This is a genomic window from Arenibaculum pallidiluteum (genome assembly GCF_017355985.1).
Classification (GTDB): Bacteria; Pseudomonadota; Alphaproteobacteria; order Azospirillales; family Azospirillaceae; genus Arenibaculum; species Arenibaculum pallidiluteum.
This window is the reverse complement of the sequence record NZ_JAFIQU010000007.1, coordinates 1-55,475: the sequence shown is the minus strand read 5'-3', so window position 1 is coordinate 55,475 and position 55,475 is coordinate 1. Positions and strand designations below refer to the sequence as shown.

Annotated in this window: 53 protein-coding genes and 1 riboswitch (1 of these 54 running past the window's edge); of the genes, 32 read left to right on the top strand and 21 right to left on the bottom strand. The window is 72.2% G+C overall.

What is annotated here, in order from left to right:
* The 4 genes from JUB13_RS15875 to JUB13_RS15860 form a co-directional block, all read right to left on the bottom strand.
* Window positions 1-260: the start of a methyl-accepting chemotaxis protein gene (locus tag JUB13_RS15875; protein WP_207480646.1), read on the bottom strand. The gene continues 1,750 nt to the left of window position 1, outside the view; 260 of the gene's 2,010 nt are visible here — the first part of the coding sequence; the start codon lies at window positions 258-260; the stop codon falls past the left edge of the window.
* A 197-nt stretch (window positions 261-457) separates the two neighbouring features.
* Window positions 458-664 (bottom strand): hypothetical protein, encoded by a 207-nt coding sequence (locus JUB13_RS15870; RefSeq protein WP_207480644.1) that lies wholly within the window; start codon window positions 662-664, stop codon window positions 458-460.
* Between the two features lie 134 nt (window positions 665-798).
* Window positions 799-2,295: an ATP-binding protein gene (locus tag JUB13_RS15865; protein WP_207480643.1), complete on the bottom strand. Its 1,497-nt coding sequence runs from the start codon at window positions 2,293-2,295 to the stop codon at window positions 799-801.
* Window positions 2,296-2,508: 213 nt separating this feature from the next.
* Complete coding sequence (locus tag JUB13_RS15860; RefSeq protein ID WP_207480641.1) at window positions 2,509-4,779, bottom strand: NADP-dependent malic enzyme; 2,271 nt, start codon at window positions 4,777-4,779, stop codon at window positions 2,509-2,511.
* Between the two features lie 130 nt (window positions 4,780-4,909).
* On the opposite strand from JUB13_RS15860, the gene JUB13_RS15855 reads away from it, so the two are divergent.
* Window positions 4,910-5,167 (top strand): hypothetical protein, encoded by a 258-nt coding sequence (locus tag JUB13_RS15855; protein ID WP_207480638.1) that lies wholly within the window; start codon window positions 4,910-4,912, stop codon window positions 5,165-5,167.
* Window positions 5,168-5,197: 30 nt separating this feature from the next.
* Here JUB13_RS15855 and JUB13_RS15850 read toward each other — a convergent pair whose 3' ends face one another.
* Window positions 5,198-6,283, bottom strand: coding sequence for a methionine synthase (locus tag JUB13_RS15850; protein ID WP_207480637.1), 1,086 nt, complete (start codon window positions 6,281-6,283; stop codon window positions 5,198-5,200).
* A 104-nt stretch (window positions 6,284-6,387) separates the two neighbouring features.
* Entirely contained in the window at window positions 6,388-7,281 is an 894-nt protein-coding gene (locus tag JUB13_RS15845) for an alpha/beta fold hydrolase (RefSeq protein ID WP_207480635.1), read from the bottom strand.
* A 126-nt stretch (window positions 7,282-7,407) separates the two neighbouring features.
* Between JUB13_RS15845 and JUB13_RS15840 the strand changes: the two genes are divergently transcribed.
* Window positions 7,408-8,490: a tartrate dehydrogenase gene (locus JUB13_RS15840; RefSeq protein ID WP_207480633.1), complete on the top strand. Its 1,083-nt coding sequence runs from the start codon at window positions 7,408-7,410 to the stop codon at window positions 8,488-8,490.
* 40 nt (window positions 8,491-8,530) lie between these two features.
* Here the strand turns inward: JUB13_RS15840 and JUB13_RS15835 are convergent, their stop codons facing one another.
* Window positions 8,531-10,810 (bottom strand): methyl-accepting chemotaxis protein, encoded by a 2,280-nt coding sequence (locus tag JUB13_RS15835; protein ID WP_207480631.1) that lies wholly within the window; start codon window positions 10,808-10,810, stop codon window positions 8,531-8,533.
* 166 nt (window positions 10,811-10,976) lie between these two features.
* The gene (locus JUB13_RS15830; protein WP_207480629.1) at window positions 10,977-11,492 is read right to left on the bottom strand and encodes a hypothetical protein; all 516 of its coding nucleotides are present in this window, start codon (window positions 11,490-11,492) and stop codon (window positions 10,977-10,979) included.
* A 238-nt stretch (window positions 11,493-11,730) separates the two neighbouring features.
* On the opposite strand from JUB13_RS15830, the gene mutS reads away from it, so the two are divergent.
* The 3 genes from mutS to JUB13_RS15815 all read left to right on the top strand — a co-directional run bounded on the left by mutS (window position 11,731) and on the right by JUB13_RS15815 (window position 15,803).
* Entirely contained in the window at window positions 11,731-14,361 is a 2,631-nt protein-coding gene (gene mutS / locus JUB13_RS15825; protein WP_207481024.1) for a DNA mismatch repair protein MutS, read from the top strand.
* Between the two features lie 131 nt (window positions 14,362-14,492).
* Window positions 14,493-14,834: a hypothetical protein gene (locus tag JUB13_RS15820; RefSeq protein ID WP_207480627.1), complete on the top strand. Its 342-nt coding sequence runs from the start codon at window positions 14,493-14,495 to the stop codon at window positions 14,832-14,834.
* A gap of 198 nt (window positions 14,835-15,032) precedes the next feature.
* On the top strand, window positions 15,033-15,803 hold the full coding sequence (locus tag JUB13_RS15815) for an SDR family oxidoreductase (RefSeq protein ID WP_207480625.1): 771 nt from the start codon (window positions 15,033-15,035) through the stop codon (window positions 15,801-15,803).
* A gap of 45 nt (window positions 15,804-15,848) precedes the next feature.
* On the opposite strand, the gene JUB13_RS15810 is transcribed toward JUB13_RS15815, so the two are convergent.
* From JUB13_RS15810 to JUB13_RS15785, 6 genes are all read right to left on the bottom strand, one after another.
* Entirely contained in the window at window positions 15,849-16,412 is a 564-nt protein-coding gene (locus tag JUB13_RS15810) for a 2,4'-dihydroxyacetophenone dioxygenase family protein (RefSeq protein WP_207480623.1), read from the bottom strand.
* Between the two features lie 19 nt (window positions 16,413-16,431).
* Window positions 16,432-17,136: an SDR family NAD(P)-dependent oxidoreductase gene (locus JUB13_RS15805; RefSeq protein WP_207480621.1), complete on the bottom strand. Its 705-nt coding sequence runs from the start codon at window positions 17,134-17,136 to the stop codon at window positions 16,432-16,434.
* A 166-nt stretch (window positions 17,137-17,302) separates the two neighbouring features.
* Entirely contained in the window at window positions 17,303-17,764 is a 462-nt protein-coding gene (locus JUB13_RS15800; RefSeq protein WP_207480619.1) for a spore coat protein U domain-containing protein, read from the bottom strand.
* A gap of 315 nt (window positions 17,765-18,079) precedes the next feature.
* Complete coding sequence (ftsH, locus tag JUB13_RS15795; protein WP_236024982.1) at window positions 18,080-19,891, bottom strand: ATP-dependent zinc metalloprotease FtsH; 1,812 nt, start codon at window positions 19,889-19,891, stop codon at window positions 18,080-18,082.
* 575 nt (window positions 19,892-20,466) lie between these two features.
* Window positions 20,467-20,808 carry a hypothetical protein gene (locus tag JUB13_RS15790; RefSeq protein ID WP_207480617.1) on the bottom strand — a complete coding sequence of 114 codons (342 nt, stop codon included), beginning with the start codon at window positions 20,806-20,808 and terminating at the stop codon, window positions 20,467-20,469.
* Between the two features lie 77 nt (window positions 20,809-20,885).
* Window positions 20,886-21,233, bottom strand: a complete 348-nt coding sequence (locus JUB13_RS15785) for a hypothetical protein (RefSeq protein ID WP_207480615.1) — start codon at window positions 21,231-21,233, stop codon at window positions 20,886-20,888.
* Between the two features lie 245 nt (window positions 21,234-21,478).
* A riboswitch (SAM riboswitch) is annotated at window positions 21,479-21,554 on the top strand.
* 64 nt (window positions 21,555-21,618) lie between these two features.
* Here JUB13_RS15785 and metZ point away from each other — a divergent pair.
* From metZ to JUB13_RS15760, 5 genes are all read left to right on the top strand, one after another.
* Window positions 21,619-22,824 (top strand): O-succinylhomoserine sulfhydrylase, encoded by a 1,206-nt coding sequence (gene metZ / locus JUB13_RS15780; protein WP_207480613.1) that lies wholly within the window; start codon window positions 21,619-21,621, stop codon window positions 22,822-22,824.
* Between the two features lie 169 nt (window positions 22,825-22,993).
* Window positions 22,994-24,022 carry an ABC transporter substrate-binding protein gene (locus JUB13_RS15775; RefSeq protein ID WP_207480611.1) on the top strand — a complete coding sequence of 343 codons (1,029 nt, stop codon included), beginning with the start codon at window positions 22,994-22,996 and terminating at the stop codon, window positions 24,020-24,022.
* A 3-nt stretch (window positions 24,023-24,025) separates the two neighbouring features.
* Window positions 24,026-24,769 (top strand): ABC transporter permease, encoded by a 744-nt coding sequence (locus JUB13_RS15770; protein WP_207480609.1) that lies wholly within the window; start codon window positions 24,026-24,028, stop codon window positions 24,767-24,769.
* On the top strand, window positions 24,757-25,515 hold the full coding sequence (locus JUB13_RS15765) for an ABC transporter ATP-binding protein (protein ID WP_207480607.1): 759 nt from the start codon (window positions 24,757-24,759) through the stop codon (window positions 25,513-25,515). The genes JUB13_RS15770 and JUB13_RS15765 overlap by 13 nt, the downstream gene beginning before the upstream one ends.
* 119 nt (window positions 25,516-25,634) lie before the next feature.
* Entirely contained in the window at window positions 25,635-26,108 is a 474-nt protein-coding gene (locus JUB13_RS15760) for a phasin family protein (RefSeq protein WP_207480605.1), read from the top strand.
* A gap of 38 nt (window positions 26,109-26,146) precedes the next feature.
* Here the strand turns inward: JUB13_RS15760 and JUB13_RS15755 are convergent, their stop codons facing one another.
* Complete coding sequence (locus JUB13_RS15755; protein ID WP_207480604.1) at window positions 26,147-26,809, bottom strand: haloacid dehalogenase type II; 663 nt, start codon at window positions 26,807-26,809, stop codon at window positions 26,147-26,149.
* A gap of 164 nt (window positions 26,810-26,973) precedes the next feature.
* Here JUB13_RS15755 and JUB13_RS15750 point away from each other — a divergent pair, with 164 nt between their 5' ends.
* Window positions 26,974-29,814 (top strand): [protein-PII] uridylyltransferase, encoded by a 2,841-nt coding sequence (locus tag JUB13_RS15750; protein ID WP_236024981.1) that lies wholly within the window; start codon window positions 26,974-26,976, stop codon window positions 29,812-29,814.
* 68 nt (window positions 29,815-29,882) lie between these two features.
* A complete protein-coding gene (locus JUB13_RS15745) occupies window positions 29,883-30,062 on the top strand; it encodes a hypothetical protein (protein WP_207480601.1) in 180 nt (59 codons plus the stop codon).
* A 21-nt stretch (window positions 30,063-30,083) separates the two neighbouring features.
* On the opposite strand, the gene JUB13_RS15740 is transcribed toward JUB13_RS15745, so the two are convergent.
* Window positions 30,084-31,094, bottom strand: coding sequence for a hypothetical protein (locus tag JUB13_RS15740; RefSeq protein ID WP_207480599.1), 1,011 nt, complete (start codon window positions 31,092-31,094; stop codon window positions 30,084-30,086).
* 143 nt (window positions 31,095-31,237) lie between these two features.
* Between JUB13_RS15740 and murJ the strand changes: the two genes are divergently transcribed.
* The 8 genes from murJ to JUB13_RS32055 all read left to right on the top strand — a co-directional run bounded on the left by murJ (window position 31,238) and on the right by JUB13_RS32055 (window position 40,887).
* On the top strand, window positions 31,238-32,794 hold the full coding sequence (murJ, locus tag JUB13_RS15735) for a murein biosynthesis integral membrane protein MurJ (protein WP_207480597.1): 1,557 nt from the start codon (window positions 31,238-31,240) through the stop codon (window positions 32,792-32,794).
* A gap of 64 nt (window positions 32,795-32,858) precedes the next feature.
* Entirely contained in the window at window positions 32,859-33,857 is a 999-nt protein-coding gene (gene trpS / locus JUB13_RS15730) for a tryptophan--tRNA ligase (RefSeq protein ID WP_207480595.1), read from the top strand.
* Window positions 33,854-34,444: a pyroglutamyl-peptidase I family protein gene (locus JUB13_RS15725; protein WP_207480593.1), complete on the top strand. Its 591-nt coding sequence runs from the start codon at window positions 33,854-33,856 to the stop codon at window positions 34,442-34,444. Before trpS ends, JUB13_RS15725 begins: the two co-directional genes overlap by 4 nt.
* Before the next feature lie 38 nt (window positions 34,445-34,482).
* Complete coding sequence (locus tag JUB13_RS15720; protein WP_207480591.1) at window positions 34,483-35,400, top strand: sulfite exporter TauE/SafE family protein; 918 nt, start codon at window positions 34,483-34,485, stop codon at window positions 35,398-35,400.
* A complete protein-coding gene (locus JUB13_RS15715) occupies window positions 35,397-36,152 on the top strand; it encodes a TIGR02186 family protein (protein ID WP_328702945.1) in 756 nt (251 codons plus the stop codon). Before JUB13_RS15720 ends, JUB13_RS15715 begins: the two co-directional genes overlap by 4 nt.
* Before the next feature lie 3 nt (window positions 36,153-36,155).
* On the top strand, window positions 36,156-36,656 hold the full coding sequence (locus JUB13_RS15710; protein ID WP_207480589.1) for a universal stress protein: 501 nt from the start codon (window positions 36,156-36,158) through the stop codon (window positions 36,654-36,656).
* Between the two features lie 90 nt (window positions 36,657-36,746).
* Window positions 36,747-37,301: a NifU family protein gene (locus JUB13_RS15705; protein WP_207480587.1), complete on the top strand. Its 555-nt coding sequence runs from the start codon at window positions 36,747-36,749 to the stop codon at window positions 37,299-37,301.
* A gap of 184 nt (window positions 37,302-37,485) precedes the next feature.
* Complete coding sequence (locus JUB13_RS32055; RefSeq protein ID WP_207480586.1) at window positions 37,486-40,887, top strand: glucosaminidase domain-containing protein; 3,402 nt, start codon at window positions 37,486-37,488, stop codon at window positions 40,885-40,887.
* Between the two features lie 19 nt (window positions 40,888-40,906).
* Here the strand turns inward: JUB13_RS32055 and JUB13_RS15695 are convergent, their stop codons facing one another.
* Complete coding sequence (locus tag JUB13_RS15695) at window positions 40,907-41,920, bottom strand: polysaccharide deacetylase family protein (RefSeq protein WP_207480583.1); 1,014 nt, start codon at window positions 41,918-41,920, stop codon at window positions 40,907-40,909.
* Between the two features lie 259 nt (window positions 41,921-42,179).
* Between JUB13_RS15695 and tsaB the strand changes: the two genes are divergently transcribed.
* A complete protein-coding gene (gene tsaB, locus JUB13_RS15690) occupies window positions 42,180-42,848 on the top strand; it encodes a tRNA (adenosine(37)-N6)-threonylcarbamoyltransferase complex dimerization subunit type 1 TsaB (protein ID WP_207480581.1) in 669 nt (222 codons plus the stop codon).
* Window positions 42,845-43,306 (top strand): GNAT family N-acetyltransferase, encoded by a 462-nt coding sequence (locus tag JUB13_RS15685; protein WP_328702944.1) that lies wholly within the window; start codon window positions 42,845-42,847, stop codon window positions 43,304-43,306. The genes tsaB and JUB13_RS15685 overlap by 4 nt, the downstream gene beginning before the upstream one ends.
* On the opposite strand, the gene JUB13_RS15680 is transcribed toward JUB13_RS15685, so the two are convergent.
* Window positions 43,307-43,564, bottom strand: a complete 258-nt coding sequence (locus tag JUB13_RS15680; RefSeq protein ID WP_328702943.1) for a sulfurtransferase TusA family protein — start codon at window positions 43,562-43,564, stop codon at window positions 43,307-43,309.
* An 86-nt stretch (window positions 43,565-43,650) separates the two neighbouring features.
* Here JUB13_RS15680 and JUB13_RS15675 point away from each other — a divergent pair, with 86 nt between their 5' ends.
* From JUB13_RS15675 to JUB13_RS15665, 3 genes are all read left to right on the top strand, one after another.
* Window positions 43,651-44,067, top strand: a complete 417-nt coding sequence (locus JUB13_RS15675) for a MucR family transcriptional regulator (RefSeq protein ID WP_207480579.1) — start codon at window positions 43,651-43,653, stop codon at window positions 44,065-44,067.
* Window positions 44,068-44,220: 153 nt separating this feature from the next.
* Window positions 44,221-45,036 (top strand): GNAT family N-acetyltransferase, encoded by an 816-nt coding sequence (locus JUB13_RS15670; protein ID WP_207480577.1) that lies wholly within the window; start codon window positions 44,221-44,223, stop codon window positions 45,034-45,036.
* 13 nt (window positions 45,037-45,049) lie between these two features.
* Complete coding sequence (locus JUB13_RS15665) at window positions 45,050-45,874, top strand: lysophospholipid acyltransferase family protein (RefSeq protein ID WP_207480575.1); 825 nt, start codon at window positions 45,050-45,052, stop codon at window positions 45,872-45,874.
* Between the two features lie 14 nt (window positions 45,875-45,888).
* Here JUB13_RS15665 and JUB13_RS15660 read toward each other — a convergent pair whose 3' ends face one another.
* From JUB13_RS15660 to JUB13_RS15650, 3 genes are all read right to left on the bottom strand, one after another.
* A complete protein-coding gene (locus tag JUB13_RS15660; protein WP_207480573.1) occupies window positions 45,889-47,562 on the bottom strand; it encodes a copper resistance CopC/CopD family protein in 1,674 nt (557 codons plus the stop codon).
* A gap of 5 nt (window positions 47,563-47,567) precedes the next feature.
* Window positions 47,568-48,122 carry a YcnI family copper-binding membrane protein gene (locus JUB13_RS15655; protein WP_207480571.1) on the bottom strand — a complete coding sequence of 185 codons (555 nt, stop codon included), beginning with the start codon at window positions 48,120-48,122 and terminating at the stop codon, window positions 47,568-47,570.
* Between the two features lie 128 nt (window positions 48,123-48,250).
* Window positions 48,251-48,730 carry a hypothetical protein gene (locus JUB13_RS15650; RefSeq protein WP_207480569.1) on the bottom strand — a complete coding sequence of 160 codons (480 nt, stop codon included), beginning with the start codon at window positions 48,728-48,730 and terminating at the stop codon, window positions 48,251-48,253.
* Between the two features lie 279 nt (window positions 48,731-49,009).
* Here JUB13_RS15650 and miaB point away from each other — a divergent pair, with 279 nt between their 5' ends.
* From miaB to JUB13_RS32220, 7 genes are all read left to right on the top strand, one after another.
* Complete coding sequence (gene miaB, locus JUB13_RS15645) at window positions 49,010-50,407, top strand: tRNA (N6-isopentenyl adenosine(37)-C2)-methylthiotransferase MiaB (protein ID WP_207480567.1); 1,398 nt, start codon at window positions 49,010-49,012, stop codon at window positions 50,405-50,407.
* Window positions 50,404-51,396 (top strand): PhoH family protein, encoded by a 993-nt coding sequence (locus JUB13_RS15640; protein WP_207480565.1) that lies wholly within the window; start codon window positions 50,404-50,406, stop codon window positions 51,394-51,396. Before miaB ends, JUB13_RS15640 begins: the two co-directional genes overlap by 4 nt.
* Window positions 51,393-51,986 carry an rRNA maturation RNase YbeY gene (gene ybeY, locus JUB13_RS15635; protein ID WP_207480563.1) on the top strand — a complete coding sequence of 198 codons (594 nt, stop codon included), beginning with the start codon at window positions 51,393-51,395 and terminating at the stop codon, window positions 51,984-51,986. The genes JUB13_RS15640 and ybeY overlap by 4 nt, the downstream gene beginning before the upstream one ends.
* On the top strand, window positions 51,964-52,887 hold the full coding sequence (locus tag JUB13_RS15630; RefSeq protein ID WP_207480561.1) for a hemolysin family protein: 924 nt from the start codon (window positions 51,964-51,966) through the stop codon (window positions 52,885-52,887). Before ybeY ends, JUB13_RS15630 begins: the two co-directional genes overlap by 23 nt.
* 90 nt (window positions 52,888-52,977) lie before the next feature.
* Window positions 52,978-54,570, top strand: coding sequence for an apolipoprotein N-acyltransferase (lnt, locus tag JUB13_RS15625; protein WP_328702942.1), 1,593 nt, complete (start codon window positions 52,978-52,980; stop codon window positions 54,568-54,570).
* Between the two features lie 117 nt (window positions 54,571-54,687).
* Complete coding sequence (locus JUB13_RS15620; RefSeq protein ID WP_207480559.1) at window positions 54,688-55,155, top strand: helix-turn-helix domain-containing protein; 468 nt, start codon at window positions 54,688-54,690, stop codon at window positions 55,153-55,155.
* Window positions 55,156-55,303: 148 nt separating this feature from the next.
* On the top strand, window positions 55,304-55,475 hold a 172-nt coding region (locus JUB13_RS32220; RefSeq protein WP_407928153.1), incomplete at its 3' end, for an S-adenosylmethionine synthetase N-terminal domain-containing protein.

Sequence of the window (55,475 nt, the reverse complement as noted above, 5' to 3'; positions counted from 1 at the left end):
TGCTTCAGGTCCTGCTGCCGGGCGAGCACCTCTTCGCGGCGCTCGGGCGCGCTGGTCCCGGCATAGCGAAGGACCGCGGAGGCAAGCTCGTCCAGCCGGTTCCGGTAATCGCGCGCGAGATCCGCCAGATGGACGGCCTCGGCCGCGCTCGCCGCAGCGGCGGCGGTCCGGCCGGACTGCACGAGGGCGTAGGCGCCCGAGACGGCGCTCGCCGCCGCGACGGCCATCACGGCGCCGATGATCCGATGCTTCAGTCCCATGCGGCCCTCCCCGAAGGCGCGCGGAGGATCGCGCGCGGGGGCCCGGCGCGATCCTCCGCGCCGGGCCGAGCCCCGCTCTATAGGCCGCTTTTTTTACAACCGCGCGGCATCATGAAAAATTCATCAAGGCTGCGCGGGGGCCCGCCGCGATAGGCCCCGAGCGCATCGGGCTGGCGCCCGATCAGTCCGGCGCCCGATCAATCCGGCGGCAGGTTGATGGCGTTGCCGCGGCTCGTGACGTCCGTATGGCCCAGGGATTCGTCCTCGCGGCCCATGGCCTCCTCCTGCTCGCGCCGGTTCGGCGAATCGAACAGGTCCTCGGCGCGGCGGGCATTGTCGCGAGGATCGGAGTTCAGCGCCTCGCTCAGCACGCCGCCGGTCGGCGACTTCGGCTTGTCAGTCATGCGGGTCTCCGGTTGCGGTCCGTCGTTGCGGTCCCCCCGGGAAACAGGGGCGGGGCCGCATCGTCGCGGTCGCCCGGGCACCGGGCCGCCCTCACCCGCCTGCACCCCTGCCCGCCAGCGCCCGGCCCGCGCGCTCAGCCCGCCGCAACCCCTCCGAGCCGGGCAGTCGCCGGGACCACATCGGCCGCCGGCAGGTAGACGGTGAAGGTGCTGCCGCGGCCGACCTCGCTCTCGATCGTCAGGCGTCCGCGGTGCCGGTTCACGATGTGCTTGACGATGGCGAGCCCGAGGCCCGTCCCGCCCATGGCGCGCGAGCGCGCGGCATCCACCCGGTAGAAGCGCTCGGTCAGGCGCGGCAGATGGGTCCGCGGGATTCCCTCGCCCCGGTCCGTGACCGAGACCGAGAGCATGGGCCCCGACCGGCGTCCGCCGGCGGGCGCCGGCAGCGGCGCGCCCGTCCCACCCAACGCGCCCGGCTGCACGAGGCCGACGCGGACCGTCACCTCGGTGCCCTCCCGGCCGTACTTCACGGCATTGTGCACGAGGTTCTGGAAGACCTGCGAGAGCTGGTCCTCGTCGCCCACGGCATGGGGCAGGTCGGGCGCGACCTCGAGCCGGATCTTCATCTTGCGGCTGGCGGCCTTCAGCTCCAGCGTCGCGATCACGTTGCCCACGAGGCAGACCACGTCCGCCTCGCCGGTGGGCGGGGTGTGCTCGTCCAGCTCGATGCGCGAGAGCGACAGCAGGTCGTTGACCAGCCGCGACATCCGTTGCGCCTGGTCGTTCATGATCCCGAGGAAACGCGCCTGCGCGTCGGGATCGTCGCGGGCGGGACCGCGCAGCGTCTCGATGAAGCCGACCAGCGAGGCCAGCGGCGTGCGCAGCTCGTGGCTGGCATTGGCCACGAAGTCCGCGCGCATCTGCTCGGAACGCTTGATGGCCGTGATGTCGTGAAGGGTCAGGATCACCCGGGCGCCCAGCGCGCCCTCGGACGGCGCGCCGTCGCCGCCCTGCCCGGGCTCCTCGCCGCGGAAGGGCGTAACCCGCGCCTCGTAGACGCGCTCCACGGGAACCGGAAGGGTGAACTCCAGCGTCCGCGACGCCGCCCCGCCGAGCACGGCGTCCACGGCCGCCAGCAGCGCCGGGTTGCGCAGCGTGGCCGCCAGGTCCCGCTCGGCGATGCGGTCGCCGAAGACCGCGAGCGCGGCGTGGTTCGCGCGCAACACGCGCCGGCCGCCGTCGATCAGGACCAGCGGGTCGTGCAGCGCGTCGAGGATCCCGTCGGTGGCGCGCAGCCGCGCCTCCATGCGCTCGTGGCGCAGCCGTGCCTCGCGCTGCATCCGCGACGCGGCGCTGGCCAGCGCCTCCAGCGTCGGCGACGCCCCGGAGGGCAGCGGCACGTCCTCGCTCGCGCCGTCGAGGCGGGCGAGATGGGTCGCCAACGCCTCCAGCTCCCTGCGCTGCAGGCGGTAGGCCGCGGCCGCCGTGGCAATGGTTCCCAGGATGCCGGCCAGCGCCGCCACCGGCCCGAAGGCCCCCCAGGCCGCAAGGCACGCGAAGGCCAGCACCGCGGGCCCGGCAAGCAGGACGGCGGACAGCATCAGGCGGCGCGGCGGCGGAAGGGATGGCATGGGCCGTTTCTATGGCCGCTTTCTGCGGCCTGTTTCGGTGCGGGTTCGGGGGACGCGGCGCGGCCCGGGCGCCACTGTACACCAGCCCGCGCCCGTCCGGACGGGCGTCATGGAAAATTCAAGCTTTCCCGACGATCAGGCGGGGAAACTGTTCCCTGTCCTAACCCGCCCGCGCCCGCTCCTGCCCCCGGGACGGGCGCCGAGCCGACCACGTCAGCCCTGGAGCGCGTCGTGCGCGGCCAGCACCGCCGTGTTCACGATGTCAGCGACGCTCGCCCCCATGGAGACGATCTGCGCGGGCTTGTCGAGCCCGATCAGCAGCGGCCCGATCACTTGGCCGCCCGCCATCTTCTGCAGGAGCTTGGCGCCGATGTTGGCGGCGTGCAGCGCCGGCATGATCAGCACGTTGGCCGGCCCGGAGAGCCGCGCGAAGGGATAGAGCCGCCGCATCAGGTCGTGGTCCAGCGCCACGTCGGCCGTCATCTCGCCGTCGTACTCGAAGTCGACGCCACGCCGGTCCAGGATCGCCACGGCGTCGCGGACGTGCTGGGCGCGCTCGCGCATGGGCTGCCCGTAATTGCTGAAGGACAGCAGAGCCACGCGCGGCTCGTGTCCCATCTGGCGCGCCTTGGCGGCCGTCTGGATCGCGATGTCGGCGAGCTCCTCGGGCGTCGGGCGCTCGTTCACTGTCGTGTCGCTGATGAAGACCGTGCGGTGGCGCGTCACCACGACCGACAGGCCGAAGACCCGGCCGCCGGGCTGGGGGCTGAAGACGCGGCTGATCTCCTCGTAGCTCGGGGCGAAGCTGCGGGTCAGGCCGGTGACCATGGCATCGGCGTCGCCCTGGGCCACCATCAGCGAGGCGAAGGTGTTGCGGTCCTGGTTCACCATGCGCTGGCAGTCGCGCTCCAGGAAGCCGCGGCGCTGCAGCCGGCGGTACAGATAGTCGGTGTAGCGCCGGTTCGCGTCCGACAGGCGCGCGTTGTGGATCTCCAGCGGCGCGTCCGTGGGCAGGCCGAGCGCGGCGATGCGCTCGCGCACTACGTCCTCGCGGCCGATCAGCACCGGCGTGCCGTAGCCGGCCGCGCGGAAGGCCAGGGCCGCGCGGATCGAGCGCTCCTCCTCGCCCTCGGCGAAAACGACGCGGCGCGGGTTGGCCCGGACCTTTTCGAAGATCAGCTGCAAGCTGTCGGCGGTGGGATCGAGCCGCGCGCGCAGGGCGTGCCGGTAGCCCGTCATGTCGATGATGGGCTTGCGCGCGACGCCGCTGTCCATGGCGGCCTGGGCGACCGCGGCCGGGATGCGCGTGATCAGGCGCGGGTCGAAGGGCACGGGAATGATGTATTCCGGACCGTAGCGCAGGCGCCGCCCCGCATAGGCCGCGTCCACCTCGTCGGGCACGTCCTCTCGCGCGAGACCGGCCAGCGCCTGGGCCGCCGCGATCTTCATCGCCTCGTTGATGGTGGTCGCCCGTACGTCCAGGGCGCCGCGGAAGATGTAGGGAAAGCCCAGGACGTTGTTGACCTGGTTCGGGTAGTCGGATCGGCCGGTCGCGACGATCGCGTCGGCGCGCACCGACTTCACCTCCTCGGGCGTGATCTCGGGATCGGGGTTGGCAAGGGCGAAGACGATCGGCTTCGCCGCCATCGACTTGACCATCTCGGGCGTCATGGCGCCCTTCACCGACAGCCCGACGAAGACGTCGGCGCCCTTCACGGCATCCGCGAGGCTGCGCGCGTCGGTCCGCACGGCATGGGCGGACTTCCACTGGTTCATGCCCTCGGTCCGGCCCTGCCAGATCACCCCCTTGGTGTCGCACAGGATCACGTTGTCGTGCGGCAGCCCCAGCGACTTGAACAGCTCGACGCAGGCGATGCCGGCGGCACCCGCGCCGTTCACCACCACCTTGGCATCCTTCATGGCGCGCCCGGTCAGCTCGAGCGCGTTGATCAGCCCCGCCGCCGCGATGATGGCGGTGCCGTGCTGGTCGTCGTGGAAGACCGGGATGTCCAGCAGCTCGCGCAGGCGCTCCTCGATGATGAAGCAGTCCGGCGCCTTGATGTCCTCGAGGTTGATCCCGCCGAAGGACGGTCCCAGGAAGCGCACGCAGTTCACGAACTCGTCCACGTCGGTGGTCGAGACCTCCAGGTCGATGCCGTCGACATCGGCGAAGCGCTTGAAGAGGACGGCCTTGCCCTCCATCACCGGCTTGGAGGCCAGCGCACCCAGGTCGCCCAGCCCCAGCACCGCCGTCCCGTTGGAAATCACCGCGACGATGTTCCCCTTGGCCGTGTAGTCGTAGGCCGTCGCCGGATCCTCGTGGATGCGCAGGCAGGGCACCGCGACGCCCGGGCTGTAGGCCAGCGCGAGGTCGCGCTGGGTCGTCAGGGGCTTCGTCGCCGTGATCTCCAGCTTGCCCGGACGTCCGGACGCATGGAGGAGCAGGGCTTCTTCCTCGGTCACTCGCTTGTCGGTCTGGGACATCGTCGGTCCGTTCGGTTCTTCGGAAGGGGTGCCCGTTCGTGTCGGCTGGGCGCGTGTGGAGAGCTATAAAACTGCAACCGGGTCGTATAGTCTCGGACCGGCTGTGACCCCTGGCTGCGGGACGCTTTCCATGGGACGACTGCTCGGTTTCCTGTTGCTTTCCGGCCTGCTCGTCGGTTGCGGCGGGGGCGAGGTCAACCCGGAGCGCGCCTGGTCGCCGACACCCGCCGCACGCGAGGTCGCGCTTGCGGACTGCGACGACCAGGTGGACGAGCGCATGCTGCTGCGAGGCTATCCGCGCCGCCCGAGCGCCGAGACGCCGCAGGCCCGCTACCGCCGAGAATTCTTCGCCAAGTGCATGCGCGACAAGGGCTACGACCCGGACTGAGCCGGGTCCCGGCGCCCGGCCGGGACGGCGTCACGCCCTGCCCCCGAGCTTGGCGCCCCCGAGAGCAGAGGCCCCGAGTTCAGAGGCCCCGAGTTCAGCGCGGACGAGCGCGGCCCCGGCCGCGAGCGCGCGCAGCTTCCCGCGGGCCACGTCCCGAGGCATCGGCGCCATGCCGCAGTTGGTGCAGGGGAAAAGCTTCTCGGGCGCCACGAAGTCGAGCGCGCGCCGGATCGTCGCAGCGACGTCCTCGGGCGTCTCGACGACATTGCTGGCGACGTCGATGGCCCCGACCAGCACGTCCTTTCCCTCCAGCAGGCCGATGAGGTTGATCGGCACGCGCGAGTTCGCGCATTCCAGGGAGATCTGGTCGATGCGGCTGCGGGCCAGATGCGGGAAGGTCTCCTCGTACTGGCGCCACTCCGAGCCCAGCGTCTCCTTCCAGTCCAGGTTGGCCTTGATCCCGTAGCCGTAGCAGATGTGCACGGCGGTCCGGCACCGCAGTCCCGCGGCGGCGCGGTGCAGCGCCTCTATCCCCCAGTCGCGGACCTGGTCCATGTAGACGTTGAAGGCGGGCTCGTCGAACTGGATCACGTCGACGCCGATCGCCTCCAGCTCCCGCGCTTCCTCGTTCAGCAGGTCGGCGAAGGCCATGGCCATCCTGACGCGGTCGCCGTAGTAGCCGTCGGCGATGGTGTCGATGATCGTCATGGGACCGGGCAGCGTGAACTTCAGCGGGCGCCGCGTGTGGGCGCGCGCGATCTCGGCCTCGAAGCGGTGGACGGGCCCGAGCCGGTGAAGGGGACCGGTGACCGTGGGCACCTGCGCGTCGTAGCGGTTGTTGCGGATCCCCATGGTGACCCGCTTCTCGAAGTCGACGCCGCCGATCCGCTCCACGAAGCCGTGGACGAAGTGCTGGCGGGCCTGCTCGCCGTCGCCGACGATGTCGATCCCGGCGTCCTCCTGCTCCTTGATGGCGAGGACGGTGGCATCGCGCTTGGCCTCCGCCAGCGCGTCGCCGGACAGGCGCCAGGGCGCCCACAGCTTCGCGGGCTCGGCCAGCCAGGATGGCTTCGGCAGGCTGCCGGCAATGGTCGTGCGCAGGATCTGGGCGCCCATGATCTCTCGTATCCCCCCGTTCGGCGCGCTCTGCGGCGGCCTGGCCCGATGATCGGACGCGCCGCGGCCCGTGACAAGCGCGGCCTGCGGCGGCGCGATCGGCTTCACCCTTCGTGCAGGAAGGCGAGCAGCTCCGCCAGCGTCTCCTCGGGAGCCTCCTCCTGCAGGGTGTGCCCGCAGGGAAGTCCCCGGCCGCGGACGTCCAGCGCCTTCTCGCGCCAGGTCTCCAGCACGTCGTACAGCCGGCCGACCGTGCCCAGCGCGCCCCAGAGCGCCAGCAGGGGCGCGGCAATCCTGGCATCCGCATCCGCGGCGTCGTGCTCGAGGTCGATGGTCGCCGCCGCCCGGTAGTCCTCGCAGATGGCATGGCGGGTCGCGGGGTCGCGGTAGCAGCGCAGGTAGTCCTGGAAGACCCGCTCGTCCGCCGCCCCGGGCCGCTTCATCTGGGTCTCGACATGCTTGCGCAGGAAGTATTCGGGATCGGCGCCGATCAGCCGCTCCGGCAGGTCGTAGGGCTGGATCAGCAGGAACCACCAGAAGTACCGGGTCGCGAACTCCTTGTCGGTGCGAGCGTACATGGTCGCGGTGGGGGCGATGTCGAGGACCGCGAGGCGCGAGACCGCCTCGGGATGGTCCAGCGCCATGCGGTGCGCGACGCGGCCGCCGCGGTCGTGGCCGACCACGGCGAAGCGCGCGAAGCCCAGCGCACGCATCGCCGCGACCTGGTCCGCGGCCATGGCGCGCTTGGAATAGTTCGCGTGCCCGTCGCCGCCCGCGGGCTTCTCGGAATCCCCGTAGCCCCGCAGGTCGGCGGCCACCACCGTGAAGTCCCGGGCCAGGCGCGGCGCGACCCGGTGCCAGGTCGCATGGTTCTGCGGATGCCCGTGCAGCAGGAGCAGCGGCGGCCCCGAGCCGCCGACCGACGCGCGGATGCGGACCTGGGGCGTTTCGATGTCGCGGGTCGCGAAACCGGGGATCAGACTCGGCGCAAGCGGCATGCCTGGGGCAATCGTGATGGGCTACACTGCCGATCAGGCAAGCATGGCCGGCCCGCCCTGTCCAGCCGCGGACCCGCCGCGGCGGCCGGGCCGGCATCACCCGGCAACAGGAAGGAAGCGCAGCCCATGAGCATCGGGAAGTCGAACGCCTACCGCATCGCCGTGATCCCCGGGGACGGGATCGGCAAGGAGGTCGTGCCCGAAGGGCTGCGCGTGCTCGAGGCCGCCGCATCGAAGTTCAAGCTCGACCTGCGCTTCGACAGCTTCGACTTCGCCTCCTGCGACTACTATGCCAGGCACGGGCGCATGATGCCCGAGGACTGGAAGGCCCGGATCGGCTCGCATGATGCGATCTTCTTCGGCGCCGTCGGCTGGCCGGCGACGGTGCCGGACCACGTGTCGCTCTGGGGCTCGCTGCTGCAGTTCCGGCGCGAGTTCGACCAGTACGTGAACCTGCGCCCGGTCCGGCTGATGCCGGGCGTGCCGTCGCCGCTGGCCGGCCGCAAGCCCGGCGACATCGACTTCTTCGTGGTGCGCGAGAACACGGAGGGCGAGTACTCGGCGGCCGGCGGCCGCGTCTATCCCGGAACCGAGCGCGAGATCGTGATCCAGGAGACGATCATGAGCCGGGTCGGCGTCGACCGGATCCTGAAATACGCCTTCGAGCTGGCCCGCAGCCGCGAGAAGAAGCACCTGACCTCGGCGACGAAGTCCAACGGGATCTCCATCACGATGCCCTATTGGGACGAGCGGGTGGAAGAGATGGCGAAGGCCTATCCCGATGTGCGCTGGGACAAGTACCACATCGACATCCTGGCGGCGCATTTCGTGCTGAACCCGGACCGCTTCGACGTGGTGGTCGGCTCCAACCTGTTCGGCGACATCCTGTCGGACCTGGGGCCCGCCTGCACCGGGACGATCGGCATCGCCCCGTCGGGCAACATCAATCCCGAGCGCAAATTCCCCTCGCTCTTCGAGCCCGTGCACGGCTCGGCCCCGGACATCGCGGGCCAGGGCATCGCCAACCCCGTGGGCCAGATCTGGTCGGCCGCCATGATGCTGGAGCACCTGGGCGAGACCGAGGCGGCCAGGGGCATCCTGCGCGCCATCGAGACGGTGCTGGCCGACGAGCGGCTGCGCACCCGCGATCTCGGCGGCCGGGCCGACACCGCGACCTGCGGCAAGGCCGTCGCCGACGCGCTGGGCTGAGGGATCCCGCCGGCGCGGGCCTCGCCCGCGCCGGCCGCGCTCACGCCTCGCGGGCGCGCGCCACGAAATCCTCGACCGAGCGCGAGAGCTCGTCCGACAGCCGGCCCAGCGTGGTGGCCGCCGCCGCCAGTTCGGAGGCGGCCGTCCCGGTGTCGCGGGCGGCGGCGCCGACCTCGCCCACCGCATGCGCCGCCTGGGTCGTCCCCGAGACGGCGCGGGCAGCCGCCTGGGCGATCTCGCGCGTCGCGGCGTCCTGCTCGACCACGGCCGAGGCGACCGACCCCGACAGCCCCTCCATCCGGTCGATGGCCTCGGCGACGGCGCCGATGCTGCGGACCACGGCCCCAGTGGTGTCGCTCATGGCGGCGACCCGGGCCGAGATGTCGCCCGTGGCGCCCGCCGACTGGCCCGCCAGGTTCTTCACCTCGCCGGCGACGACGGCGAAGCCCTTTCCGGCCTCGCCGGCGCGCGCCGCCTCGATGGTGGCGTTCAGGGCCAGCAGGTTCGTCTGGGTCGCGATGTCGCCGATCAGCGCCACGATTCCCTCGACCTGGCCCGCGGCCTCGGAGAGCTGGTCCAGCCGCTCGCGCGCGGCGACGGTCTCGCCGACCGCGCCCTTGGCGGTGTGCACGGATTCCTCGACCCGCTGCGAGATCTCGGCGATGGCATGGGCCAGCCCCTCGGCCGCGCCCGCGACCGAGCGCGCGGCCTCGTCCGCGGCGCGGGTGCCGTCCGCGGCCTCGGCGGCGAGCTTGCTGCCGCGGCCGGCGGTATCGGCCAGGGCCGCGGCCTGGGCCTCGAGCGCCTCGGCGGCCTGGGACACCTCGCCGACGACGCGGCGCACGGTCCGCTCGAAAAGCCCCAGGGTCGATGCCACGGCCTCCCGGCGCTCGGCCTCGGCCGCCGCGCGGGCCTGCTCGGCCTCGGCCTCCAGCCGCGCGTTGCGCAGGGCGTTGTCCCGGAAGACCGCCAGGGCTGCGGCCATCTCGCCGAGCTCGGTGCCCTTGGCGAAGGCCGGCGGCTCGGCGTCCAGCCGGCCCGCGGCCACGTCCCGCATGCCCCGCGTCAGGCGCTCCAGCGAGACGGAAGTGCCGCGGCCGATGATCCAGGCCAGCGCCGCGCTCAGCGCGATGGCCGCCGCGGCCGCGGCGATCAGCAGCCCACGCGAGCGCTCGCCCGCCCGCTCGGCATCGGCGCGCTCGGCCTGCACGAGGCCGCGCACCAGCGTCTCCAGCGCCTGGGCGGCCGCGTCCATGGCGCCTGCCGCCCGCGCGCGTTCGACCTGCGCCGCCGCCATGGCGGCGAAATGGCCGGGCACGCCGGCGGCCAGCGGCTCGACCTCGCGGGCGCCGAGCAGGTCCGGCGCGACCTTCAGGATCTCCGCGGCCTCGGCCTGCATCTCCCGAGCGAGCATGGCCGAGCGGGTCTCGGTCGCCGCGGCGTCCTCCTGCCAGCGCAGCAGCTCGACCTCGCGCACCAGGGTCAGGAGCCGCTGCGCCCGCACGGCCGCCGCCATGGCGCCCTCGTACTCGGACTGGGCCTTGGCCGCGAGGGCGCGGATATCGGCGACATAGGCCGCCTTCTGCTCGCGCAGCCGCGCGACCACGGCCGCGGCCGCCGCGGCCTCGGCCTGTACCGATTCGCCGCGGCCGAGCTTCGCCCGAAGGACGTCGCCGGCCTCGTAGAGCGCGTCCCAGTCGCCCATGGGGATCTGCCCGTCAAGATCCAGGACGAGCTGCGCCGTCTCCTCGGCCGCCGCGGCGGCCGCAGGTCCCCGCGCCGTGCCCAGCCTGCCGAGGACCTGGGCGAGCATGTCGAGCCGTTCGGACGCGCCGGCGGCGCCTGCCGCCTCCTTGCCGATCTGGGCCGCGCGCTCGCGCTGGTTGCGCGCCGCGTTGCCCTGCTGGAGCGCGGCCGTCTCGGCCACCCGCTGGATCAGCGACAGCGCCTCGGTCAGCCGCCCTCCAGCCTCGGCCCGGCTCGCCGAGGCCGCGGCGCCGCCGCCGATGGCCGTGCGATAGTCGCCGAGCGGGGCGCGGACGCCGTCCACCGGAAGCCCCTGGGCCTGGAGCGCATCGACCCTGGCGGCGAGCGCGTCCAGCAGCGCGCCCACGGCCTCGCCCTGGCGCGGGTCGCCCGCCGCCGCCGCGGCTTCCAGCCGCCTCGCATCGGCCAGGGCGTCGCCGAGGCCCGACATGGCGTTGGCCGCGGCGGCGGCCTCGGCGATCCGCTGCAGGTTCAGCGCTCCGAAGCCCGCCGACCCCGCCGACAATGCGATGACGGATACGAAGCCGGCGGCGATCTTGGTCTTGAGCTTCAACGGAATTCCCCGGGATCCTGACGGAACGCGCGAATTTTCCGTCTAGGCCGGAGAAAATGAATGATGTTTTAAAGTAAGTTGAGGAAACCAACTGGGTCATGAACGCGCTGAACCGGCGCGCCGCCTGGGTTTCCGCGCGTCCCTATGACCCGGGGGCGTCCCCAGCCTATGCCGATTGTTCGTTCCGCTCGACCAGATGGACGTTGCGCCCGCCGGCCGCGGCGAGGGCGCGGCGCGCGGCCTCCTCGCGCGCGGCGTCGCGGCCGACCCGCGCCCACAGGATCACGCCGCCGGCCTCGAGCGCGCGGGCGAAGTCCTCGGTGTGCGGCTTCGCGGTCACCTGGTCCAGGTATTCCTTCACCGCCGCGCCGCCGACCCCGGCCGCCACGGCGGCGGCCACGGCCGCGGTGATGGGGCCGCCCACGATCGCGAAGAGCCCCGCCGTGGTCAGCGGGAACGCGTAGCTGAGCTCGCCCACCATGGCCGCCAGGGCCTGGTCCGCCGGCTTGGCCGGCCGGCCGGCCGCGTCCAGGCTCTCGTGGCTCGACAGGACGCTGAGGTCGGCGCGCGTGAAGCCGGCCACGAGCAGCCCCTCGACCGCCCGGTCGAAGGCCGCCCGGCTCTCGAAGAGCGCCACCACCTCGCGGATCCCGTCCCCGCCGACTGCGTCCCTGGTCGCCATGAGCGCCAAATCTCCCGTTCCCCGTGCCTTCCGACGCCGCGGGCGGGCCCGCGGCGATCCCTGCTTGTACACGAACGCTCGGGAATCCGGAACGGGACCAGCCGCCGCGGGGATGGGGCCGCGCGCCCTCCCGCCCGTGCGCGCGGCGTGCTAGGTTGCCGAAATTCCGCCCGTCGCCGGACCTTCCCCAGTGCCAGACCGCAACGAAAGCCCCGACATCGTCGCCGGCGCCACGCCGATGATGGCGCAGTACCTGGAGATCAAGCAGGCCCATCCCGACTGCCTGCTGTTCTACCGCATGGGCGATTTCTACGAGCTGTTCTTCGACGACGCCGTCCGGGCCGCCGCCGCGCTCGACATAACCCTGACCAAGCGCGGCCAGCATGCCGGCGAGGACATCCCCATGTGCGGGGTGCCCGTCCACAGCCACGAGAGCTACCTGTCGCGCCTGATCCGCCAGGGCTTCCGCGTGGCCGTCTGCGAGCAGATGGAGGATCCGGCCGAAGCCAAGCGGCGGGGCGGCAAGTCGGTGGTCAAGCGGGCGGTGATCCGCGTGATCACCCCGGGCACCCTGACCGAGGACAGCCTGCTGGACGCGCGGGCCAACAACTACCTGTCGGCGCTGGCCGAGGCCGCGGGCGTGATGGGGCTGGCCTGGCTGGACCTGTCGACGGGCGAGCTGTCGACGCAGCCCGTGGACCGGGGCGGCCTGCCCGCGGCGCTGACCCGGCTCGACCCGCAGGAGCTCGTGGTCTCCGAGAAGCTCGTCCAGCAGCCCGAGCTGTTCGAGCTCTTCGGCGACTGGAAGCATCGGCTGACGGTGCAGCCTGCCAGCCGCTTCGACAGCGAGAACGGCCGGCGCCGGCTGCTCGGCGTCTACGGCGTCGGCACGCTGGACGCGTTCGGCAACTTCTCACGGGCCGAGGTCGCCGCGGCCGGCGCGCTGGTCGACTATGTGGAGCTCACGCAGAAGGGCAAGCTGCCGCGCCTCGCTCCGCCGCGCCAGCTGGCCCAGGGCGCGGTCATGGAGATCGATGCCGCCACCCGGCGCAGCCTGGAGCTGACGCGCACCCAGGCTGGCGAGCGCAAGGGATCGCTGCTGGCCTCGATCGACCGCACCATCACCGGGCCCGGCGCCCGGCTGCTCGCGGCCCAGCTCGCGGCGCCCCTGACCGACCCGGCCCGCATCAATAGGCGCCTCGACATGGTCGAGTTCCTGCTGGGCGAATCCGGGCTGCGCGCCGACCTGCGCGCCCTGCTGCGCGCCGCGCCCGACGTCGAGCGGGCGCTGTCGCGCCTGTCCCTCGGCCGGGGCGGCCCGCGGGACCTTGCGGCGGTACGCGACGGGCTCGGCCGGGCGGCGGAGGCCCGCCGGCTGCTCGAGGGGCCGCGCCTGGGCGCCCTGCCCCCTGGGCTGGAGCGCGCGGCGCGCGGCCTTGGCGAGCACGCGGCGCTGACCGGGCTGCTGGCCCGGGCGCTGGCGCCGGAGCTGCCGCTGCTCGCCCGGGACGGCGGCTTCGTGGCCGCGGGCTTCTCGGCCGAGCTCGACGAGCTCGTGGCTCTGCGCGACGAGAGCCGGCGCCTGATCGCGGCCATGCAGCTCCGCTACGCGGAGGCGGCCGGTGTGCCGACGCTGAAGATCCGGCACAACAACGTGCTCGGCTACTACATCGAGGTCTCCCCCGGCCAGGCCGACAAGCTGGGCTCCGGCAAGGCGGCGGAGCTGTTCATCCACCGCCAGACCCTGGCGAGCGCGGTGCGCTTCACCACGGTCGAGCTCTCGGAGCTGGAGCGGCGGATCTCGGAGGCTGCGGACAAGGCGCTGGCGCTGGAGCTGCAGGTCTTCGAGGGGCTGAGCGCCGAGGTGCTGGCGCAGGCCGAGCCCGTGGGCGCCGCCGCCAGGGCCCTTGCGGCCATCGATGTGGCCGCCGCGCTGGCGGAGATCGCGGACGAGCAGCGCTACTGCCGGCCGGTCGTGGACGACGGGCTGGCCTTCGCGATCGAGGGCGGGCGCCATCCGGTCGTCGAGCCCGCGCTGGCGGCGTCGGGCGCCGGGCCCTTCGTCGCCAACGACTGCCGTCTGACGCCGGACGACCGGCTGTGGCTGCTGACCGGCCCGAACATGGCGGGCAAGTCCACCTTCCTGCGCCAGAACGCGCTGATCGCGGTGCTGGCGCAGATGGGCAGCTTCGTTCCCGCGGCGGCGGCCCATGTGGGGGTGGTCGACCGGCTGTTCTCGCGCGTCGGCGCGGCCGACGATCTCGCGCGCGGCCGCTCGACCTTCATGGTCGAGATGGTCGAGACGGCGGCGATCCTGAACCTTGCGGGCCCCCGCGCGCTGGTGATCCTCGACGAGATCGGGCGCGGGACCGCGACCTATGACGGCCTGTCCATCGCATGGGCCTGCGTGGAGCACCTGCACGAGGTGAATCGCTGCCGCTCGCTCTTCGCGACGCACTACCACGAGCTCACCGCGCTGGCGGCGAAGCTGCCGGCGCTGTCCTGCCACACCATGCGCATCAAGGAATGGAAGGGCGAGGTCGTCTTCCTGCACGAGGTCGCGTCGGGTGCCGCCGACCGCAGCTACGGCATCCATGTAGCGAAGCTCGCCGGCCTTCCGCGCGAGGTCGTGCGCCGGGCCGAGCAGGTCCTGCGCACGCTCGAAAAGGGTGGCCAGCGCGGCGGCCTGGACTCGCTGGCCGACGACCTGCCGCTGTTCAGCGCGCTCGGGCGCCGGGACGAGCCGGCGGAGGCCGCGCCCCCCGCCCCGTCGGCGGTGGAGACCGCGCTGGCCGAGATCGACCCGGACTCCCTGACCCCGCGCGCCGCGCTGGAGACGCTTTACCGGCTGAAGACCCTGGCGGGCTAGGCACGCGGATTCGGCAGGTTCCCGGACTCGGCATGCCTGGCATGCTGCATCGCAGCAGAAGGGCAGGGGAATGTTAACGCGGGCGGTGTACCCGTCTGGAGCTGCACAGCAGCATCAATGGGAAAGCCATCATGACCGTCAGAAATCTCTCCGAGTACAAGCCTGGCGCCTGGTCGATTGCCGAGATCGAGACCGCCGCCCGCAACAGCCGCAACGCCTATGTCGCCGGCCTGATCCGGAACGCGTTCCAGGCTCTGGCGACGCGCATCCAGCGTTCGGTCGCGCCCTCCCCCGCCCTGCTGCTCCACGCCATGGACGACCGCATGCTGGCCGATCTCGGGATCACCCGCGGCGGCATCGAGGACGCCGTGAGGAACGGACGCCCCTGCGACCGGGCACGCGAGACCGTCCGCCGTGTCGCCAATGACGTCGCAAAGCCGAAGGTCTACGTGCCGGCCGACCACGCGGCCTGAACGCCGCCCAAGGTTTCCGCCCGTCCTTTCGGACCGAGGCCTGCCCGGCATCCGCCGGCCCCTCGGCCTAGCCGGCATCAGCCGGTCCCCTGGCCCAGCCGCCATCCGCCGGCTCCCGGCCGAGGGAGCAAGAACCGGGCTGAGCCCCCGCGGCGGCCCCGGCAGTCTGTGCCCGCATCCAATCAGGAGGATCGGGCCATGACAGTACTCGCCGGGAAGGTTGCCATCGTCACCGGAGCCAGCTCGGGCATTGGCCGGGCGACTGCGAAGCTCTTCGCCCGCGAGGGCGCGAGGCTCGTGGTGGTCGCCCGGCGCCGCGACGCGCTCGAAAGCCTGATCGCGGAGATCGCGGAGGCCGGCGGCGAGGCCGCGGCCATCGCCGGCGACGTGCGCGACGACGGCGTGGCCAGGGCGGCCGTGGGCGCCGCCGTGGAACGCTTCGGCGGCCTTGATATCGCCTTCAACAATGCCGGCGCGACAGGCGAGCTGGCCCCGATCGGGGAGCTGACGCCCGGCGGCTGGCGCGAGACCATCGAGACCAACCTGACCAGCGCCTTCCTGGGCGCGAGGCACCAGGCTCCGGCCATGGTCCGGCGCGGGGGCGGATCGCTGATCTTCACCTCGACTTTCGTCGGCTTCTCGGCCGGGCTGCCCGGCATGGCCGCCTATGCCGCCGCGAAGGCCGGCCTGATCGGCCTGACGCAGGTTCTGGCGGCGGAGCTCGGCCCGCAGGGGATCCGGGTGAACGCGGTCCTTCCAGGCGGCACCGACACGCCGGCCAGCGTCACCAATGCGCCAGGGGCCGGTCCCGAAGTGCTGGCCTTCGTGGAGAGGCTGCACGCGCTGAAGCGCCTCGCGCAGCCCGAGGAGATCGCGCGGTCCGTCCTGCACCTCGCCTCGGACGCGTCGAGCTTCGTCACCGGCACCGCCTTCGTCGTGGACGGCGGCGCGTCCATCTGCCGGAGCTGAGGACGACGGGGCGCCAGGGCGCATGCGCCCGGCGCCCCACTCCGGTCAGCGCAGGAACTGGTCGATATAACCCTCGCCCAAGCCGCAGGCGGCATAATGGCGGCGGCACTTGTCGAGACGGGTGAAGACGTCGTCGTATCCCGTGCAGTTGCCGTCGGGGTCCACATAGATCATGGCGCCGTTCACCTGGAACAGCGTGATCATCTCCTCCACATGGGGGTCGACGACCAGGGTGTGCGTCTCGCCCGGGGCCTCGTAGACGTAGCCGCCCTCGCGCGCCACCCAGTCATGCTCGAGATAGCGCCATTCGCCCTTCAGCACGAAGCCGTGCACGGGCATGGGGTGCCGGTGGCGCGACAGGACGCCCGCGCGCCGGACGCGCAGCAGGTTGACCCAGTAGCCCCGCGTCACCGACAGGCAGAGCGGCCGGAACCAGACATTGTCGTCCACCGGCACCCAGACGCGCTCGTCCGACGGGATCGCGTCGGGCACGATCAGCTCGGGCGGGGATTCCTTGGGCATGGGGTGGCGGTAGGGCGTCCACTTCGCGTCGGCCGCCGCCGCGCGCCCGGGCGCCGCATTCGTCCCGGGATCCATCGTGCCATCCATCCTCAGCATCCTCCTGGGCTCAAACCGCGAGATAGCCGCCGTCGACCGGCAGGATCGTGCCGGTCACGAAGCCCGCGGCCTCCGACAGCAGGAACAGCACAGCGCCCGCGACGTCCTCGGGACGCCCCCAGCGGCCCTGCGGCGTCCGGGCGAGGATGGGGGCCGATCGCGCGGCATCCTCGACCAGCGGACGGGTCAGCTCGGTCGCGATCCAGCCGGGCGCCACGGCATTGACGCGGATGCCCTCCGGCGCCCAGGCTGCCGCCAGGCTCTTGGTGAGCTGCGCGACGCCTCCCTTGGAGGCCGCATAGCCCGGCACGAAGGGCGATCCATGGAAGGACAGCATGGAGGCGGTGTTCACGATGGCGCCCTTGGACGCGGCCAGCTTTTCCCGAGCCGCAAGGCACATACGCATGGTGCCGACAAGGTTCACCTCCACCGTCAGGCGGAAGGCGTCGATCTCGAACTCCTTGTCCGCGCGCTGGATGATGCCGGCACAGTTGACCAGCACGTCCAGCCGGTCCAGCCCCGCGATCAGCGTCTCGACCGAAGCCGGGTCAGTGACGTCGAGCCGGTGAGTCTCGATCCCTGGCATGGGCGCAAACGCGCGCAGCTCGTCCTCGCCGAGCCCGCAGGCCAGGACCCTGTGGCCCGCCCGCGCCAGCGCGCGGCTCACCGCCTCGCCGATGCCCCGTGTCCCGCCCGTGACGACCGCCGTCCCCATCGCGCCCCTTTCCCGCCAGACAGGGCCGCCCCCGCAGTGGAAGTGGCCATTCGTTGGGCCAACCATCCACCAGCGGGCCGGGCTCGTCCAGGGCTAGTTTGGACGCAGGGCAGCGCCGGACGACCTCCCCGGTTGCGCCGGCCTGACGGCGCGGGCGCGGCTGCGCTCACTTGGCGGCGATCGAGATGGTGACCGTGTCGCTGTAGGATCCCGCAACGGCGTTGGCGTTCGCGGGAAGGCTCACGCCCACGGTGACCGTCTTGCCGAACTGGGCCTGGTCGCGGGAGACGGCGAGCGGGCCGTTCAGGTTGCCGGACTGGGTGTCGTAGCGCAGCGTGTAGCCGACGGTGGCGTTGCCGTTCCTGAGCTGGCCGCCGTTGGACGAGCTGACGGTCACGGTGTAGCCGGCGCCGCTGTTGCAGGACTCCACCACGGTGCCGACCTGCTTGTCGTTCTCGCCGCCGGTCAGGTTCAGCGTCTGGTTGCCGTCGGTCACCGCGATGCTGCAGGTCGCCGAGACCGTGCCGTTCAGCCGGATGGTCCCGCTGGTGGCGGCGAGCGCCGTGCCCGAGAGGGCGATCAGGGCGGCGACGGCGGCGGTGCCGAGGGCGACGGTATCGAACTTCATGGGAGTGGTTCCTTGCCTTTGTCTTCGTGAGGGCCTGTGTGGCAGCCCGTCTGAGGACAAGTTTAGGCAAACGCCGTGCCGGAGCCCGGAAGCCCACGAAATTGGCTAAAATGCTTGATTCCTGGGGCGGAGGTCGCCGACGGGTGCGGCATTTCCTGCCGGGCACCGGCAGCCCTTGCCGGGCCGCATCTGCCGGCCTGGGCCAGCGGGCGGCACCCGCCGCCATGGCCCGGAAGGCGGCATCCGCCGCCATGGCCCGGAAGGCGGCATCCGCCGCCATGGGCAGGCGGGCGGACCGCCTCGCGGGGCCACGGCCTATTCGGCCGCGGCGCAGGCGGGAAGCTGTGCCTCCGCAACGATGCGGCGCACCCCTTCGGCCTCGACGGTCTCGAGCTCCAGCAGCGCGGCCGCCAGGGCATGCAGGGCCGCGAGGTCCTGCGCAAGGCAGGCGCGGGCGCGGCCATAGGCGGCCTCGGTGAGGCTGCGGACCTCGTCGGCGATCTTCTCGGCCATCTGGGGGGCCAGGCCGTGGCCGGACGCCGCGTCCGGGCTGCCGAGCGCGACGAGGCCGAAGCGCTCGCTCATGCCGTAGGTTGTGACCATGCGCGTCGCGATATCCGTCGCGTGCTGCAGGTCACCGGCCGCCCCGGTTGTCACCATGTCCGCGCCGAAGATCAGCTCCTCGGCGGCGCGGCCGCCCATGGCGACGTCGAGCTCGGCCAGCAGCCGCGCCTTGGAATGACAGAAGCGGTCCTCCTGCGGCAGCCGCACCATCATCCCGAGGGCGCGCCCGCGCGGCACGATCGTGACCTTGTGGACGGGATCGGAATGGACCGAGCGCAGGGCCACGATGGCGTGCCCGGCCTCGTGGTAGGCGGTCAAGCGCCGCTCGGCCTCGGACATCACGGTCGGCTTCTCGCCGCCCATCACGAGGCGGTCGCGCGCGGCCTCGAAATCCGCACGGCGGACCTGGCTGCGCTTCTCGCGGGCGGCGCACAGCGCAGCCTCGTTCACGAGGTTCGCGAGCTCGGCCCCGCTCATGCCTGGCGTGGAGCGGGCGACCGTGGCCAGATCGACGTCCTGCGCCATGCTGACGGTGCCCGCATGGACGGCCAGGATCGCCTTGCGCCCGTTGAGGTCCGGCAGGCCGACATGGACATGGCGGTCGAAGCGGCCCGGCCGCAGCACCGCGGGATCCAGCACCTCGACCCGGTTGGTGGCCGCCATCACGATCAGGCCGGAGGCCCGCGCGAAGCCGTCCATCTCGGCCAGGAGCTGGTTCAGCGTGTTCTCGGTCTCGATCTGGCCGCCGCTCGGCGAGGTTGCGCCGCGGGCGCGGGCCAGGGCGTCGATCTCGTCGATGAAGAGGATGCAGGGCGCGGCCTTGCGGGCGTCCCGGAACAGCTTGCGGATGCGCGCGGCGCCGACGCCGACATACATCTCGACGAAATCGGAGCCCGTCGTCGCGAAGAACGGCACGCCCGCCTCGCCGGCCACGGCACGGGCCAGCAGCGTCTTGCCGGTGCCCGGCGGGCCGACCAGCAGCACGCCCTTCGGGATCGCGGCGCCCAGGTCCCTGTAGCGCTCGGGCTGCTTCAGGAAGTCGACGAGCTCGGCCACCTCGGCGCGCGCCTCGTCCAGTCCGGCGACGTCGGCGAAGCGGACATCGGTGCGGACGCGGCTCTTGGCGCGCACCGGCGAGCGCACCATCCCGGCCAGGAAGACCAGGACCACGGCCAGGAAGCCCACCATGTTCAGCTTCAGGACCATGTCCAGGATGGAGTTCGCCTGGGCGAAGGGCTTGCCCGCCGCATCCCGCACCGTCAGCTCGATCCCCGGCGCCGCGAGCCGGGCGCGCAGCTCGTCCGTCCACAGAACCGTCGTCTGGGCGCGCTGCCCGTCGCGATCCGTGAACTCGATTACGCTGCCGTTGACGGTGGCCGCGGTCAGTTCGCCGGCCGCGACCTTCTCCAGGAAGATGGACTGCGGCACTTCGTCGAGCTGGCCGAAGGCCAGCGGGCCGATGCCCTCGCTGGCCAGGACGGCCAGGCCGAGGACGATCACGCCCATGGCTGCGGCGCCGTAGATCAGAAGGTGGCGTCCATGTCTCTTGAAGAAGGATCTCATTGGCCGATGCCCTTGAAACGGCGTCCTCCTGATGCGGAGTTGGCGGGACGCCTGGACACCTTTTTTGCGACCGTTAGGGTTAACAGAACCTTGCGCGGCAAGAAAAGGCCGATCCGGTTCCGTTAGGGATTCACAAAATTCCGGGGATGGTCCGATGGGCTCGCGTCCCGGCCGATGGAACGGCGCTGCGGGGCCGGAGGGAACATGGGGGCCGGTCGTTCCGGCGTCGGGTCACGGTCCCGACGGGCCTGTAGGCGCCCCCCATGCGGTTTGCGGAACCAGGACCATCCTACCCCCCAACTATTAACGAAAGATATAGACACATTGGAGGTGACCCGGACTGTTAGGCCGAGTGCTCCTGCCGCCGAGCCGCACGTGCCCGAGGGAAGGACGCAGCCGCCTGGGCGGCATCCGGCCGGTCGTAATCCCGGCGGGACGGACCCGCGCCGGATGCCGCGACCGTACATCCAGGGCCCGCGCACGGAGCGCAGGGATCAGAATGGAAAGGGTTTCGCCCCCTCCCGGACCATTCGGCCTGGGAAGGGGCGCTGGACCTCGGGCATCGGGCGCACCCGTCAGTTGGCGTAGGCGCGGCTGAAGTCGGTCTCGCCGAAGGCCATCTCGGAGGCGGCGGGCTGCCCGCCGGCGATCTGGACCCAGTCCTGGCCCGAGAGGTTGTCGTAGATGGGGTCGACCGCGGCTTCGCCGGAAACCAGCGAACGGAAGCCCTGCGCGCTGCGGACCGCCTCCTGGCGCACCGCGACCGGCGCCGGGCCCTGCGGGTTCGGCTGGGCGCCGAAGGAGACGAGGTTGGAGGCGCCGTGGAACTGGTTCACGCCGGGGTTGCCTTCGCCGGCGAAGGCCGGGGCGGCGGACAGGATGCCGATCAGGGCGGCAGCGATGGACAGCGTCTTCATGGTCGGGGTTCCTTTCGGGTCTGGCTGGTTGGGTGGTCGGTGGGTTCGGCTGGCTGGATGCTCGGCAGGGCCGGCGGTCAGTTGGCGTAGGCGCGGCTGAAGTCGGTCTCGCCCGAGGCCATCGCGGTGGCGGCGGGCTGCCCGGCGGTGGCGATGACCAGGCCCTGGGCCGAGAGGTTGTCGTAGAGCGGGTCGACCGCGGCCTCGCCCCAGACCAGGGCCTCGTCGGCCAGGCCGGGCGTGGCGGCGTCCTGGCGGACGGCGACGGAGCCGGTCTCGGCCCGGGCGCTCGGCTGGGCGCCGTAGGAGACGAGAGTGCTGGAGCCGTGGAACTGGTTGGTGCCGGCGCTGCCTTCGCCATTGGCCATGGCGGGGGCGGCGGCGAGGATGCTGATCAGGGCGGCGGCGAGGGTCAGGGTCTTCATGGCGTGGGTTCCTTTGCTGTTTGGGTGGCTGGTTTGGTGTCGCTTGGGTGTGTGTTGGCGTCCCGTGCTGGGGTGAGAGGATCATCTCATACGATCAGATCGCGTGCGATATATAATCCTGCAACCCTGCTGCGCGCCGGACGCGCTTGCGATCCCATCGTGCGCGATATACTGCGGAGGGATCGCCGGGAGAGCGCCTACCATAGGACCATCAGGCTTGACGGCAGGGGCGCGTCGTGGTTATCACCGCCGCACGTGGTGATTTGGACCGGCTTGCAGGCCACGTTAAAGAAGCTGCTAAAAGGCTGGAGTCGCCCCAGGCGCCTCGATCCTTGCCGGTCGAGGCGTTTTTTGCTGCCCGGGCTCCGGGCGAAGGCGGCACGAGATGAAGACTTCCGACACATCCCCCAAGGGCCTGCCCAGCGGCGTCCGGCCGCGTACGCAGCTCGTCCATGGCGGCACGTCTCGATCGCAGAACGACGAGACCAGCGAAGCGCTCTACATGACGTCGGGCTACGTCTACGGCTCCGCGGAAGAGGCCGAGGCAGCCTTCGCGACCGACGGGCTGCGCTACGTCTATTCCCGCTTTGCCAATCCGACCGTCTCCATGTTCGAGCGGCGCCTGGCGGAGTACGAGGGGGCGCCGCGCTGCTGGGCCACGTCCAGCGGCATGTCGGCCGTCTTCGCCGCGCTGATGTGCCAGGTGCGGGCGGGCGACCGGGTGGTGGCACCCAGGGCGCTGTTCGGGTCCTGCCTTCACATCATCAAGAACCTGCTGCCGCTCTACGGGGTCGAGGCGGTGCTGGTCGACGGCGCAGACCTGGGGCAGTGGCGCGAGGCGTTGTCGAGGCCGACCCGGGCGGTCTTCATCGAGAGCCCGTCGAACCCGATGCTGGAGCTCGTCGACCTGCAGGCGGTGGCCGATCTCGCCCATGCGGCGGGCGCCCTGGTCATCGTCGACAACGTCTTCGCGACGCCGGTCCTGCAGCGTCCGCTGACGCTGGGCGCCGACGTGGTGGTCTATTCCGCGACCAAGCACATCGACGGCCAGGGCCGCTCCCTTGGCGGCGCCATCCTGGCCGACGAGAAGTTCGGAGAGCTGCTGGGCCCGTTCCTGCGGCACACCGGGCCGGCTCTCAGCCCGTTCAACGCGTGGCTGCTGCTCAAGGGCTTGGAGACGCTGGAGTTGCGCGTCGCCGCCCAGGTCGCCAATGCCGAGCAGGTCGCGCGCTTCCTGGAGGGGCACCGCGCGGTGCGCCGGGTCGTCTATCCCGGGCTGGAAAGCCACCCGCAGGCGGCGCTGGCGCGCCGGCAGATGAGCGGCGGCGGCACGCTGGTCGCCTTCGAGATCGCCGGGGGCAAGGCCGAGGCGTTCCGCGCCATGAACGCGCTGCGCGTGATCCGGATCTCCAACAACCTCGGCGACGCCAAGAGCCTGATCACCCACCCCGCGACCAGCACCCACGCCAAGGTCAGCGACGAGGACAAGGCGAAGGTGGGCATCGGCCCCGCGAGCCTGCGCCTCTCTGTCGGGCTGGAGGATCCGCGCGACCTGATCGACGACCTGGAGCGGGCGCTGGCCGCGGCCTGAGCCCGGTGCGGGAGGAACCCGGCGCGCGCGGCCGGGTTCCTCGATTCCACACTGTGAAATACCGCTTTCCACGCAAGTTCTTGCGCAATTGCGGATCAGGCCCTATAGGGTTACACGGATCGGTCGGCATTTCCCCGCCGTCCCTGTGTTGAATCCCGCAGGAGCCCCCATGCGCTTTCCGTTCTTCTCGCTGCGCCGGATTGGCGCAGGCGTGCTCGCGGCCGCTGCCCTGCTGGTCGCGCAGATGCCCGCTGCCCGGGCCGCGACGGAGGTGCGGGTCGGCTTCATTCCCGTCGCCGGCATCGGCCAGCTCTTCGTGATCGACGGCGAAGGCTGGGCCAGGGAGGCCGGGATCGAGCTCAAGCTCACCCAGTTCGAATCCGGGCCGGCCATGATCAGTGCCCTGGCCTCGGGCACCCTCGACGCCTATTACGGCGGGATCGGCCCGATCCTGGTCTCCTCAGCCCGGGGGATCCCCGTGAAGGCGGTGGCGGCGACCGCGATCGAAGAGCTGGCGCTGGTCGGCCGCGGCGACATCGCGCGATTGCAGAACGCCGCCTCGGCCGAGGGATTCAAGGCCTTCGTCGCGGCCCAGGGACGCCCCGTCAAGATCGCAACCCAGCCGCCGGGCTCCGTTCCGGACACGGTCCTGCGCTACTGGCTGCAGAAGGTCGCCAAGGTCGACCCCAAGCACTACCAGATCGTGCCCATGGGCATCGAGCAGACCCAGCAGGCGCTGCTGGCCGGCGCCGTCGACGTGGCGACCGTGCGCGAGCCCGCCCTGACGGTGGTCCTCGACCGCGATCCCGGAACCAAGCTGCTGGTGCGCGGCGGCACGATGCAGACCGACCAGCCGGGCTCGGTGCTGGCGCTGCACGGCGCCTTCCGCGAGCGCAGCCCCGAAGCGGCCGTCGCCCTCCTGAAGCTGCACGTGCGCGCCACCGAGCTGCTGCGCAAGGAGCCCAAGCGCGCGGCGGTGCACCTGCACAAGGGCCTCGGCAAGGGGTTGACCGACCTCGCGACCTTCGAGCGCGCGCTCGTCTCGCCCGCGTCCAACTACGTCTCGGACCCGTCGCGCATCAAGGTTCCGACCGGCGTGATGCAGGACTTCCAGGTCGAGCTCGGCGTCCTGAAGGAGGTCGCCGACCTGGACAAGGTCTTCGACGAGGCCTTCTACCGCGCGGCGCTGGCGAAGTAGGGAATGGCCCGTCTCTCCTACGCGGTTCTGGGCCTCGCGCTGTTCCTGCTGCTCTGGGAGGCGGCGCCGCGGCTCGGTCTGATTCAGTCGCTGTTCCTGCCGCCGCCCAGCGCCATCCCGGGCGCCTTCCTGGGCGAGCTCCGGGCCGGGTTCTGGGTGGATGCGGTGCTGGCCAGCCTGGGGCACTACCTGCTCGGGCTGGCGGTCGGCACGGCCAGCGGAACCGCGCTCGGCATCGCGGCCGCGCTGAACGACCGGCTCGAAGCAGGCCTGTCCTGGGTCGTGCGGATCCTGCGTCCGGTGCCGGGCCTCGCCTGGGTGCCTTTCGCCGTGGTCTGGTTCGGGATCACCGAGGCCGCCGCGACCTTCATCATTGTGGTCGGCGTCTTCTGGATCAACTACTACGCGGCTTTCGGGGCCGCCAAGGCGGTGGACCGCGACCTGCTGGAGGTCGCGGACGCCTTCGGGCACGGCGGCACCTGGCCAAGGCTGGTCAAGGTCGTGCTGCCGGGCTCGACGGCGGGCATCCTGGCTGGCGTTCGAACGGGCCTCGGCCAGGCCTGGATGGCGGTGGTGGCGGCCGAGCTGTTCGGCGTTCCAGGGCTGGGCCAGCGCATGATGCAGGCCTCCTCGCTGCTGGCGACCGACGTCGTCGTCGTCTACATGATCACGATCGCGGCGCTCTACGGGCTGACCGACGCGATCTTCGTCCAGGTCCGTGACCGGTTGCTGGCATGGCAGCGCTGATCGACATCCGCGACCTCGCCATCGGCTACGGCGATGCGCCTCCGGTGCTGGAGGGGTTCAGCGCCACGCTTGAACCCGGAAGCTTCACCGCCCTGGTGGGACCGTCCGGCGTGGGCAAGTCGACCCTGTTGCGCGTGCTCTCCGGCCTGGCGGCGCCCCGCGCCGGGAGCGTCGCCCTGCCGGGAAGGGCGCAGCCCGGCCGCCGGACCACGGCCATGGTGTTCCAGGAAGCGCGCCTGCTGCCCTGGCGGCGCGTGGCAGGCAACGTGGCCTTCGGGCTCGAGGGGCTGGGCCTGCCCTCCACCGAGCGGCGCGCGCGGGCGGAGGAGACGCTGGCGCTGGTCGGGCTCGGCGAGATGGGCCGGCGCTGGCCGCACCAGCTCTCCGGCGGGCAGCGCCAGCGGGTGAACCTGGCCCGTGCGCTGGCGGTGGCACCCGAGCTGCTGCTGCTCGACGAGCCGTTCTCGGCCCTGGACGCGATCACCCGCCACACGCTGCAGGACGAGCTGCTGCGCCTGTGGCGGGAGACCGGCACCACGATCCTGTTCGTGACCCACGACCTGGACGAGGCGGTGTACTTGGCCGACCGCGTGATCCTGCTGGGCGGCCGTCCCGCGCGGGCGGTACGCGACTTCCGCGTGGACCTGCACCGCCCGCGCGAGCGCGACACGACCGCCTTCGCCGAGCGGGTTCGGGAGCTGCGCGGGGCCCTGTCGGAATCGGTGGCCGACGGGGCGGGTATCTGACCCGCGTCCGGAACGCTTGACGGATCCCGGCAGTTGGTCATGCTGCACCGCAGCAAGACCAACATCGACCAGGCAGGCCCATGGCCCCTTCACCGCGCCGCACGAATTCGGGAACCCGCATGATGAACACCGGCACAGAGCTGGCCCGAACGGCCGAACGCACGGCCGAACTGGCCGTCGCCTCGGCCCGTACCATCGGCTATCGCACGGCCATGATGGCCCAGGCCGCCGGCAACCCCGTTCTCCTCGCGGATCCCGAATTCGTCCTGATGTGGCAGGAGAAGGTCGAGGCCGGCATCGCGGCGACGCTGGCGGTCGGCGAGAGCCTGCGCCCGATGTACGAGGCCTGGCTGACCTGGGCCGGACACCAGTCCCACGGCAACCTGCGGGCGGCGGGCGCGCTCGGAACGAGCCGGACGCCGCAGCAGATGATCCAGTCCTGGAGCATCTGGCTGGAGGAGAGCCTGACGGGCGCCGCCGCCGCCGCGGAGAAGCTGGCAGAGGCGTCCGGGAAGGTCGCGGCCGCCGGCCTGGCGCCGATTCACGCGGCGGCCTCGGCCAATGCGCGGCGGCTCTCGGCCCGACGGAACTGATCCGTCTCGCCGCGATGCCGCGGGCCCAGGCCCGCGGCTCAGCCCAGCAGTGCCGGCAGCGTGGACAGGTCGGTCAGCGGCAGGACCGGCCCCATGGCCGCGTATTCCCGCGGCTGGCCGGAGCGGTTGATCCAGTGCACCCGGAAGCCGTAGGCGGCGGCGCCCGCGGCGTCCCAGGCGTTCGAGGACTGGAAGGCGACGGCTTCCGGCGCGACGCCGAGCCGCTCGCAGGCCAGAGCGTAGACCCGCGGGTCCGGCTTGTAGGCGCCGACCTCGTCGACCGAGAGGACGGCGTCCAGCAGGTCGCCCAGGGCCGCCGACTTGACCGCCCGCTCCAGCATCATGGGGGAGCCGTTGGACAGGATCGCCGTCCGCACCCCGGCCTCGCGCAGGCGGGCGAGCACGCCCGGCACCTCGGGATATGGGTCGAGCTGGAGATAGGCGTCCATCAGCGATGCCCGCAGGGCGGGATCGTCGATGCCGTGGGCGGCCAGGGCGAAGTCCAGGGCCTCGCCGGTCAGCGTCCAGAAGTCGCGGTAGCGACCCGACAGGCTGGCGATCCAGGCGTATTCGAGCTGGCGCGCGCGCCAGAGCTGCGAGACCCCGTCCGCCCCATCGCCGAGCGCGGCCGCGTGCCGCCGGACGGCCGAGTGCACGTCGAACAGGGTTCCGTAGGCGTCGAAGACGGCGAGGCCGGCCATGGTTCCCTCCTCCGCGCCCGCGCCCCGGCGCGCGATCTGCCCGATGGCGGCGCCCGCCGATCCTCGCACGTCGCGGGCGGGGCGGACAGCGGCGCTTGAGAATGACCACGCGCTGGGCCACCTTTCGGCGGATGGTCCTGCCGCCCGACGGAGCCGGAACACCGATGAGCGCCCTGGTCGAGAAGATCCGCGACCGCGAGAGCATCCTGTCGCCCGAGGTGCTGGCGGCGGCGATGGCCGAGCTGCACGCGCGGCACCGCGACGGCGACGCTCTGCGCCCCGCCCTGCTGGCCCTTCTGCGCCAGGCGCTGGCCGATGGGAGGGCCGAGGTTCGGCGGCGCTTCGAGCTCGGCGGCAGCGGCGAGGACTGCATCCACCAGAACGCCTGGGTGATGGATCAGGTGATCACCCGGCTCACCGAGTTCACGGCGACCACCGTGTTCCCGGCCCCGAACCCGACCCGCGGCGAGCATTTCGCGGTGGCGGCGATCGGCGGCTACGGTCGCGGCGAGCTCGCCCCCTTCTCGGACGTGGACCTGTTGTTCCTGCTGCCCTACAAGCGCACGCCGCGGGTCGAGCAGGTCGTCGAATACGTGCTGTACCTGCTGTGGGACCTCGGCCTGAAGGTCGGCCACGCCGTGCGCTCGGTGGACGAGTGCATCCGCCAGGCCCTGACCGACACCACCGTGCGCACCAGCCTGCTGGAAAGCCGATGCCTGTGCGGCGCCCCCGAGCTCTATGCCGAGCTGCGGCGCCGCTTCGCCAAGGAGGTCGTGGCCGGCAGCGGCGCCCAGTTCATCGAGGCCAAGCTGGCCGAGCGGGACGAGCGGCACCGCAAGCTCGGCGACAGCCGCTACGTGCTCGAGCCCAACGTGAAGGAGGGCAAGGGCGGCCTGCGCGACCTGCAGACCCTGTACTGGATCGCCAAATACGTCCATCAGGTCGAGGACGTGGCCGAGCTGGTGCCGCGGGGCGTGCTGCTCAAGGAGGAGGCGACGCGCTTCGCCAAGGCGGCCGAGTTCCTGTGGACCGTGCGCTGCCACCTCCACTATCTCGCAGGGCGCACCGAGGACCGGCTGACCTTCGACGTCCAGTCCGAGATCAGCCGCCGGCTGGACTATCGCGACCATGCCGGCGCCAGCGGCGTCGAGCGCTTCATGAAGCACTACTTCCTGGTCGCCAAGGATGTCGGCGACCTGACGCGGATCTTCTGCGCCAACCTGGAGGCGGACCAGCAGCGCCCGCCGCGCTTCTCCTTCCTGCGCTTCGCGCGGCTGCGCAAGGAGATCGAGGGCTTCGCCCTGGAGGGCGAGCGGCTGAACGTCGCCAGCGAGCGGCACTTCCTGGATCATCCGGCCGACCTGATCCGGCTGTTCCATGTGGCGCAGCACCACGACCTCGACATCCATCCGAACGCCCTGCGCGCGGTGACCCGCGCACTCGGCGCCATCGGTCCGCGCCTGCGCGAGGATCCGGAAGCCAACCGCCTGTTCCTGGAAATCCTGACGAGCCGCAGGGATCCCGAGCTGGCGCTGCGCCGCATGAACGAGGCGGGCGTGCTGGGCCGCTTCGTCCCCGACTTCGGCCGGGTCGTGGCCCAGATGCAGTACGACATGTACCATGTCTACACCGTGGACGAGCACACGCTGTTCGCCATCGGCATCCTGCACCGGATCGAGACCGGCCAGCTCGCCGACCAGCTTCCCCTGGCCTGCGAGGTCGTGAGCAAGCTGGTGTCCCGCCGCGCGCTCTACTGCGCCATGCTGCTGCACGACATCGCCAAGGGCCGCGGTGGCGACCATTCGGTGCTGGGCGCCAAGATCGCGCAGCGGCTCTGCCCTCGCCTGGGCCTGACCGCGGAGGAGACCGAGACCGTCTGCTGGCTGGTGCGCTGGCATCTCGCGATGTCGGACACCGCGCTGAAGCGCGATCTCGAGGACGAGAAGACGGTGCGCGACTTCGTCGAGCTCGTGCAGTCGCCCGAGCGCCTGCGCCTGCTGCTGGTGCTGACGACCGCCGACATCCGCGCGGTCGGCCCCGGCCGTTGGAACGGCTGGAAGGCGACGCTGCTGGCCGAACTCTACCACCGCGCCGAGGACCTGATGCAGGGCGTCCTTCAGGCCGACCGGCGCGAGCGGCGCGTGGCCGCCGCCCAGAACGCCCTGCGCCCGCTGCTTCCGGACTGGCGCGAGGAGGAGATCGAAGCCCACTTCAGCCGCGGCTACCCCGCTTACTGGCTGGGCTTCGATGCCGAGACCCACGCCTATCACGCGCGGCTGATCCGCGCCGCCGAGCGCGGTCGCTCGCCGCTGACCGTCGATACGCGCATCGACCGCAAGCGCGGCGTCACCGAGGTGACGATCTATACCGACGACCATCCCGGCCTGTTCTCGCGCCTGGCCGGCGCCTTCGCCGTCTCCGGCGCGACCATCGTGGACGCCAAGATCTTCACCACGACCGACGGCATGGCGCTGGACGTCTTCACGGTCCAGAACGCGACCGGCGGTCCCTTCGACAGCGGCGACAAGCTGGCGAAGCTGTCCGTGATGGTCGAGCGCACCCTGTCGGGCCAGCTTCGCCCGCTGCTCGAGCTCGCGAAGAAGCCGCCCGTCCTCGGCACACGAAGCCGGGCCTTCCGCGTCCCGCCGCGCGTGCTGATCGACAACAAGGCGAGTTCGACGCACACGGTCATCGAAATCAACGCCAAGGACCGGCCCGGCCTGCTGTACGACGTGACGCGGGCGCTGACGAGCCTGTCGCTCCAGATCAGCACCGCCAAGATCTCGACCTATGGCGAGAAGGCCATCGACGTCTTCTACGTGAAGGACGTGTTCGGCCTGAAGGTGATGCACGACAACAAGCTCGCCCAGATCCGCGACAAGCTGCTGGCCGCCCTGCAGGACGCCGCGGACGCCCAGGCCGCCGAGCCGCCGCGCCCGGCCGCGCATGCCGGGCTGCGCCGCCGCCGCGCATCGGCGCGTCGCCGCGGCGAAGCCGCGGAATGATCAGAGGGCGAAGCCGCGGAATGATCAGAGGGCGAAGCCGCGGAATGATCAGAGGGCGAAGCCGCGGAATGATCGCGAAGCCAAGGCGCGGATTGGCCATGCTGCGCAGCCGCGGCCGCGCCGCCGCGCTGCTGCTGCTGGGGGTGGTCGCGGTCCTGCCGGGCTGCGCCGGCCGCCCGCCGGTGGAGGTCGAGGCGCGCGGCGGCAACCGCAGCGGCATCGACTGGCGCCTGGGGATACCGTTCTGATCTGAGGGGAGATGCCGGCGCTCAGCGGGCCGAGGCCGAGGGAATCAGGCAATGGCCGAGGCTGCGGATGTCGGAGACAAATCCCTCCAGCACCGCCTGGACCGAGGCTTCCCGGACCGTCTGCCCGCCGATGCCGCGGCGACAGCCATCCTCGGCGTAGGACTGCGGCCGCGCCCGCTGGGTCCGCGTGCCCGGCTTGACGGCGTTGCCCTTGTCGGCGTGACGGGACGCGTTGCGGCGCGGCTCCGGCGCGGCGGCGGGCCTGGGAACTGGCACCGGGATGTCGGCCTCGGCCTCCGCCACCACCGGCTCCGAGGCCGGCGGCTTCGGAAGCGGGGCCGGCAGGGCCGCGCGCACGATCTCGAGCCGCTGCTCCGGAACCTCCGGCGGGGCCAGGTGCCGCGCCGCCGTGTTCGCGGTCAGTCCGGCGGCGAAGGCGACGAAGCCCAGCGCGGCGAGCACCACGCGCCGCCGCGGCCCGAGCGGAATGATGGCTGCCGTCCTGGCTGCCGCCTTGACCGTTCCCTTGGCCGCGTTCGGCACCATTGGAACGGGATCGCGCGGACGGCTGGGCGCAGCCGCCGGCACGTGGTCGCAGGCGCGCCGGACCGCCCCGATCCGCTCGACCTGCTCGCGCAGGGGCGGGGTTTGCAGGAGTTCGGCAAGGCGGGGGCCGCCGGCCAGCAGCACCTGGAGCGCGGGCCCGTGGCAGGGCTGGCCGCCCGCCATCAGCACGAGCCGCCGGATCAGGTCGGGATCCCGGCTCTCGGCCGCGTCGACCACCAGGACTCCCAAGGGCGCGGCCGCCAAGCGCGGCGCCAGCTCGGCCAGCAGCCGCTCGGGCTCGGCCGGAACGGGATCGGTCTCCACCAGCGCGTCGCCGGCCCGAAGATGGCCGACCAGCCGGTCCAGCAGGGCCGCACGGCGGGACGCGTCGGGATCCATCAGCACGACGAGCGGGCGCCGGCCCACCAGTTCGAGCAGGACGTCGACGAACAGGGCTTCTCGGCCGTGATCTGGGAATTCGCTCATGGCTCAGGGTTGTCGCGCGCCGCAAGACACTCTACTCCAGCGGTGCATGCTGCGATGCCGCGCTGACGTGGTAACGTCCTACCCGTCCGGACGCCGCCGGCGGAGCTTCCCCCTCCGCCGAAAGTCGGGTAGGCATGCGGCCCATGAATTTCGCCCGTGCCGTCGCCACCGTCGGCGGCCTGACCCTGCTCTCGAGGCTGGCGGGTTTCGCCCGCGACGTCCTGACGGCCGCCCTGCTGGGGGCGGGCCCGGTGGCCGACGCCTTCTTCGTGGCGCTGAAGCTGCCGAACCTGTTCCGCCGGCTCTTCGCCGAGGGGGCCTTCACGGTGGCCTTCGTGCCGCTCTTCTCGGCCGAGCTGCAGTCCCGCGGCCGGGCCGCCGCCCAGGCATTCGCAGGCGAGGCGCTCGCGGTCCTGCTCGCGGTCCTGCTGCCTGTCACGGCTGCGGCGGTGGTCCTCGCCCCGGGCCTGATCGCGGTGCTGGCGCCGGGCTTCACCGACGACGCGCTGCGCTTCGCCACCGCCGTGGACTACGCACGGCTGACCCTGCCCTACCTGATGCTGGTCTCGCTGGTCGCCCTGCTGGGCGGGATCCTGAACGGGCTCGACCGCTTCGGCCCATTCGCGGCGGCGCCGATCGCCTTCAACCTGACGCTGGTCGCTGGCCTTGCGGGGGCGCGGGCGCTGGGCATGGAACCCGGGCGCGCCATGGCGGCGGCGGTCACCGTCGCGGGTGCGCTGCAGCTCGTCTGGCTGGCGGCCGCCTGCCGGTCCGCGGGGATCACGGTCCGCCTGCCGCAGCCGCGCCTGACACCGCGCGTGCGCCGGCTGCTGGCGGTGCTGGGGCCGGGCGCACTGGGGGCCGGCATCGTGCAGGTGAACCTGTTCGTGAACGTGGTACTGGCATCGTTGCTGCCCGCGGGCGCGGTCTCGGCGCTGTACTACGCCGACCGGCTGAACCAGCTCCCCCTGGGCGTGATCGGCACCGCTGTGGGCACCGCCCTCCTGCCGGTCCTCGCGCGTCGGGCGGCGGCGGGCGACCGGGACGGCCTGCGCGCCCATCTCAGCCGCGGGCTGGAGTTCGGGATCGTCCTGGGGCTGCCGGCGGCGATCGCGCTGGCCATGCTGGCCGAGCCGATCATCCGCGTGCTCTTCGAGCGCGGCGCCTTCGGCCCCGCCGAGACGCGCGCCACCGCGGCGGCCCTCGCGGCCTATGCGGCCGGGATCCCGGCCTATGTCATGGCCAAGGTGCTGGGTGCCGCCTTCTTCGCGCGCCACGACACGGCCTCGCCGGTCCGCGCGGCGGCAGCGGCCGCCATGGCCAATGCCGGACTGGGCCTCGCGCTCTCGGGCCCGCTCGGCACGACCGGGATCGCGCTGGCGACGGGGCTCTCGGCCTGGGTGAACCTGGGGGTGCTGGCGCTCGCCCTGCGGCGCCGCGGCTGGCTCGACCTGGATGCCCGGCTGCGCGGGCGCACGCCCCGCGTGGCGCTGGCCTGCCTCGCCATGGGCGCAGCCCTGCTGCCGGCCCTGCCCATGGCCGAGGCCTGGATCGCCCAAGGCCCTGGCCTGCTGCGCTTCGCCACGCTGGGCGCGCTGGTGCTGCTGGGCATCGCCGTGTTCCTGGCGGCGGCGCGCGCCCTCGGCGCGGTCGACCTGGCGGAGCTGCGCGGCCTGCTCGCGCGGGAGCCGGCCGCTTGATTTCGCCGTGCGTCTCGGGGGATAACGGCCCGCCTCGGCACCCCGACACCTCCGGAGAGACGCAGTGAACCGCATCTTCTCGGGCATGCAGCCCACCTACGCGCTTCATCTCGGCAACTATCTCGGGGCGCTGCGGAACTGGGTCGAGCTCCAGAACCAGTTCGAGAGCATCTTCTGCGTCGTGGACCTGCACGCGATCACGCTGCCGCAGGATCCCAAGGCGCTGCTGAACAACACGCGCGAGGTCGCCGCGGCCTACATCGCCGCCGGCATCGACCCGGAGCGCAACATCCTCTTCAACCAGTCCTACGTGGCCGGGCATTCCGAGCTGTCCTGGATCTTCAGCTGCCTCACGCCGCTGGGCTGGCTGAACCGCATGACCCAGTTCAAGGACAAGGCGGGCAAGAACCGCGACCAGGCGGGCCTCGGGCTCTACGCCTACCCGGTTCTGATGGCCGCGGACATCCTGCTGTACAAGGCGACCCACGTGCCCGTGGGCGAGGACCAGAAGCAGCACCTGGAGCTCGCCCGCGACATCGCCGGCGCGTTCAACCGCAACTACGGGCGCGACGTCTTCCCGCTGCCCGAGCCGCAGATCATGGGCGAGGCGACGCGGGTGATGAGCCTGCGCGACGGCACCAAGAAGATGTCCAAGTCCGACGCCTCGGACTATTCGCGCATCAACCTGACCGACGACGCGGACGCGATCGCGCAGAAGATCCGGAAGGCCAAGACCGATCCCGAGCCGCTGCCCGCCACCATCGAAGAGCTCGAGGCACGGCCGGAGGCCGACAATCTCGTCACCATCTACGCGGCGCTCGAGGGCACCTCGCGGCTGGACGTGCTGGGCCGGTTCGCGGGGGCGCAGTTCAGCGGCTTCAAGGGCGAGCTCGTCGACCTCGCCGTCGCGAAGCTGGGACCGATCACGGCCGAGATGAACCGGCTGATGAAGGACCCCGCGGAGATCGACCGGATCCTGCGCCGCGGCGGCGAGCGCGCCCGCGCGATCGCCGAGAGCACCATGGCCGAGGTGCGGGACGTCGTCGGGCTGCTCCGCCCGTGATCCTCGTCACCGGCTTCGAGGCCTTCGCCGAGCACGCGGCCAACCCGACCTCCTGGCTGATCGGGCGCCTCGCCGGCACGCCTGGCATCGCCGCCGCCGTGCTGCCGGTGACCTGGGAGGGTTCGGTCGCGCGCCTGGCCGAGCTGGTCGAGCTTCACCGGCCGCGCGCCGTGGTGTCCTTCGGCCTGTCCTTCTCCACCGACCGGATCGCGGTCGAGAGGGTCGCGCTGAACCTCGACGAGTCGGACCGTCCGGACAATTCCGGCGAGTTCCGCCGGGGCCGCATGATCGCGCCCGAGGCGCCGGCCGCCCTGTGGTCGACCCTACCGGTCGAGGCGATCGTCGATTCCCTGGCCGCGGCGGAGCTGCCGGCCGGGGCCAGCGCCCATGCAGGCACCTATGTCTGCAACCACCTGTTCTTCTCGGCGCGCCGCCGCTGGCCCGACCTTCCCGTGGGCTTCGTCCACGTCCCGCCCTTCCCCGACGCGGTCGCGGGCCTGCCGGGGCGCGCCGGGCTGGACGCCGCCGCGCTCGAGCGCGGCGCCCGGCTGGTCGTCGCGGTGGTCAGGGATGCCGTCAGCGGCTAATCTGCCGCCGCCCTCCCGCCCGGGTTCCGCGACACCCGATGCAGATCTACCTGCCCATTGCCGAGATGTCGGTGAACGCCCTGCTGCTTCTGCTCATGGGCGGGGTGGTCGGATTCCTGTCCGGGCTTTTCGGCGTCGGCGGAGGCTTCCTGATGACGCCGCTGCTGATCTTCGTTGGCGTGCCGCCCGCGGTGGCCGTCGGCACGCAGGCCAACCAGCTCGTCGCCGCCAGCCTGTCGGGCGTGCTCGCCCACTGGCGGCGCGGCAACGTCGACATGAAGATGGGCGTCGTGATGCTGGTGGGCGGCGTCCTGGGAACGACCGGAGGCGTCGGGATCTTCGCCGTGCTGCAGCGGATCGGGCAGATCGACCTGGTGATCTCGCTGAGCTACGTGCTGTTCCTGGGCGTGATCGGCGGGCTGATGGTGTTCGAGAGCGCGCGGGCCCTGATCAAGCGCCGCCGCATGCCGGCGCGGCGCAAGCTGCACGTCCATACCTGGCTCCACGGCCTGCCCTTCAAGATGCGTTTCCCGCGCTCGCGGCTCTACGTCTCGGCGCTGCTGCCGGGGGGCATCGGGCTGGTAGGCGGGCTGCTGGTCGCCATCATGGGCATCGGCGGCGGCTTCCTGCTGGTCCCGGCGATGATCTACCTGCTGGGCATGCCCACCGCCATGGTGGCTGGGACCTCGCTGTTCCAGATCATCTTCACCACGGCCTTCGCGACGGTGCTGCAGGCCGCCACCAACGGGACGGTGGACGTGGTCCTCGCGCTGCTCCTGCTGGTCGGCGGGGTCGTCGGCGCGCAGTTCGGCACCAAGGCCGGCGCCTATCTCCGCGGCGAGCAGGCGCGCTTCCTGCTGGGCGCGATGGTGGTCCTGGTCGCGCTGAAGCTGGCCTGGGACCTCATCGCGGTTCCGCTGGACCTCTACTCCCTCAGCCGGATGGAGGAAGGGTGAGGCGCGCCGCGCGGTTCTCGGCCATGGCCCTTGGAGCTATCCTGGGCGCCGGCATCCTGCTCGCCGCCACGGCACGCGCCCAGCAGCTCGTGGCCGATCTGTCGAGCCACCTGATCGCCATCACCACGGGCTTCACGGGAACCGAGGTGGTGCTGTTCGGTGCGGTCGACGGCCCTGGCGACGTGGCGGTGGTGGTGCAGGGGCCGGCGGGCAGGGTCAACGTCCGCCGCAAGGAGCGCATCGCGGGGATCTGGATGAACACGCGCAGCGTCGAGTTCGACGACGTGCCCGGCTACTACGCGGTCGCCACCAGCCGCCCGGTGGAGCGGCTGGCCGAGCCCAGCGTTCTGGCCCGCGAGGAGATCGGGACTTCGAACATCGCTCTGGTCGCGACCGGCGCCCCGCCCGGCCGCGCGGCCGAGTTCCGCGAGGCGCTGATCCGCGGCAAGCGGAGTCAGGGCCTCTACCCCGAGGGCCCGGTGCCGGTCACCTTCCTGGGCGACCGGCTGTTCCGGACCACCATCCACTTCCCGGCCAACGTCCCCACGGGGGCCTACACGGTGGGGGTCTTCCTGTTCCGCAACGGACAGGTCATCAGCGCGCAGACGACGCCGCTCGTCGTCAGCAAGATCGGCTTCTCGGCCGAGGTGTATGAATTCGCGACGCGCCAGTCGCTGGCCTACGGCATCGCGGCGGTCGCCGTCGCGCTGGCGTCCGGCTGGGCGGCGGGCGCGGTCTTCAGGAGGGTCTGAACCATGCCCGAACCCCTTTCCGGATCGAGCACCCCGGCGGTGCCGCGCCGCATCTTCCTGGTCGTCGTCGACGACAGCTCGGAGATGGACGTGGCCCTGCGCTACGCCTGCTACCGGGCCCGCAACTCGGGCGGCCGCGTCGCGCTGCTCTGCGTGGTGGAGCCGGGGGAGGTGCTGGGCTTCATGGCGGTCGAGGACATCATGCGCGAGGAGCGCCGGGTCGAGGCCGAGCAGATCCTGCAGCGCCATGCGCGCATCGTGAACCAGCTCACCGGCACCCTGCCCTGCCTCTACCTCCGCGAGGGCGTGCGCCAGGACGAGCTGCTGAAGCTGACCGAGGAGGAGCCCTGGATCTCGATCCTGGTGCTCGCCGCCGGCACGGGGCCCGAGGGGCCCGGCCCACTGATCTCCTACCTCACGGGGAAGGGGGCGGCGCGGCTGCGGATCCCGCTCACCATCGTGCCGGGCCGGCTGACCGAGGAGCAGATCCTGGCGGTCACATGAGCCTCCCCCGAGACGCTTGATATCGCCGTCCCGGCGGCCCACCTTGTCCGGAGAATCGCCCCCGCGCCGATGGGGCCAAGAGGTTCCAGAATGTTCATCCAGACCGAGCAGACCCCGAATCCCGCCACGCTGAAGTTCCTGCCGGGGCGGGAAGTCCTTGTCCGCGGCACCGCCGACTTCGCCGAGCCCGATTCGGCCCGCCGCTCGCCGCTCGCGCGGCGCCTGTTCGAGATCGAGGGCGTGACCGGCGTCTTCCTGGGCTACGACTTCGTCACGGTCAGCAAGTCCGACGACCGCGACTGGTACCTCCTGAAGCCGGCGATCCTCGGCGCGATCATGGAGCACTACGCGGCGGGCCGCCCGGCGCTCGAGGACGAGGACGTGGGCTCCGGCCACGCCGAGAGCGAGGACGAGGACGAGGTCGTCTCGCAGATCAAGGAGCTGCTGGACACGCGCGTGCGCCCCGCCGTCGCCCAGGACGGCGGCGACATCACCTTCCACAGCTTCGACGATGGGGTCGTCTATCTCAGCATGCGCGGGGCCTGCTCGGGCTGCCCGAGTTCGTCCGCGACGCTCAAGGCGGGGATCGAGAACATGCTCCGCCACTACATCCCCGAAGTCGTCGAGGTCCGCCAGGTCCGCTGACCCCCTGCCGGGTGCTGTCTGCCGCCGCCCCGGCGGCGGATGGCAGGGCTCTTAATCTTTCTCTTAATCTTTCGCGTCCACCCTATCGGTCGAGGTAGGGCGGCGCCGCCTCTCGACGAGCGCGGCCGCCCTCCGCCACGACGATCGGGTCGGGATGCGTGGGGACCGGAAGCGCGCAGAAGGAGTGAACTGGCCGCGGTTGCTGACCGCGGGAGTCTGCACCTTCGTCCTCGGCGCCGCGGCCGGCGTGCTGGTGAACGGCGGCGGCCCGGGCCGGCCTCCCGGCGCGGGCGCGCCGCTCGTGGTGATCGCGCTGGACGGCGCCGCCGGCCGGGCGGACGTTCCTGCCTCCGCGGGCCGCGCCCGGCAGGACGGGACCCTGCCGCAGGGCTCGGTGGTGATCGCCATCGCGCCGCCACGCCCCCTTCTCGACGAACGGCCCGGGGAACGGCCCGGGGAACGGCCCGACGGCCATCCCGCCGCGACCCTTCTGGCGCAGGCGCCGTCCCTGCCCACGCCTGCGGAGCCTGCGCCGGCCACGCCCGATCCCGTCCCGGGAATGCCCGTGGCGCCAGTGGGCGCGCCGCCTGCGCTGCCGGCCCGGCCCGAGGACGGCGACGGCGCCGACGGACTCCGCCTGGCCCTGCTGCCCGGCGCTACCGGCGCCTGCGCGGCCGATCTGGCGGCCGCGGCGGAGCTGGTCCTGATGGCGCGGCACGAGCCGGTGCCGCCGCTGATGCCGATCCCGCTGCCCGAGCGCAGCCCCCCGCCCCGCACCCCGGATCCCGTGCGCATCGCGCTGGACCCCCGCGCCATCGGCGTGTCCTCCTCGGCCGAGGCGCGCGCCGCGGCGCTCACCGCCCTGGCCGTCTCGGACGACGCCCCGCCGCTGATGCCGCTGCCGCTACCCGAGCCCATGCTGCTCTCGCGGCTCGCGGATACCAAGCCGGCGCCGGAGCCCCTGGCGATCGCCGGTGGCGATCCGGCCGGCATCCTGCCGGCGCTGCACGCGGCCGAGCCGCCCGCTGTGCCCATGGCGCTTGCCGGAGCGGCGCCCGCGGGCATCCTGCCGCCGCTTGCCGCGGCCGAGCCGGTGCCGCTTCCCCTGGCCGTCGCCGGCGGCCCGGGCCTGGGGCTCGATCCGCTGGCCCCGGACGCCATCGATCCCGTTCCCCTGGCGCCCGCCGGGACGGCACCACCCGCCGGGCTGGCGCCGCTGGTCGCATCCGGCCCGATGCCCGAGCCGCTGTCCCCGGCCATCCGGCCGAGGGATGCCATGCTGCCGCTGCTGGCGCAGGTCGGCCCCGCGCCCGAGCCGCTGGCCCCGGCCCTCCCGTCGAGGGACGCCGTGCTGCCGCTGCTGGCGCAGGCCGATCCCGCGCCCGAGCCGCTGGCGATCGCGGGGCGGAGCACCCCCGCAGGGGACAGCGCGGTCCCGCCGCAGGACGAGGCCCCCGCCCCGCCCGAAGCGCCCGTGGTCGCGGTGGGCGCGGCCTCCGATCCTCCTACCCTCGCCGCGGCCGCCGTCGCCCCGGACCGACCGGAAGTCGAGGCGCCGGCCGCCCTGTCCGCGCCGGATGACGCCGGCGCGGCGACCGATCCTGGAGGCGCCATGGCCGGCGCCAGGGCGCAGGACGCGGCGCCCCGCCTTGCCGAAGCGATTTTGCCCCCGATCGGGGCCGAGATCGCACCCGAGCCCATGGCACTGGCCGGTTCGGACCCCGGCTTCATCCTGCCGCCGCTTCCGACCAGCCCGGCCATTCCCGAGTCGCCGGCCGTCTTCGCGACCCCGCCCGCGGCGGTCGCGAACGCCCTGCCGCGCACCGGGCCGATCGAGCCACTGGCACTGGCCGGCTCGCCCGTGCCGGAGCTTCCACTGGCGCTCGCGCCCGAGCTCGACGAGGCGCCTCTGGCGCTGGCCGCGGGCCAGGGCCCGACACTCCGCCTCGGCATGCTGGCAGGCCCGGAACACGAGCCGGCGCCACTGGCGCTGGCCGGGAGCCCCGGACCCGGGCTCGGCACGCTGGCGCGATCGGAGCCCGATCCAGCGCCCCTGGCGCTGGCCGGGAGCCCAGAACCCGGGCTCGGGACGCTGGCGCGCTCGGAGCTCGATGCGGCACCCCTCGCTTTTGCGGGGTCGCCGGCAATTGCCCCGGCCATGGGCATCGCCCTGGCGGAGCCCGTGACCGAGGGGCCGCTGGCGCCCCGCGGCGGCCCCGGCGCCGTCGCCTGGGGCCCGGTCGGCACCTCGCAGGCCGAGGGCACGCGCCTTGGCCCCGGTCGCACGGGCCTAGACCTGGCCGCGACCGACCCGGCCGCGGTCGAGCCGATCGCCCCCGCGGTGCCCGCCGCGCCCGTGCTGGCGCTCGCCAGCACCGGCCTTTCGGACGGGGCGGAGCTGGCCCGCGTCCAGGCCAGCGCCTTCCGGGCGGATGGGTTCCGGGGCACCGATCCCGCGGACGCGCCGCTGCTGCTCGCCGCCGATCCCTGCGCGGGACCGGGACTGGTGCACCCCGCCCCCGCCGGCACCGGCGCGCCCGACGTGGCGCGCCCGGCCGAGGCGCTGGTGGCCGCGGCGCCGGTCCTGCCGCGCCCGCCGGCGCTGCCCGCAGCCAAGCACCCCGAGGCCAAGCACCCCGAGACGAGACACCCTGGGGCCAAGCACCCCGAGGCGCGCCGAGAACTCGCCCGGGCTATGCCGGTGCCGCGCCCGCCGCAGGGCGGGTCGGCGGCGCCGCAGCGCCAGGCGCCCGCCCCGCCGGAACCGGCCCCTGGGATCGGCAATGTGGAGCGACTGGCGGCGCTTCTCGAATCCCACGCCTTCAGCCTTGGCGGCGTCCGCGATCACGGCAAGCCGGTGCCGCGCGTCTTCCTGGCCGCCCTACCTTCCGACATGCACGGCATCCGGTCGGCCGAGGACCGCAAGGAGCTGTTCATCGGCGCGGTGCTGCCCTGGATCCTCCACATCAACGAGGAGATCCAGTCCGACCGGGAGCGGCTGAAGACGCTGGCCGCGCGCCAGGGCGAGGGCAAGCCCGCCGCGCCCGCCGATCTCGCCTGGCTCGAGACGCTGGCCGCGCGCTACGAGGTGCCCGAGGCGATGCAGGGCGGCGTCCCCGACTACCGGGCGCTCCTGCGCCGCGTCGACGTGGTGCCTCCGTCCCTGGCCCTGAGCCAGGCGGCCGAGGAGAGCGGCTGGGGCACGTCGCGGGTCGCGCGCATGAGCAACGCGCTGTTCGGCCAAACCGCCTGGCGCTCGGGCCCACGCGGCCGGTCCGTCGGCGAGGTGCGAGGCTTCGCCGACATCGACGACAGCGTTCGCTCCTACATCCACAACCTGAACACCCATCCCGCCTATGAAGCGCTGCGCGGCGCCCGGGCCGCGCTGCGCGCCGCCGGCCGCCACCCCGACGGCCACGCCCTGGCGGGCGGCCTGCTGCGCTATTCCGAGCGCGGCCGCGCCTATGTGACGGCAGTCCGCACCATCATGCGCGGCAACGACTTCGTCCGGCTCGACCGGGCGCGCCTGGCACCGCCGGCGCTGCGCGACGGCGCCCCGCAGGTGGCCGAGGCGGCGCAGCCCTGAGGCGGCGCGGAGAGACGTCCTACTCGGAGCTGCCGGCGCTGCCGGGAACCACGAGCTGAAGTCCGAACCAGCGCCAGTGCCCGTCCCCCGCGGGCAGGGTGCAGTTCACGCGCCCGCGTCCGGGCGGGAACGGCTCGGTGAGCTGGACCTCGACGCGGCCGCCGCCGAGACGCTCCACCCCGACGCGCCCCTGGTTGGAGGCGAAGCAGGACAGCTGCTCCAGGTCGCCGAGCTCCTCGGACACCGTGAAGCCCACGGCGGGCGGGTTGGGGCCGAGCACCGGGTCGGCGGGCGTCACGTCGCTAACCGGCAGGGGCAGCGCCTCGGCCACCAGCAGGAACCGTTCGAGGCTGCCGTAGCTCTCGTTCATGAAGAAGCGCGGCAGGGCGAGCGGGTCGGCACGTCCGTGGACGGCGCCCGAGGCCTGGGTGAAAGCGGCGCGGAAACCCTGTCCCGCCACCAGCGCGCGCTGGCCCGGCGAGATCGCACCGCCGACATAGGAAAGCGCCTCCGGCGGTCGGCCGAGCTCGTCGCGCAGCCGGCGCACCCCGCGCGCGAGCTCGGCGGCTGAAAGCGGCGCAGCCAGGAGGCCGAAGGTGGCGCCCGCGTCCCGCAGCGCGCGCAATTCGCTCCACGCAGCATGGGTGGGCGCGCCGCGGTCGACGAGGTCGGGCGCGACGAAGACCGTGAAGGGCAGGCCGGCGGCGCGCAGACGTGGCACCGCCAGATCCAGCGCCGACCGGCTGGCGTCATCGATGGTGATCACGATCGCGCGCTCGGGAAGCGGCTTGCCGCCCTCCAGCGCCGCAAGCAGCTTCGGCAGGGGCAGCACTGGCCGCGCACCGGCCTGGATCTCCCGGATATGGGCCTCGAACTGGTCCAGGCGGATGCTCAGCGCCGGCTGGCGGTCGTCGCCGAATCGGCTGTAGGCCAGCACCACGGCGCTGTCCTGCTCGGCATGGGCGGGCAGGGCCATGGACCCGGCGGCCAGCAGCGCGGCCGCCAGCGCGCGCCAGGGCCGGTAACGCCGCATTCCCGTCCTCCCCCCTCGCCGTCGAGCCCCGGTTTCTCGCACGGGCCCGGCTTCCCTGGCAACCGCCGCCCTGGCAATGGCCGCCCTGGCAATGGCCGCCCTGGCAATGGCCGCCCTGGCAATGGCCGCCCTGGCGACCGTGACAATGGCCACCGTGGCAACGATGGATGGCGGCCGCAGGTCGAGGTCGACAGCACGCCGCGCGATCTTTAACTAGGACGGACGGCGACGGCGGCAGCGGGCGGGATCGGGTCGAGGCATGAGGGTTCTGGCCCTGGACAGTGCGACGGGCGCGTGCTCGGTGGCGGTGACCGACGCAGGTCGCGTGCTCGCGCGGCGCGACGCCGTCCAGGACCGCGGACAGGCCGAGATCCTGATGCCCATGGTCGAGGCCGCACTTGCCGAGGCCGGGATCGGCTATGACGGGCTGGACCGCCTAGCGGTGACGGTCGGCCCGGGCACCTTCACCGGCCTGCGGATCGCGCTGGCCGCGGCGCGTGGCCTGGCGCTCGCGACCGCTCGGCCGCTGGTCGGGATCACCACGTTCGAGGCGCTTGCGGCCGCCGTGCCGGAGGCGCTGCGTCCTGGCAGGACTCTGGTCGTCGCCGTCGACTCGCGCCGTGCCGAACCCTATGTCCAGGCCTTCGGGACGGGTCTCGCCCCCCTCGGTCCGCCGGCGATGGAGCTGCCCGGGCAGGTGGTCCTGCCGGGGGGGCCGCTGCTTCTGGCCGGCGACGGCGTCGCGCTGCTGGCGCCCGCCCTGGAGGGCCGCGACGTGGCCGCCGTCGAGGCGGTTCGGCACCCGGATGCGGCCGTGATCGCCCGGCTGGCCGAGACGCGCGATGCGCCCACGGCGCCGCCCGCCCCCTTCTATCTGAGATCGCCGGACGTCACCCTGCCGCGCCCGCCGGGACCCCGGGCTCCGTGATCCGCGAGGCGCGCCACCGCGACGCGGACCTCCTGGCCGCCATGCAGGCCGAGGCCTTCCCCGAGGACCGCTGGCCGGCACTGGGCTTCATGACGCTGATGGCCCATCCCGGCACCACCGCCTTCCTGGCCGAGACGGCCGAGGGTCCCGCGGGCTTCGCCCTGGTGCGCTGCGTGGCCGACGAGGCGGAGGTGATCACGCTGGGCGTGCGGCCGGCCTTCCGGCGCCGCGGCATCGCCGGCGCGCTGCTGGACGCCATGGTGGCGAAGGCCGCTTCCAGTGGGGCCAGAAGCCTGTTCCTGGAGGTCGCGGAGGACAACGAGGCCGGGCGCGCGCTCTACGCTGCATACGGATTCGCGATGGTCGGCCGCCGGCCGGGCTATTACCGGCGCAATGACGGAACAGTTGCGGCCTTGCTGCTCAAGGTTGAAACCGGGTCCGAAACAACTTCGCCCTAATCAATGCCGGCGGACGCGCAGGCGGTGGACTCCGTTGCCAAGAGCGGGATCTTCGGGCAGCAGTGATTCGATCACATGCCCCAATTCCATCAGGGATCTCGGCACGTTCTCCAGCGGTTCTCCGCGGTTCAGGCGGATTTCGAGCACCTCTCCCGGCGCCAAGCGCTCGATGCGCAACTTGGCACGCACTAGGGTCATCGGACACACATCGGAGGTTATGTCCACGAAGTGGACAGTTCGTTTTTCCGCGTCAGACACCAGCTCTTCCTTCGAATAAAACTTGTTTGCTTCAGCTATCGATTGGACTTATATCGAAAGGAATCCTATTCCCGGAGCAGTCTTAGATGAACGCCCAGAGCCCCTCCAACGAGCTGTTGTCGCTGACCGCGGAGATCGTGGCCGCGCACGTCTCCAACAATACGGTCGCGGTCAGCGACCTGCCACAGCTCATCGACCAGGTCTACAAGACCCTGGCCAATGTCGGGAACGAGCCTGCCCCCCAGGTGGAGCGGCCGCAACCCGCGGTTCCGATCAAGAAGTCCGTCACTCCCGACTACATCATCTGCCTGGAGGACGGGAAGAAGCTGAAGATGCTGAAGCGGCACCTGAAGACTGCATACGACATGTCTCCAGAGGAGTACCGGGAGCGCTGGGGCCTGCCCGCCGACTACCCGATGGTCGCGCCGAACTACGCCAAGCAGCGCAGCCGCCTCGCCAAGCAGATCGGCCTCGGAACCCGCGCCCGCCGCGGCGCGGCGTGATCCCACCGGGACTCGGACGGCGGGCAGGCTGCCCGCCGCTTCCGTGTTGACCCGGGCTCACCTCTTCGTGATATCACTCCGGGCGATGGCACCGGCCGCCTTCCGAAGGAGGGCCGTGCACATCCGACGATCCGCCGCCGCCCGAAAGAAAGCATGGCCGAGACCACGTCCGAGCCGATGAGCAGCGCCGATCTCCGCATCGGCCATCTCGAGGTCAGGCTTGCCGAGAGCGAGGCCGAGATCGACGCCGCCCAGGCGCTGCGCTTCCGGGTCTTCTACGAGGAGATGGCGGCCCGGCCGACGTCCGAGATGGCGGCGCGGCGCCGCGACTTCGACGCTTTCGACGGGATCTGCGACCATCTTCTGGTGCTCGACCATTCCAGGGGCGCGGGTCCCGAGCGGGTGGTCGGGACCTACCGGCTGATCCGCCGGCCCATGGCCCAGCGGGCCGGCCGCTTCTATTCCATGGACGAGTACGACGTCGGCCGTATTCTGGCCCAGCCCGGCGAGATCCTCGAGCTCGGGCGCTCCTGCGTGGATTCCGGCCACCGCACCCGGCCGACAATGCAGCTGCTGTGGCGCGGCATCGCGGCCTACGTGTTCCAGCACGATATCGCCCTGATGTTCGGCTGCGCGAGCCTGCCCGGTACCGACCCCCAGGCGCTGGCGCTGCCGCTCTCCTACCTGCACCACCATCACCTCGCTCCGGAGGAGATCCGCCCGCGCGCCCTGCCGGAACGTTACGTCTCCATGGATCTGTTGCCCAAGGACGGGATCGATCCGCGCGCCGGCGTGGCCGAGCTGCCGCCGCTGATCAAGGGCTATCTGCGCCTGGGCGGCTTCGTGGGCGACGGCGCGGTGATCGATGAGCAGTTCAACACCACGGATGTCTGCATCGTGGTGAAGACCGACCTGGTGACCGAGAAGTACTACCGGCATTACGAGCGGCGGCTCGAACCCGGGGCGTGATCGGGGGACCGCGATGGGCTCGCCGCTTCTCGGGGCTGCGCGCCTCCTGATCTATCTCCTGGTCACCCTGGCCGGCATTCCCGTGCAGCTGCTGCTGCTGAAGCTGGGTTCCCCGGCGCGCGCGACCTTCCCGCGGGCCTATCACCGTCTGTGCGCCCGCATCATCGGCCTGCGGGTCCAGACCACCGGCGCCCCCGCGCAGGTCCATCCGACGCTCTTCGTCTCAAACCATTCCTCCTATCTCGACATCGTGGTGCTGGGATCGCTGATCCCGGGGTCCTTCGTGGCGAAATCCGAGGTCGGCACCTGGCCGCTCTTTGGCCTGCTGGCGCGGCTGCAGCGGACGGTCTTCGTCGACCGCAAGCCCCGCAACGCGGCCAGCCACCGCGACGACATGCAAGGCCGTCTGGAGGCGGGAGACGACCTGATCCTGTTTCCCGAGGGCACCAGCAGCGACGGCAACCGCGTGCTCCCCTTCAAGAGCGCGCTCTTCGCGGTCGCGGGGCTCCGGGTCGAGGGACGGCCGCTGACGGTTCAGCCGGTTTCGGTGACGGCGACCAGGCTGGACGGCATCCCGCTGGGCCGGACCATGCGCAGCGTCTACGCCTGGTACGGCGACATGGAGCTGGCCGGCCATCTCTGGGAGATGGTGAAGCTCGGCGTGCTCACCGTGGAGGTGGAGTTCCACCCCGCGGTCACGGTCGAGGACTTCGGCAGCCGCAAGGCGCTGGCGGACCACTGCTGGACCGTGGTGGCGGCTGGCGTCGACCGCGCCGTGAGCGGCCGGCGCGGCCCGGCCGAGGCCCGTCCCGGGGTCCCTGCCGAAGCCGCCGGCTGAGGCTTTCTCGCGCCTCAGTGGCCATGCCCGCCATGGCCCAGCCTCAGCTCGAAGGTCGCGGACCGACGCTCGAAGTCGTCCACCAGCACCTCGGCCTCGATGCGCCAGGTTCCGGGCAGGGCGGTCTCGGCCCCGGCATGCGACCAGCGGCCGGGCCCCGCTCCGTCCATGACCCGGGCCATGGCCCGGGCGATCCCCTCGATGCCGGCCGCGGGGCTGGCAAGGCGCAGGGTGACGGCGCGGACCTCGCGCGGGGCGCCGTCCGCTCCGCGGATCTCCAGCTCGAAGCGGTTGGGACCGGGAAGCGAGGTCGCCGTGCTCAGCACCAGGGACAGCGGCCCGGCCCGGCCTTCCAGGCGGAGTCCGGGATGCAGGACCGCCAGCACGCCGCCGGCCCCCGCATGCGCTGGCGGGTGGGTGGAGGTCAGCGCCGCGGTGACGGCAAGCACCGCCAGCCCGGCCGCCGCCTCGGCAAGGATCGCGCGGCGCAGCCGGGCCGCCGCATCGGGGCCGCCGTCCGGCAGCGCCGGGACCAGGCGCCAGCGGTTCAGCCCCGCCAGGCCGAGCATGGCCGCCACCAGCAGCGCCTTCCCCGCGAGCAGGCGCCCATAGGCGGTGCCCAGGAGCGCCTGCCACGACCCTACCAGGGCCCAGGCCAGCGTCAGCCCCGCTGCCGCCAGCAGCGGGACCAGGATCGTGGCGACCCCGGCGAAGGCACCGGCCAGCCGGCGCAGGGCCGCCCCGTCGGCATGCCGTGCCGCCAGGATCAGCGCCGGGAAGGAACCGATCCAGAAGGCGGCGGCGAACACGTGCAGGGCCAGCAGCGCCGAAAGCCATGCCGATCCCAGCACGCTGGAGTGCCCGGTCACGGCGTAAGACAGGGCGAGCGCCAGCGCCGCCGCCGGTCCGCAGGCGGGCGTCGCCGGCCGCCACGCCGCCGCCACCGCCGCCGTCGCGAGGCCGCCGAGCCGCAGCAGGGGCGCTGCCCCCGCCGGAACGGGACCCGTGCCCAGCAGCACGCCTTCGACCGCAGAGGCGCCGAGAACGGCGGCCCCCCCGAGGACCGCCAGGAACCCCGCCAGACGCCGAAGTCCGGGCGGCTCCGCCGCGGGATCGGCCCCGAACAGCGCGAGGAACAGGACGACGCCCGCCGCCGGGAGCCCCGCGGCATAGGCGAGACCCCGCAGGACGGCATGGAGCGCCCGCGCGGCGCCCGAGGAATCGCCTGCACGCGCGGCCTCGAGGAAGCCGGCGTCGGCGGCGCCGACCGTGAAGACCAGCGAGCCAGCCACCGGGTGCCCGTCGGCCGAGCCGATCCGCCAGCTCAGGACGAAGCTGCCGGGCCCCGCCGCTGGCGGGCGGAGAAGGACGAGACCCGAAGCGGCACCAGCCCCCCGATCACCGGCCTCCGGCGTCAACGCGGCCGAGGTTCCGTCACTTCCCGACAGGCGCAGCGCGTGGATCTGCACGGCTTCGCTGAAGCGCAGGGACAGCACCTCCGGCATGGCCGGCAGCACCGCCCCGTCGGCGGGATCAGCCTGGACCAGCACCGCATGCGCCCTGGCCGGCGCGACGCCGGCCAGGATCACCAGGATCAGCACCGCCAGCGGGGCAAGAAGCGCGAGGATGCCGGGACGCCCCGCCGCGGCCGGCCTCCCGGTGCGCCGGTCCCGGCCGTGCAACGCCATGGCGCTCAGCGGGCCGGAAGGAGGCGCAGGGCGGGCGCGGGCTCGCGCAGGTCGTCCGGCTTCTGGCCCTCGGCCGGCACCTCGATCCAGCGGTGCTCGCCCTTCTCACAGAGCTGCACGACCGGGATGTACAGGACCTTCCCGGGCTCCTCCGGCAGGCGCCCCACGAAGACGAACTCGTCGTAATGCGCGTCGTCCAGGCTGCCCCCGGACCAGCGGATCTCGGTCACGCCCTCGGATACCGTGCGGCCGTGGTCCTGGTAGGGCCTGGCCAGCGGCCCGACGACGGTCTCGAGGTTCCAGCCCGGCTTGGGCATGGGCTTCGCGGCCCGCATGCCGTGGGGGACCCTGACGCGGATCTCGCGGGTGGGCGAGCCCGCGCAGCCGTGCCCGATCTTGAGGACGGCCTTGTAGGAGGAGCCGGCCGGCGCCTCGGTGACGGCGAGGCCCACATGGGCGGCCACTGGTCCGGCGGCGCACAGGATGGCCGCGCTCAGGACGACCGCGACGGGCGCACCCGCGGCGGGGACGCGGAAGGCGAAGACATCGGACACGCGCATATGCACTCCTTCGCGGGCTCCGCGCCCGCGGGAAACTGGCGTTCGCGGGCTCCGCGCCCGCGGGAAACTGGACCAAGGGGAAGGTTTCCGTTCGCCTCGGCCCTTCGGCCGCGGTGACGGGCGCACGGTCAGGCCTGCGGCGGCGCGCGGGCCCGCGGACGCTCCTGGTGGCGTCCCGATGCGGGCGCCGGCGCCGCGAGGCCGGTCATCGCCTCGGCTAGCCGGGGGGAAGGCGGCTCCGGCGAGTCCAGCGGCGGCAGGACGGCCAGCTCGTCGATGCGGCAGAGATGGCAGGCATGGTCCCGCCCATGCCCGGCATCGCGGCGGCCGCCATCTTCGGACGGGTGTCCGGCATCCCGGCCGGCGTGCCGGACGCCTGGAGGTGCCGCGCCGCAATGGGGTGCGGCAGAAGGGCCTGCCTCCAGGGCGGGATCGGCCGTGTGGGGGACGTGGGGGGCGGCGTGGCGGGGATCGGCGTGGCCATGCATGGTGGCCAGAACCGATGCCGGCGCCGCGGCGGGCGGAAGCAGCGGCAGCGCACGGACGAGCAGGACCGCGGCGGCAAGCAGCCGCAGCGTCATCCACGTCCCGTCACGGCCGAGACCCATCCGCCGGCGCCCTTCCCTGCCGCCATCTCCCACCATCACTATCATGGAGGGCGTGGTCGGCGAATGAACACGGGAAGTCCCCGTTCGGCACCGGCTCAGGGATCGCCATCGGGCGGCGGGGGCAATCCTCAGGGAACGCACCGGCTGGGTGGCCGTTGACTCGTCCGGGCCGGGTGATTACCTGTGGGCGGCGGCGCGCGGCCTTCCGGCTGACGCGCCGAAGGTATTTGCGCAGCGGTCCCGCGGCTCGGAAGCCGGGCCGCGTGGGAACAAGGGGCCTTGACGAAAAAGCTCTTCATCAAGACCTGGGGCTGCCAGATGAACGTCTACGACTCCGCCCGTATGGCGGATGTCCTGGCACCCCTGGGCTACGGGCTGGCCGAGAGTCCCGAAGGCGCCGACCTGGTGATCCTGAACACCTGCCACGTCCGCGAGAAGGCTTCCGAGAAGGTCTTCTCCGAGCTCGGCCGCCTGCGCGCGGAAAAGCGTCGCAAGGCCGAGGCGGGCGAGCGCATGATCGTCGCGGTCGCCGGCTGCGTCGCCCAGGCCGAGGGACAGGAGATCCTGGACCGCGCGCCGGTGGTCGACATGGTCTTCGGTCCCCAGACCTACCACACCCTGCCCGAGATGGTGGCGCGCGCCTCGGGCGAGCGGGTGCTGAACACCGACTTTCCCGCAGAGAGCAAGTTCGACAGCCTGCCCGAGGAGACGGCGCCCCAGGGCGTCTCGGCCTTCCTGGCGGTGCAGGAGGGCTGCGACAAGTTCTGCACCTTCTGCGTGGTGCCGTACACCCGCGGCGCCGAATACTCCCGCGATGCCGCGACCGTGCTGGCCGAGGCGCGGCGGCTGGTCGCCGGTGGCACCCGCGAGATCACGCTGCTGGGCCAGAACGTCAATGCCTGGCACGGCGAGGGGCCGGAGGGTGGGACCTGGGGCCTCGGCCGGCTGATCCGTGCCCTCGCCGAGATCGGCGGCCTCGCCCGCATTCGCTACACGACCTCGCACCCGCGCGACATGGCGGACGACCTGATCTCGGCCCATGCCGAGGTTCCGCAGCTGATGCCCTTCGTGCACCTGCCGGTCCAGAGCGGCTCGGATCGCATCCTCGCGGCCATGAATCGCAAGCACCGCGCCGACGAGTACCGGCGCGTCGTCGGACGCCTGCGGGAGGCGCGCCCGGACCTCGCGCTGTCCTCTGACTTCATCGTCGGCTATCCCGACGAGACCGACCGCGACTTCGCCGACACGCTGCGCCTGGTGACGGAGATCGGCTACGCGCAGGCCTACACCTTCATGTACAGCCCGAGGCCCGGGACGCCGGCGGCCGGAATGGCCGGCAGGCAGGTGCCCGAGGCCGTGAAGAAGGAGCGCTTGGCGGCTCTGCAGCAGCTCGTGAACGCGCAGCAGGTCGCCTTCAACATGGACATGGTCGGCCGCACCGTGCCGGTTCTGCTGGACCGCCGCGGTCACCGCGCGGGACAGCTCATGGGGCGCAGCCCCTGGATGCAGTCGGTGCCCGTGGCCGCGCCCGACCGGCTGATGGGCACGATCGTCGAGGTGCGCGTGAGCGCCGCCCGCGAGAACAGCCTGGCCGGCGAGATCGAGACAACCGAGGCCGCTTCCGGTGGCGCGCGCGCAGCGCCCGGGACGGCCGCCCTGACGGAGTATCCTGCTTGACCGGCACCCCGGTGAGCCGCATCGACCTGCGCTTCGACGACAACCGACTGCTGCCGCCGCTCTACGGCCAGCACGACACCCATCTCGCCCGCATCGAGAACCAGCTCGGCGTGACGTTGATCAGCCGGGGCAACGTGCTGACGATCTCGGGCTCACCCGATTCGGCCGATGCCGCGCGCACGGTGATCAACGCCCTCTACGGCCGGCTGAAGAACGGTCTTGCGGTCGAGCCCGCCGACGTGGACGCGGCCCTGCGCATGACGACGCGCGTGCTGGACGCGGGCGACCGGGATGCGGCGCTGGCCCATATCAGCAGGCCAGACCTGGGAATCCGGACGCGCAAGCGCACGCCGATCAGCGCGCGCAGCCCGACCCAGGCGCGCTACCTCGACGCGCTGAATGCCAACGAGCTGGTCTTCGGGCTCGGTCCGGCCGGAACCGGCAAGACCTATCTCGCCGTGGCCCAGGCCGTCTCCATGCTGGTCCAGGGTCAGGTCGACCGGATCATCCTGTCGCGTCCGGCCGTCGAGGCCGGCGAGCGGCTGGGCTTCCTGCCCGGCGACCTGCGCGAGAAGGTCGACCCCTATCTGCGCCCGCTCTACGACGCGCTGCACGACATGATGCCGGCCGAGCAGGTGGAGAAGCGCCTGGCCAGCGGCGAGATCGAGGTGGCGCCGCTCGCCTTCATGCGCGGCCGCACCCTTGCAAACGCCTACGTGATCCTCGACGAGGCGCAGAACACGACGCCGATGCAGATGAAGATGTTCCTGACGCGCCTCGGCGAGAACGGCCGCATGGCGATCACGGGCGACGTGACCCAGATCGACCTGCCCGCCGGCCAGCGCTCGGGGCTCAAGGACGCCATCGAGATCCTGCAGGGCGTGCCCGGCGTGGCCTTCGTCCACTTCACCGAGGCCGACGTGGTGCGCCACCCGCTGGTCGCGCGGATCGTCCGGGCCTACGACGACCACGACCGGCCCGCGCCATGACGGACGCCCTCGAGGTCGTGGTCTCCACCGAGGCGGAGGCCTGGTCCGTCCTTCCGCAGGTCGAGGCGCTGGCCGAGCGGGCCGCCCGCGCGGCCTATGCCGGTGCGGCGGGGGATGCGGGGGCGGTGGACGCGGAACGGTTCGCTGCGGACGGCCGCCCGCGCGAGGTCAGCCTGGTGCTGGCCGACGACGCGCTGGTGCATCGGCTGAACCGCGACTACCGCGGCAAGGACAAGCCCACGAACGTGCTGAGCTTCGCGCTGATGGACGGCGCCGAGGAGGAACCCGGCGGGGCCTCTTTCGAGGAGGCGGACGCCCCGGTCCTGCTGGGCGACGTAATCCTGGCCTTCGAGACGGTCGAGGGCGAGGCGCGCAGCCAGGGCAAGGCGCTCGCCGACCATGTCTCTCACCTCGTTGTCCATGGCGTTCTTCATCTTCTCGGGTATGATCACGAGAAAGACGAGGATGCCGACCGTATGGAGCGACTGGAAACGAGGATCCTGGCGGGGCTCGGCATAGCCGACCCATATGCCGATTCCGTGCGCTCCGCACCCGAACCGCAAGACGATGACAGACGCATCAGGCAGTAGATCGCCCCGGGAAGACGGGGCCGAAGAACATTCATTTCCGAGGCAGTTCCGCAGCTTCCTGCGGGCCGTGCTCGGAGTCCGCGAGGACACCACGCTCCGCGACGCGATCGAGGAGCTGATCGAGGGCCGGCCGGAGGCCGAGGGCTCGATCGCGGCCGACGAAAGGCTGCTGCTCGCCAACATCCTGAAGCTGCGCGACCGCGTCGTCGCCGACGTGATGGTGCCTCGCGCCCATATCGTGGCGGTCGAGGTCAGCGTGTCGCTGGAGGAGCTGGTCCAGCGCTTCGCCGCCGAGGCCCATTCGCGGCTGCCGGTCTACCGGGAGACGCTGGACGACGTGGTGGGCATGGTCCACATCAAGGACGTGCTGCCCGCGCTGGTGAACCGGAGCGAGACCTTCTCCATCGCCGACGTGAAGCGGGACGTGCTGATCGTCGCGCCGTCCATGCCCGTGCTGGACCTGCTGATCCAGATGCGGCAGACGCGGCACCACATGGCGCTGGTCGTCGACGAGTTCGGCGGCATCGACGGCCTCGTCACCATCGAGGACCTGGTCGAGGAGATCGTCGGCGAGATCGAGGACGAGCACGACATCGACGAGCCGCCGATGCTGGTGCGCCGGGCGGACGGCACGGTGATGGCCGACGCCCGCCTGCCGATCGAGGAGTTCGTGGACGAGACCGGCGTCGCCCTGGACGACGAGGACCGGGACGAGGTCGAGACCCTGGGCGGCCTGGTCTTCAGCCTGGCCGGCCGGGTTCCGAGCCGGGGCGAGCTTCTGCGCCACCCCTCGGGCCTCGAGTTCGAGGTGGTCGACGCCGATCCCCGCCGCATCAAGCGCCTGAGGGTGCGCAACCTGCCCGGCCCGGCGGCCCGCGCGCGGGTCTCCGCCGGCGGCTGAGCCGCCGCGGGCGCCACCGAAAGGTCCGAATTCCGTTATGACTCCCGGTGGTGCGGGCTCGTCCCGCGCCACCGGAAGGAAGGATCCGCCGTGACCGCAACAGAGACTCCCCGCGCCCTGCCCGGCGCGGCCGGCGCACGCCCCCTGGCGGGCGCCGCGGCACGCCTCGCGGCCCTCACGGGCTGGCGTCGCGCGGCGATGGCGATGGGGCTCGGCGCCGTCGCGACCCTGTCCCTGCCGCCGCTCGGCCTGGTGCCGGCGCTGCTGGTGGCCTTCCCGGCGCTGCTCTGGATGCTGGACGGCATACGGACTGCCCGGGGCTCCTTCGCGCTCGGCTGGGCTTTCGGCTTCGGCTTCTTCGTGATCAGCCTCTACTGGATCTCGGCCGCGCTGTTCACGGACATCGCGGCCTGGTGGTGGATGCTGCCCTTCGCCTTTACCGGGCTTCCGGCGGTGATGGCCGCCTTCCCCGGCGGGGCGCTGGCCGTGCTGCACCGTACGCGTCTTGTCGGCCTGCCCCGCGTGGTGATGCTGGCCGCGCTCTGGGCGACGTTCGAGTGGCTGCGCGGCCATGTGATGACCGGCTTTCCGTGGAACCTCGTGGGCTATGCCTGGACCGGCATCGAACCCGTGCTTCAGGCGACGTCTGTGTTCGGGATCTACGGGCTTGGCCTGCTGACCGTGGGGGTCGCGGCGCTGCCGGCGCTGCTGCCCGATCGGGCCGTGCCGCGCCGCCGCGCCATGGCGGCGCTGGCCGCGGGGCTCGGTCTCTTCGCGCTGATCGGCGGGCTGGGGGCCTGGAGGCTGGCGGCCGCGCCGGCCGCGGCGGTGCCCGGCGTGCGCCTGCGCCTCGTGCAGCCGGCCATCGACCAGCGGATCAAGTGGGCCCCCGGCGAGCGCGAGCGCAACTTCGAGCGCCATCTGGAGCTGTCCGCCCGGCCGGCCGAGCCCGCGCCGACCCATGTGATCTGGGCGGAAACGGCCGTGCCCTTCCTGATCGAGCAGGACGTCCAGCGCCGCCAGGCCGTCGCCGCGCTGACGCCGCCCGGGGGGCTGACCATCACCGGCGCTCCGCGCCTGACCGAGGACGCCGAGGGCACGCGGCGGGTCTGGAACGGGCTCGTCGCGATCGACCGCGCCGGGGCGGTGCGCGGCACCTACGACAAGTTCCACCTGGTGCCGTTCGGCGAGTACATGCCGCTGCGCCGCTGGATTCCGATCGCCCCGGTGGCCGCGGGCTCGCTCGACTTCTCGGCTGGCCCGGGACCGCGGACCCTCGACCTGCCTGGTCTGCCGCCGGTCAGCCCGCTGATCTGCTACGAGGTGATCTTCCCCGGCGCCGTGACGGAGCCGGGACATCGCCCGGCCTGGCTCCTGAACCTGACCAACGACGCCTGGTACGGCCTGACGGCGGGGCCGCACCAGCACTTCGCCATCGCGCGGGTCCGCGCGGTCGAGGAAGGTCTTCCCATGGTTCGGGTCGCCAATTCCGGGATCTCGGGCGTGGTCGACCCCTATGGCCGGATCACGGCGCGCCTTGGGCTCGGGGAGGCCGGCTTCGTGGATGCACCGCTCCCCGCCGCAGCATCCCCCACCCCTTATTCCAGATGGGGTAACTGGCTATTCGGGGTAATGCTTTTGCTGGCTGGCGGCTCTGCAACCTTGGCTCGACGGCGCAGATGATCGGTCACATATTCCGGGTGGAGGAAGGCTGCCACCAGTCTTAGGCGGGTTGCTCCGCGTACCTCCTCCATTCGACTGATCGTCGCGATCTCGCGTCTGCCAGTGGGGATTAGGCCTATGGAAACACAGATCCGCGGACGCCGCGGTGCCGGTGGCCGGCCGAAGACCGGCAAGCCGAACCCGATCGACGTCCATGTCGGCTCGCGTGTGCGCCTGCGCCGTACCCTTCTCGGGATGAGCCAGGAGAAGCTCGGCGAGGCGATCGGCCTGACCTTCCAGCAGGTCCAGAAGTATGAGCGCGGCGCCAACCGGATCGGCGCGAGCCGGCTGTTCGACCTCAGCCGCGTCCTGGACGTGCCCGTCTCGTTCTTCTTCGACGACATGCCGGACGGCGGCGAGCGGTCCACGCCGCGGGCGAGCAGGGCCGAGGAGCGGCAGCCGAGCTTCGAGCCCGATCCCATGGCCAAGCGCGAGACGCTGGAGCTGGTCCGCGCCTACTACCGCATCACCGACCCGCAGGTGCGCAAACGGATTTTCGAGCTGACGAAGTCCGTCGCCAATTCCTCGCCCGTCGAAGCCGAGTGAGCCCGACCAGGTGAGCTCGCCTTTCTGAGCGGGCGGCGCGGCGGCCGGGCCCCGCGCCGGGCCGGAGCCGCAGGACGGATCGGCGCAGGACGGATCGGCAAAGCCCCGTGAACAAAGATTGCTGCGGGGTCTTGTCGCTTGACCCCGTATGGCAAGTCTGCTGAAAACTGCGACCTATACGTCGGCGGCGTGCTCCGCCAATTTCAGACAGAGGCAGCCCGTGGCCAAGCTCAACTACGTCTTCACCAGCGAGTCGGTATCGGAGGGGCATCCGGACAAGGTCTGCGACCGGATTTCGGATGCGATCGTCGATCTTTTCC

Excerpts from the sequence above, each read along its gene's own strand:
- JUB13_RS15870 (WP_207480644.1), bottom strand. The coding sequence starts at position 664 with ATGACTGACAAGCCGAAGTCGCCGACCGGCGGCGTGCTGAGCGAGGCG.
- JUB13_RS15865 (WP_207480643.1), bottom strand. The coding sequence starts at position 2,295 with ATGCCATCCCTTCCGCCGCCGCGCCGCCTGATGCTGTCCGCCGTCCTG.
- JUB13_RS15860 (WP_207480641.1), bottom strand. The coding sequence starts at position 4,779 with ATGTCCCAGACCGACAAGCGAGTGACCGAGGAAGAAGCCCTGCTCCTC.
- JUB13_RS15855 (WP_207480638.1), top strand. The coding sequence starts at position 4,910 with ATGGGACGACTGCTCGGTTTCCTGTTGCTTTCCGGCCTGCTCGTCGGT.
- JUB13_RS15850 (WP_207480637.1), bottom strand. The coding sequence starts at position 6,283 with ATGGGCGCCCAGATCCTGCGCACGACCATTGCCGGCAGCCTGCCGAAG.
- JUB13_RS15845 (WP_207480635.1), bottom strand. The coding sequence starts at position 7,281 with ATGCCGCTTGCGCCGAGTCTGATCCCCGGTTTCGCGACCCGCGACATC.
- JUB13_RS15840 (WP_207480633.1), top strand. The coding sequence starts at position 7,408 with ATGAGCATCGGGAAGTCGAACGCCTACCGCATCGCCGTGATCCCCGGG.
- JUB13_RS15830 (WP_207480629.1), bottom strand. The coding sequence starts at position 11,492 with ATGGCGACCAGGGACGCAGTCGGCGGGGACGGGATCCGCGAGGTGGTG.
- mutS (WP_207481024.1), top strand. The coding sequence starts at position 11,731 with ATGATGGCGCAGTACCTGGAGATCAAGCAGGCCCATCCCGACTGCCTG.
- JUB13_RS15820 (WP_207480627.1), top strand. The coding sequence starts at position 14,493 with ATGACCGTCAGAAATCTCTCCGAGTACAAGCCTGGCGCCTGGTCGATT.
- JUB13_RS15815 (WP_207480625.1), top strand. The coding sequence starts at position 15,033 with ATGACAGTACTCGCCGGGAAGGTTGCCATCGTCACCGGAGCCAGCTCG.
- JUB13_RS15810 (WP_207480623.1), bottom strand. The coding sequence starts at position 16,412 with ATGGATGGCACGATGGATCCCGGGACGAATGCGGCGCCCGGGCGCGCG.
- JUB13_RS15805 (WP_207480621.1), bottom strand. The coding sequence starts at position 17,136 with ATGGGGACGGCGGTCGTCACGGGCGGGACACGGGGCATCGGCGAGGCG.
- JUB13_RS15800 (WP_207480619.1), bottom strand. The coding sequence starts at position 17,764 with ATGAAGTTCGATACCGTCGCCCTCGGCACCGCCGCCGTCGCCGCCCTG.
- ftsH (WP_236024982.1), bottom strand. The coding sequence starts at position 19,891 with ATGAGATCCTTCTTCAAGAGACATGGACGCCACCTTCTGATCTACGGC.
- JUB13_RS15790 (WP_207480617.1), bottom strand. The coding sequence starts at position 20,808 with ATGAAGACGCTGTCCATCGCTGCCGCCCTGATCGGCATCCTGTCCGCC.
- JUB13_RS15785 (WP_207480615.1), bottom strand. The coding sequence starts at position 21,233 with ATGAAGACCCTGACCCTCGCCGCCGCCCTGATCAGCATCCTCGCCGCC.
- metZ (WP_207480613.1), top strand. The coding sequence starts at position 21,619 with ATGAAGACTTCCGACACATCCCCCAAGGGCCTGCCCAGCGGCGTCCGG.
- JUB13_RS15775 (WP_207480611.1), top strand. The coding sequence starts at position 22,994 with ATGCGCTTTCCGTTCTTCTCGCTGCGCCGGATTGGCGCAGGCGTGCTC.
- JUB13_RS15770 (WP_207480609.1), top strand. The coding sequence starts at position 24,026 with ATGGCCCGTCTCTCCTACGCGGTTCTGGGCCTCGCGCTGTTCCTGCTG.
- JUB13_RS15765 (WP_207480607.1), top strand. The coding sequence starts at position 24,757 with ATGGCAGCGCTGATCGACATCCGCGACCTCGCCATCGGCTACGGCGAT.
- JUB13_RS15760 (WP_207480605.1), top strand. The coding sequence starts at position 25,635 with ATGATGAACACCGGCACAGAGCTGGCCCGAACGGCCGAACGCACGGCC.
- JUB13_RS15755 (WP_207480604.1), bottom strand. The coding sequence starts at position 26,809 with ATGGCCGGCCTCGCCGTCTTCGACGCCTACGGAACCCTGTTCGACGTG.
- JUB13_RS15750 (WP_236024981.1), top strand. The coding sequence starts at position 26,974 with ATGAGCGCCCTGGTCGAGAAGATCCGCGACCGCGAGAGCATCCTGTCG.
- JUB13_RS15745 (WP_207480601.1), top strand. The coding sequence starts at position 29,883 with ATGATCGCGAAGCCAAGGCGCGGATTGGCCATGCTGCGCAGCCGCGGC.
- JUB13_RS15740 (WP_207480599.1), bottom strand. The coding sequence starts at position 31,094 with ATGAGCGAATTCCCAGATCACGGCCGAGAAGCCCTGTTCGTCGACGTC.
- murJ (WP_207480597.1), top strand. The coding sequence starts at position 31,238 with ATGAATTTCGCCCGTGCCGTCGCCACCGTCGGCGGCCTGACCCTGCTC.
- JUB13_RS15720 (WP_207480591.1), top strand. The coding sequence starts at position 34,483 with ATGCAGATCTACCTGCCCATTGCCGAGATGTCGGTGAACGCCCTGCTG.
- JUB13_RS15710 (WP_207480589.1), top strand. The coding sequence starts at position 36,156 with ATGCCCGAACCCCTTTCCGGATCGAGCACCCCGGCGGTGCCGCGCCGC.
- JUB13_RS15705 (WP_207480587.1), top strand. The coding sequence starts at position 36,747 with ATGTTCATCCAGACCGAGCAGACCCCGAATCCCGCCACGCTGAAGTTC.
- JUB13_RS15695 (WP_207480583.1), bottom strand. The coding sequence starts at position 41,920 with ATGCGGCGTTACCGGCCCTGGCGCGCGCTGGCGGCCGCGCTGCTGGCC.
- tsaB (WP_207480581.1), top strand. The coding sequence starts at position 42,180 with ATGAGGGTTCTGGCCCTGGACAGTGCGACGGGCGCGTGCTCGGTGGCG.
- JUB13_RS15675 (WP_207480579.1), top strand. The coding sequence starts at position 43,651 with ATGAACGCCCAGAGCCCCTCCAACGAGCTGTTGTCGCTGACCGCGGAG.
- JUB13_RS15670 (WP_207480577.1), top strand. The coding sequence starts at position 44,221 with ATGGCCGAGACCACGTCCGAGCCGATGAGCAGCGCCGATCTCCGCATC.
- JUB13_RS15665 (WP_207480575.1), top strand. The coding sequence starts at position 45,050 with ATGGGCTCGCCGCTTCTCGGGGCTGCGCGCCTCCTGATCTATCTCCTG.
- JUB13_RS15660 (WP_207480573.1), bottom strand. The coding sequence starts at position 47,562 with ATGGCGTTGCACGGCCGGGACCGGCGCACCGGGAGGCCGGCCGCGGCG.
- JUB13_RS15655 (WP_207480571.1), bottom strand. The coding sequence starts at position 48,122 with ATGCGCGTGTCCGATGTCTTCGCCTTCCGCGTCCCCGCCGCGGGTGCG.
- JUB13_RS15650 (WP_207480569.1), bottom strand. The coding sequence starts at position 48,730 with ATGGGTCTCGGCCGTGACGGGACGTGGATGACGCTGCGGCTGCTTGCC.
- ybeY (WP_207480563.1), top strand. The coding sequence starts at position 51,393 with ATGACGGACGCCCTCGAGGTCGTGGTCTCCACCGAGGCGGAGGCCTGG.
- JUB13_RS15630 (WP_207480561.1), top strand. The coding sequence starts at position 51,964 with ATGACAGACGCATCAGGCAGTAGATCGCCCCGGGAAGACGGGGCCGAA.
- JUB13_RS15620 (WP_207480559.1), top strand. The coding sequence starts at position 54,688 with ATGGAAACACAGATCCGCGGACGCCGCGGTGCCGGTGGCCGGCCGAAG.